The sequence below is a fragment of the Actinomyces naeslundii genome (assembly GCF_001956585.1).
Lineage (GTDB): Bacteria > Actinomycetota > Actinomycetes > Actinomycetales > Actinomycetaceae > Actinomyces > Actinomyces naeslundii.
The window spans coordinates 1-50,786 of the sequence record NZ_MSRR01000017.1; the positions used below are offsets into that span (position 1 = coordinate 1).

At 68.4% G+C, this 50,786-nt stretch carries 38 protein-coding genes; 28 read left to right on the forward strand and 10 right to left on the reverse strand.

Annotated features, from left to right (window positions below; translation table 11 throughout):
- The coding region (locus BKH33_RS08310) for a hypothetical protein (protein WP_076142694.1) at positions 1 to 710 on the forward strand (710 nt) is incomplete at its 5' end.
- Between the two features lie 70 nt (positions 711 to 780).
- On the opposite strand, the gene valS is transcribed toward BKH33_RS08310, so the two are convergent.
- Entirely contained in the window at positions 781 to 3,603 is a 2,823-nt protein-coding gene (gene valS / locus BKH33_RS08315; protein ID WP_043539013.1) for a valine--tRNA ligase, read from the reverse strand.
- Positions 3,604 to 3,806: 203 nt separating this feature from the next.
- On the opposite strand from valS, the gene arc reads away from it, so the two are divergent.
- The 14 genes from arc to BKH33_RS08385 all read left to right on the forward strand — a co-directional run bounded on the left by arc (position 3,807) and on the right by BKH33_RS08385 (position 21,999).
- Complete coding sequence (gene arc, locus BKH33_RS08320) at positions 3,807 to 5,417, forward strand: proteasome ATPase (protein ID WP_003781674.1); 1,611 nt, start codon at positions 3,807 to 3,809, stop codon at positions 5,415 to 5,417.
- Positions 5,418 to 5,422: 5 nt separating this feature from the next.
- Complete coding sequence (locus BKH33_RS08325) at positions 5,423 to 7,198, forward strand: proteasome accessory factor PafA2 family protein (RefSeq protein ID WP_232621496.1); 1,776 nt, start codon at positions 5,423 to 5,425, stop codon at positions 7,196 to 7,198.
- Positions 7,195 to 7,383 carry a ubiquitin-like protein Pup gene (locus BKH33_RS08330; protein ID WP_003786115.1) on the forward strand — a complete coding sequence of 63 codons (189 nt, stop codon included), beginning with the start codon at positions 7,195 to 7,197 and terminating at the stop codon, positions 7,381 to 7,383. The genes BKH33_RS08325 and BKH33_RS08330 overlap by 4 nt, the downstream gene beginning before the upstream one ends.
- Positions 7,380 to 8,936 (forward strand): proteasome accessory factor PafA2 family protein, encoded by a 1,557-nt coding sequence (locus tag BKH33_RS08335; protein ID WP_003786131.1) that lies wholly within the window; start codon positions 7,380 to 7,382, stop codon positions 8,934 to 8,936. The genes BKH33_RS08330 and BKH33_RS08335 overlap by 4 nt, the downstream gene beginning before the upstream one ends.
- Positions 8,937 to 9,126: 190 nt before the next feature.
- Positions 9,127 to 9,780, forward strand: a complete 654-nt coding sequence (locus tag BKH33_RS08340; RefSeq protein WP_003786117.1) for an MptD family putative ECF transporter S component — start codon at positions 9,127 to 9,129, stop codon at positions 9,778 to 9,780.
- Between the two features lie 2 nt (positions 9,781 to 9,782).
- Complete coding sequence (locus tag BKH33_RS08345) at positions 9,783 to 10,595, forward strand: energy-coupling factor transporter transmembrane component T (RefSeq protein WP_003786113.1); 813 nt, start codon at positions 9,783 to 9,785, stop codon at positions 10,593 to 10,595.
- Entirely contained in the window at positions 10,592 to 12,067 is a 1,476-nt protein-coding gene (locus BKH33_RS08350; RefSeq protein WP_003786125.1) for an ABC transporter ATP-binding protein, read from the forward strand. Before BKH33_RS08345 ends, BKH33_RS08350 begins: the two co-directional genes overlap by 4 nt.
- Positions 12,068 to 12,222: 155 nt before the next feature.
- Positions 12,223 to 12,858 (forward strand): ECF transporter S component, encoded by a 636-nt coding sequence (locus BKH33_RS08355; RefSeq protein WP_050998558.1) that lies wholly within the window; start codon positions 12,223 to 12,225, stop codon positions 12,856 to 12,858.
- 70 nt (positions 12,859 to 12,928) lie between these two features.
- The gene (locus BKH33_RS08360) at positions 12,929 to 15,340 is read left to right on the forward strand and encodes an ATP-binding cassette domain-containing protein (RefSeq protein ID WP_003786123.1); all 2,412 of its coding nucleotides are present in this window, start codon (positions 12,929 to 12,931) and stop codon (positions 15,338 to 15,340) included.
- A 163-nt stretch (positions 15,341 to 15,503) separates the two neighbouring features.
- On the forward strand, positions 15,504 to 17,264 hold the full coding sequence (locus BKH33_RS08365) for an ABC transporter ATP-binding protein (protein WP_076142695.1): 1,761 nt from the start codon (positions 15,504 to 15,506) through the stop codon (positions 17,262 to 17,264).
- A 2-nt stretch (positions 17,265 to 17,266) separates the two neighbouring features.
- Positions 17,267 to 19,006: an ABC transporter ATP-binding protein gene (locus BKH33_RS08370; protein WP_076142692.1), complete on the forward strand. Its 1,740-nt coding sequence runs from the start codon at positions 17,267 to 17,269 to the stop codon at positions 19,004 to 19,006.
- Between the two features lie 213 nt (positions 19,007 to 19,219).
- The gene (locus tag BKH33_RS08375) at positions 19,220 to 20,173 is read left to right on the forward strand and encodes an ABC transporter ATP-binding protein (RefSeq protein WP_003782892.1); all 954 of its coding nucleotides are present in this window, start codon (positions 19,220 to 19,222) and stop codon (positions 20,171 to 20,173) included.
- Positions 20,174 to 20,290: 117 nt separating this feature from the next.
- Positions 20,291 to 21,088: an ABC transporter permease gene (locus BKH33_RS08380; protein WP_043539284.1), complete on the forward strand. Its 798-nt coding sequence runs from the start codon at positions 20,291 to 20,293 to the stop codon at positions 21,086 to 21,088.
- A 107-nt stretch (positions 21,089 to 21,195) separates the two neighbouring features.
- On the forward strand, positions 21,196 to 21,999 hold the full coding sequence (locus BKH33_RS08385) for a TetR/AcrR family transcriptional regulator (RefSeq protein WP_043539282.1): 804 nt from the start codon (positions 21,196 to 21,198) through the stop codon (positions 21,997 to 21,999).
- A 99-nt stretch (positions 22,000 to 22,098) separates the two neighbouring features.
- Here the strand turns inward: BKH33_RS08385 and BKH33_RS08390 are convergent, their stop codons facing one another.
- The 9 genes from BKH33_RS08390 to BKH33_RS08430 all read right to left on the reverse strand — a co-directional run bounded on the left by BKH33_RS08390 (position 22,099) and on the right by BKH33_RS08430 (position 32,312).
- Positions 22,099 to 22,785: a sirohydrochlorin chelatase gene (locus BKH33_RS08390; protein WP_003782886.1), complete on the reverse strand. Its 687-nt coding sequence runs from the start codon at positions 22,783 to 22,785 to the stop codon at positions 22,099 to 22,101.
- Positions 22,782 to 23,825 (reverse strand): sulfite exporter TauE/SafE family protein, encoded by a 1,044-nt coding sequence (locus BKH33_RS08395; RefSeq protein WP_003782891.1) that lies wholly within the window; start codon positions 23,823 to 23,825, stop codon positions 22,782 to 22,784. Before BKH33_RS08395 ends, BKH33_RS08390 begins: the two co-directional genes overlap by 4 nt.
- 41 nt (positions 23,826 to 23,866) lie before the next feature.
- Positions 23,867 to 24,658, reverse strand: a complete 792-nt coding sequence (cobA, locus tag BKH33_RS08400) for a uroporphyrinogen-III C-methyltransferase (RefSeq protein ID WP_003782909.1) — start codon at positions 24,656 to 24,658, stop codon at positions 23,867 to 23,869.
- 3 nt (positions 24,659 to 24,661) lie between these two features.
- Complete coding sequence (locus BKH33_RS08405) at positions 24,662 to 26,020, reverse strand: sulfate adenylyltransferase subunit 1 (RefSeq protein ID WP_003782907.1); 1,359 nt, start codon at positions 26,018 to 26,020, stop codon at positions 24,662 to 24,664.
- A complete protein-coding gene (gene cysD, locus BKH33_RS08410; protein WP_003782890.1) occupies positions 26,020 to 27,030 on the reverse strand; it encodes a sulfate adenylyltransferase subunit CysD in 1,011 nt (336 codons plus the stop codon). Before cysD ends, BKH33_RS08405 begins: the two co-directional genes overlap by 1 nt.
- Positions 27,027 to 27,821, reverse strand: a complete 795-nt coding sequence (locus BKH33_RS08415; protein WP_003782894.1) for a phosphoadenylyl-sulfate reductase — start codon at positions 27,819 to 27,821, stop codon at positions 27,027 to 27,029. Before BKH33_RS08415 ends, cysD begins: the two co-directional genes overlap by 4 nt.
- Positions 27,818 to 29,521: a nitrite/sulfite reductase gene (locus BKH33_RS08420; protein WP_003782905.1), complete on the reverse strand. Its 1,704-nt coding sequence runs from the start codon at positions 29,519 to 29,521 to the stop codon at positions 27,818 to 27,820. The genes BKH33_RS08415 and BKH33_RS08420 overlap by 4 nt, the downstream gene beginning before the upstream one ends.
- Before the next feature lie 477 nt (positions 29,522 to 29,998).
- The gene (gene proC / locus BKH33_RS08425) at positions 29,999 to 30,823 is read right to left on the reverse strand and encodes a pyrroline-5-carboxylate reductase (RefSeq protein WP_003782896.1); all 825 of its coding nucleotides are present in this window, start codon (positions 30,821 to 30,823) and stop codon (positions 29,999 to 30,001) included.
- A 121-nt stretch (positions 30,824 to 30,944) separates the two neighbouring features.
- Positions 30,945 to 32,312, reverse strand: coding sequence for a Na+/H+ antiporter family protein (locus BKH33_RS08430; protein ID WP_043539277.1), 1,368 nt, complete (start codon positions 32,310 to 32,312; stop codon positions 30,945 to 30,947).
- A 108-nt stretch (positions 32,313 to 32,420) separates the two neighbouring features.
- Between BKH33_RS08430 and BKH33_RS08435 the strand changes: the two genes are divergently transcribed.
- The 13 genes from BKH33_RS08435 to BKH33_RS08500 all read left to right on the forward strand — a co-directional run.
- The gene (locus BKH33_RS08435; RefSeq protein ID WP_043539275.1) at positions 32,421 to 33,203 is read left to right on the forward strand and encodes an SDR family NAD(P)-dependent oxidoreductase; all 783 of its coding nucleotides are present in this window, start codon (positions 32,421 to 32,423) and stop codon (positions 33,201 to 33,203) included.
- A gap of 171 nt (positions 33,204 to 33,374) precedes the next feature.
- On the forward strand, positions 33,375 to 34,175 hold the full coding sequence (locus BKH33_RS13810; RefSeq protein ID WP_076139456.1) for a hypothetical protein: 801 nt from the start codon (positions 33,375 to 33,377) through the stop codon (positions 34,173 to 34,175).
- Between the two features lie 145 nt (positions 34,176 to 34,320).
- Positions 34,321 to 35,268, forward strand: coding sequence for an aldo/keto reductase (locus BKH33_RS08445; protein WP_003782586.1), 948 nt, complete (start codon positions 34,321 to 34,323; stop codon positions 35,266 to 35,268).
- Between the two features lie 542 nt (positions 35,269 to 35,810).
- Complete coding sequence (ileS, locus tag BKH33_RS08455; protein ID WP_043539222.1) at positions 35,811 to 39,182, forward strand: isoleucine--tRNA ligase; 3,372 nt, start codon at positions 35,811 to 35,813, stop codon at positions 39,180 to 39,182.
- A 231-nt stretch (positions 39,183 to 39,413) separates the two neighbouring features.
- Complete coding sequence (locus BKH33_RS08460; RefSeq protein WP_043539219.1) at positions 39,414 to 40,355, forward strand: ATP-grasp fold amidoligase family protein; 942 nt, start codon at positions 39,414 to 39,416, stop codon at positions 40,353 to 40,355.
- 456 nt (positions 40,356 to 40,811) lie between these two features.
- Positions 40,812 to 41,945, forward strand: a complete 1,134-nt coding sequence (locus tag BKH33_RS08465) for a tyrosine-protein kinase domain-containing protein (RefSeq protein WP_232621495.1) — start codon at positions 40,812 to 40,814, stop codon at positions 41,943 to 41,945.
- 525 nt (positions 41,946 to 42,470) lie between these two features.
- Positions 42,471 to 44,555, forward strand: coding sequence for a polysaccharide biosynthesis protein (locus BKH33_RS08470; RefSeq protein WP_003782561.1), 2,085 nt, complete (start codon positions 42,471 to 42,473; stop codon positions 44,553 to 44,555).
- Positions 44,555 to 45,766 (forward strand): DegT/DnrJ/EryC1/StrS family aminotransferase, encoded by a 1,212-nt coding sequence (locus BKH33_RS08475; protein ID WP_003782565.1) that lies wholly within the window; start codon positions 44,555 to 44,557, stop codon positions 45,764 to 45,766. Before BKH33_RS08470 ends, BKH33_RS08475 begins: the two co-directional genes overlap by 1 nt.
- Positions 45,767 to 45,768: 2 nt before the next feature.
- A complete protein-coding gene (locus BKH33_RS08480) occupies positions 45,769 to 46,449 on the forward strand; it encodes a sugar transferase (protein ID WP_003782577.1) in 681 nt (226 codons plus the stop codon).
- A gap of 31 nt (positions 46,450 to 46,480) precedes the next feature.
- Complete coding sequence (locus tag BKH33_RS08485) at positions 46,481 to 47,263, forward strand: glycosyltransferase family 2 protein (RefSeq protein ID WP_003782591.1); 783 nt, start codon at positions 46,481 to 46,483, stop codon at positions 47,261 to 47,263.
- A gap of 64 nt (positions 47,264 to 47,327) precedes the next feature.
- Positions 47,328 to 48,479, forward strand: a complete 1,152-nt coding sequence (locus BKH33_RS08490; protein ID WP_043539217.1) for a glycosyltransferase — start codon at positions 47,328 to 47,330, stop codon at positions 48,477 to 48,479.
- A 9-nt stretch (positions 48,480 to 48,488) separates the two neighbouring features.
- Positions 48,489 to 49,595 carry an EpsG family protein gene (locus tag BKH33_RS08495; protein ID WP_003782588.1) on the forward strand — a complete coding sequence of 369 codons (1,107 nt, stop codon included), beginning with the start codon at positions 48,489 to 48,491 and terminating at the stop codon, positions 49,593 to 49,595.
- 107 nt (positions 49,596 to 49,702) lie between these two features.
- Positions 49,703 to 50,786: lipopolysaccharide biosynthesis protein (locus BKH33_RS08500; protein WP_076142693.1), on the forward strand; the 1,084-nt coding region annotated here is incomplete at its 3' end.

The following is a 50,786-nucleotide window of genomic DNA, read 5'->3' on the forward strand; positions in this document are numbered from 1 at the left end:
CCCCGCCTATGCGAGCCGAAGAGACCATCCGTGGCGAGCGTGATCAGCTCGCCCAGATGGGGATTCGGTGGAGGGATGTCAAGAGCGAAGTGAGACTCGTCAAGGCGGTATTCCAGCACGATGGGACTGTGCGTGTTACTGCGAAGGTCACGACGAGCATGATCTACGGAGACTCCTCCGATGTCGTGACTACAGAGGTGATCCCGCATGTTCTGACTCTTGCTGGTAGTGACGGAGCCGGCTACAAGGTGGTGCAGGATGTCATCATCGAGCCCGAGCTGACGGGGGGTCCTCCGGACAGGGTGCATATCGCGCAGGCGGTCTCCGCTGCGTTCGGTGCGATTGCCCTGGCGGCGATGGCTCTGTCCTGGTGGAAGCGCGACCGTATACTCCGTATGCCCCTTGCTCCCCGTACGTTCTCATGGTTCAGGTTCGGTGGCGAGTTCGCCTTGGCGATCGGGCTCGCCTGGCTGTTCACAGTCGACAACGCCGAGGTCGAGGACGAGTTCGGCGCCGGATCGGCGTTGTGCATGCGAGAGCGTTTCTCCACGCTCGAGTTCAGGTACTTCTCCCACGACTGCGTCGTGCAGAGTCGGATCGACGTCGTTGCGGCATTGCTGACCGCCATCGCCATTGTCCTCATCGAGTACCGGATCCTGCTGAGCCTCGAGGCGAGAACCGATCGCGTGAGCCTGCCCGGTGCGTCCTAGAACGACGACGGTGGCGCCGCCCCGCCCTGGGATGGCGCCACCGTTCGTCAGAAGACCGGCTGCTAGCGGCTCACTTCTTCTTGGCCGGGGCCTCACCGAGCTCGGTGGCGGTCACCGTCACCGGGGAGGCGCCGTCGGCCGACTCGGAGTCTGCTGCCTGGGCGGCCTGCTCCACGGTGAAGGGGCCGGTGACCTTGGCGGCCTCCGTCAGGTCCGCACGCACCGCCTCGATGGCCTCGGCGTACTCGGGCCGGTCGGCCGCGACAGCCAGCGTCACCGAGAGGATCGGCGTCTTCTGGCTCGTCTTGGCTTCCGACTTCACCTTGCGCAGCGCCGCCAGGGCGGCCCCGGCGCGGGCGACCAGCTCGGCGTCGGCCCCGGCGGAGGCCTCACGCAGGCCTACTGACTGCGGCCAGGCCGCCCGGTGCACCGAGCCGCTGCGGTACCAGCTCCACACCTCCTCGGTGGCAAACGGCAGGAAGGGGGCCAGCAGGCGCACGAAGGTGTCCACGGCGATCGCCAGCGTCGCCCGCGCCGAGCGCACGGCCGCGGGCTCGTGAGAACCGTCGAAGTCATTGGCCCGGTCCTTGACCAGCTCGATGTAGTCATCGCAGAAGGTCCAGAAGAAGGACTCGGTGACCTCCAGGGCACGGGCGTGCCCGAACTCCTCGAAGGCGGCCGTGGCGGTGTCGACGACGTCGGCCAGCGCGGCCAGGACCGCCCGGTCGATCGGCTCGCTGACCACCGAGGCGTCCAGGCAGGGGGCGGGCGCCGCGGCCACGGTGGCCTCGTCCGCGTCCCACGGGATTCCCATGGACAGAGCGAACTTGGAGGCGTTGAGGACCTTGATGGCCAGGCGCCGGCCGATCTTGATCTGGGTCTCCTCGAAGGCCGCGTCCAGGCCCAGGCGGGCCGAGCTGGCCCAGTAGCGCACGGCGTCGGAGCCGTACTGCTCCAGCAGGCCCATGGGGGTGACGACGTTGCCCTTCGACTTGGACATCTTCTTGTGGTCGGAGTCCAGGATCCACCCGGACAGGCCGGCGTTCCGCCACGGCAGGGCCGCGAACTCCAGGTCCGCGCGCACCACCGTCGTGAACAGCCAGGTGCGGATGATGTCCTGGCCCTGCGGACGCAGGTCCATCGGGTAGACCCGGCCGAAGAGGTCCTCATCGGTCAGCCAGCCCGAGGCCAGCTGGGGCGACAGGGAGGAGGTGGCCCAGGTGTCCATGATGTCGAGCTCGCCGACGAAGCCGCCGGGCCTGCCGCGCTGGTCCTCGGTGTAGCCGGCCGGGACGTCGGAGGAGGGGTCCACCGGCAGCTCGGACTCGTCCGGGGTCAGGACCGCGTCGTAGTCGACCTCGCCGTCGGAGCCCACCTTGTACCACAGCGGGAAGGGGACGCCGAAGAAGCGCTGGCGCGAGACCAGCCAGTCGTTGTTGAGGCCCCGCACCCAGTTCTCATAGCGCACGCGCATGAAGTCGGGGTGGAACTCCAGCTCGCGGCCGCGCTCGAGCAGCTCGTCTCGCAGGTCGGTGCCGGAGGCCGGGTTCGTCCACTCCTTGCCGCCGTTGCGGATGTACCACTGGCGGGAGGTGACGATCTCCAGGGGCTTGTCGCCCTTCTCGAAGAAGTTCGTCTGACGCACCGTCTTGATGGGCTCGCCGCGCATCTCACCGGTCTGCGCGAGACGGGCCACGAGGGCCTCGCGGGCGGAGAAGGTGGTCTTGCCGGCCATGGCCCCGTACATCTCGCGGCCCGCCTCGGAGGTGATCCACTCGGGCGTCTCGGTCTCGATGCGGCCGTCCTTGCGCAGGATGGCGCGCAGCGGCAGCTGCAGGTCGCGCCACCAGTCGATGTCCGTGGTGTCACCGAAGGTGCAGCACATGGCGATCCCGGCGCCCTTGTCCTTCTCCGCGGCAGGATGCGGCAGGACCGGCACCTCGACGCCGAAGACGGGGGAGGAGACCTTGGTACCGAACAGGGGCTGGTAGCGCTCGTCGTCGGGGTGGGCCACGAGGGCCACGCAGGCGGGCAGCAGCTCGGGGCGGGTGGTCTCGATGCACACGTCGACGCTGTTCTCCACCGGGGCGCCGGCGGCCTCGGCCTTGGCGGCGGCCTCCTCGTCCACGATGTGGAAGGCCAGACGGTGGTAGAAGCCGGGGTACTCGCGAGACTCCAGCTCGGCCTGGGCCACCGCCGTCTGGAAGGTGACGTCCCACAGGCCGGGTGCCGCCGCCTGGTAGGCCTCACCGCGCTCAAGGTTGTGCAGGAAGGCGGTCTGGGCGACCTTGCGGGCCCGCTCGCCAATGGTCTGGTAGGTGTGCGACCAGTCCACGCTCAGTCCGAGCCGGCGCCACAGGGCCTCGAACTGCTTCTCGTCCTCAACCGTGAGTCGCTCGCACAGCTCGACGAAGTTGCGACGCGAGACCGGCACCTGGTCGCGGGCCTTGATCGACTTGCCCTCGCCGCCGGTGTGCGGCGGGGTGAAGTCCGGGTCGTAGGGCAGGGAGGGGTCGCAGCGCACCCCGAAGTAGTTCTGCACACGGCGCTCGGTGGGCAGGCCGTTGTCGTCCCAGCCCATGGGGTAGAACACCGCCTTGCCACGCATGCGCTGGAAGCGGGCCACCGTGTCGGTGTGGGTGTAGGAGAAGACGTGTCCCACGTGCAGGGAGCCGGAGACCGTCGGCGGCGGGGTGTCGATGGAGAAGACCTCCGCGCGCTCGGCGCTGCGGTCGAAGGCGTAGGTTCCCTCGGACTCCCAGCGCTCGCCCCAGGTGGTCTCCAGGCCGTCGGTCGACACCTTGGCCGGCACTCGCGGGCTGTGGGGCTCGGAGGGCAGCAGACGGCTGGACGATGACGGGGGAGCGGCGGGGCTCGTGGGTGTCTCAGACATGGGGCCGATTCTGTCACGGCGCTGCCCGGAGCCTCGACACGGCCCGGTGTGAGGTCGGCAGACGTCGGCGGGGCTCGACCACGGTGCAGGTCTGAATCCGGGTTACGAAACGAGCTTGGATTGGTACGCTTGTACCACTACGGGTTGAGGAGGACCCGGACCGATGCCGGGCCGGAGGCAGACCGGAGTCAAGGAGGACGCGCATGGACGAGGGGCCGGAGGAAGCGGTGGAGCAGAGGGGCTCGGGCGCGGCGACGTCGTCGGACGCCACCGACCGCCTGCGCGAACTGGTCGAGCAGACCGGCGTGCTCAGCCGTAAGAACACCCACCTGGCCAACGCCCTGCGGGCGGCACGCCAGGAGCTGGCGGCCCTGCACGAGGACGTCAAGGCCCTTCAGCTCCCACCCCTGGCGCACGCCACGGTCCTGGCCGTGGACGCCACCGCACGCACCGCTGACGTCTCCATCGCCGGGCGGCGCCACCGGGTGGGCGTCGGGCCCGCCGTCGTGTCCTCCTCCCTGCACCCGGGCGACGACGTCGTCCTCAACGAGCACCTCGTCATCACCGCCACCTGCCCCTCGCCGCGCTTCGGGGAGGTCGTCACCGTCAAGGAGACCTACGACGACGGCACCGTCCTGGTCCTGGCCCGCCACGACGAGGAGCAGGTCCTTAGCCTCTCGGCGACCCTGACCGACCACCGACCCCGGGTCGGCGACGCCCTCGTGGCCGACCTGGCCGTGCGCATGGCGCTGCGCCCCGTGGTGCGCTCCGAGGTCGAGGAGCTCGTCCTGGAGGAGGTGCCCGACGTCGGATACGGCGACATCGGGGGACTGGGCGAGCAGATCGAGCTCATCCGCGACGCCGTCGAGCTGCCCTTCCTGCATCCCGACCTCTACCGCGAGCACCGGCTCACCCCGCCGCGCGGGGTGCTGCTCTACGGTCCGCCCGGCTGCGGCAAGACCCTCATCGCCAAGGCGGTCGCCGCCTCCCTGAGCGCGGGTGGGCGCGGCGAGGCCTACTTCCTCAACATCAAGGGACCCCAGCTGCTGGACAAGTACGTGGGGGAGACCGAGCGGCGCATCCGCGTCATCTTCGCCCGTGCCCGGGAGAAGGCCGCCACCGGGGTGCCCGTCGTCGTCTTCTTCGATGAGATGGACTCCCTGTTCCGCACCCGCGGGTCCGGGCGGTCCTCGGACGTGGAGACCACCGTGGTCCCGCAGATGCTCGCCGAGATCGACGGCGTCGACGAGCTCGACAACGTCGTGGTCATCGGCGCCACCAACCGCGAGGACATGATCGACCCTGCGATCCTGCGACCGGGCCGCCTGGACGTCAAGATCCGTATCGGCAGACCGGACCGGGACGGCGCCGCCGAGATCCTGGCGACCTACCTGACGCCCGACCTCCCGATCAGCGAGGAGCTCCTGGCCGCCCACGGCGGCGCGAAGGGGGCGGTGGATGTTCTTATCGAGCAGGTGGTCGAGGCCCTCTACACCCGCCGCCGCGCCACCGAGATGGTTGAGCTCACCCGCTCCGACGGGCAGGTCGAGATCCTCCACGTCGCCGACCTCGTCAGCGGCGCCATGCTCGCCAACATCGTCGACCGGGCCAAGAAGGCGGCGGTCAAGGACCTGGTCACCAGCGGGAGGCGTGGTCTGACGCAGGAGCACCTGTACCGCGCCGTCATCGAGGAGATCATGGAGAACGAGGGCCTGCCCGCCACCGTCCACCCCGACGACTGGGCCCGCGTCAGCGGGCGGCGCGGCGCCCCGGTGACCTCCATGACCGTGCTCCAGCGCCTCCGGGAGGAGTGAGGACAGTGGCATCGACGAGCTCCCGGAGGACTCCCGGCCGCGAGGTGACGGTCATGGGGATGGAGACCGAGTACGGCATCCTCGGTGCTGAGCCCGAGGACGTCGTGGCGGCCTGTCTGGAGGCCGAGAGCGAGCAGGGGCGCTGCCCGGGTGTGCGCTGGGACTACTCGGGGGAGTACCCCCTGCGTGACGCCCGCGGTTTCGAGGTGGACCGCTCAGCGGTCGATCCCTCCATGCTCACCGACGTCCCGGGAGCCGTCTCCGTCGAGGGACCCGTCCCCGGGCGCCTGCGCACCACCGTCGTGGCGCGCCTGACCGCCCAGGAGGAGGCCTGGCAGCGCGGCACCGCCACCTGCCTGTCCAGTGGCGGGCGTCTCTATGTGGACCACGGACACCCCGAGCACGCCACCCCCGAGTGCACCGGGGCCGCGCAGGCCACCCTGGCCGACAGGGCCGGGGACCTCCTGGTGGCCCGGGGAGCTGAGCTGCTGCGCCGTCGCGGCGTGGCGGCCCGCCTGTTCAAGAACAACGTCGACGGCAAGGGCGCCACCTACGGCACCCACGAGAACTACCTCGTGCCCCGCTCGATCGACTTCGACGACCTCACCCAGGTTCTCGTGCCCCTGCTCGTGGTCCGCCCGCTCCTGGTGGGTGCAGGCCGGGTCGGCACTGGCGCCGTCTCCCAGGACGCCGCCTTCCAGATCAGTCAGAGGGCCGACTACCTCGAGAAGGTCGTGGGCCTGGGAACCACGGTGGACCGTCCCCTGGTCAACACCCGCGACGAGCCCCACGCCGACCCCGAGCGCTGGCGGCGCCTCCACCTGTTGCCCGGTGACGCCAACTGCTTCGACACGATGACCTGGCTCAAGCTCGGTATGACCTCCCTGGTGCTCCAGGTCCTGGCCGATGGCGTCCCCGCGGCCTGGCGCCGCCTGCGCCTGGCCGACCCCGTGGCCCAGGCCCGGGAGGTCTCCCGCGACACCCGCCTTCGCGGCGCGCTCGAGCTCGCCGACGGGCGGCGCCTGAGCGCCCTGGAGATCCTGGAGCAGTACCTCGAGACGGTGCGCGGCCACCTGGAGGACCAGGGGCGCCTCGCGCCGGCGCCGGCGGGCGACCCCCTGAGCCCGGACCTGGCAGCGCTGGCCGACGGCGCCGACACCGGCGGGGCCGAGACCGGCGCGATCCTCGCCTTCTGGCAGGCCTCGCTGCGCGAGCTCGAGACCCTGCGCGCCTGGGGCGACGAGTCTGGACACCTGGGGGACTCGGAAGGCCCCGCAGGGCACCTGGAGTGGGTCGCCAAGAAGCAGCTTCTGGACGCCACCGCTCGCCGCCACCCCGATGCGCGCGGGCGCGACGTCCTCCACGCCGTTGACCTGGCCTGGTCCGAGCTGTCCCCGGCCGGGCGAGGCCTGGCCGAGCGGGTGCCCGCCGGCGTCGACGCACGTGGTGGGCTTGGCGAGCAGATGGGGGAGGCCGTCTTGAACGAGCCGCCCACCACGACCCGGGCCTGGCTGCGCGGTAGGCTCGTGAGCGCCTTCCCCGGCCAGGTGGTCGCCGCCGGCTGGCACTCCATGGTTCTGGAGACCGGTGAGAAGGATCAGCGTCGCCTGCCCCTGACCGACCCCCTGTCCTTCACCCGTGCTACCGCGTCACCTGCCGTCGAGGGCGCCGCCGACGTCGTCGAGGTCCTGACGCGCCTCACGGGCGAGCGCCTGGACCGCCTGGCGCCGACTACCGAAGCCGTGACCGCACCCGCCACCCCGTCAGGAGAGCAGACATGAGTGAGTTCGCCCAGCCGTCCCGCAGCCGCCAGGACGACCCCGCCCCCGATGACGACCCGACCCCCGCGCCGGCCGGACCTGCCCGGGGCCAGGGTCTGGACTCGGTCCTGGACATGATCGACGACGTCCTGGCCGTTGACGCTCAGGAGTTCGTGCGAGGCTTCGTCCAGAAGGGCGGCCAGTGAGCGCCAGCGCCCCGGGGCCGCGCGTCACCGGCCTGGAGACCGAGTTCGGTGTCCTGTGCGCTCCCGCCGGGCCGTCGGGAGCGACGAAGGACGACCTGCCGGACGTCGAGCGGGCGGCGGCGCTCATCTTCCGCCACCGGCCCGCCGGCTACCGCAGCACCAACCTGTTCCTGCCCAACGGCGGGCGCCTCTACCTCGACATCGGAGCCCACCCCGAGTACGCCACCGCCGAGTGCGTGAGCGTGCGCAGCCTCGTCGCCCAGGACCAGGCCGGGCGCGAGATCCTGGCCGCCATGGCGGAGCGCGCCGCCGCGGGGCTCGCGCAGATGGGGACTTCCGCCCGCTTCCACCTCCTGGCCAACAACACCGACTCCGCCGGCCATACCTACGGCTGCCACGAGAGCTACTCCGTGCCCCGTCACCTGCTCGATGACGCGCCCGGGACTGAGGGCGTCGACGTCGGGCGTGGTGAAGCCGTCATGGCGGTCCTCACCTCCTTCCTGGCCACCCGCCCCGTCCTGGTCGGCTCCGGGAGACCACTGGAGCCAGGTGCCGCCGGCAGCGGCACGGACGCTCGGGGATCGGGGGACGAGGATGCCTTCTGGGGCCTGTCGCCGCGCGCGCCGCACCTCAAGGCCCTGACCTCGGCCGACACCACCGGGCAGCGCGCCCTGGTCAACACCCGCGACGAGCCCCATGCCGACGCCACCCGCCTGCGCCGCCTGCACGTCACCTGCGCCGACACCACCATGGCCGAGCCGACGACGGGACTGCGCAGTGCGGTGACCCTCCTGCTCCTGGACGCCCTCGAGGCCGGCTGGGACTTCACCGACCTCATCCTGGCCGACCCGCTGGCCACCCTGTCCGCACTGGGGGAGAGCCCCTGGGGAGACGTTCCCGCCATCACCGTCGACGGCCGCCGCCTGAGCGCCGTCGATATCCAGGAGGCCTTCCTGGAGCGGATGACCTCCTACCTGGGCGACGCCGGAGTACCGGACTTCCTCCGCGGCGCCGAGCACCTGCTGGAGGACCTGGCGCCCCGCGTCATCTCTGCGCTGCGTCGCCATGACACCGGTCCTATCGACACCGAGATCGACTGGGCGATTAAGCGCCGCCTCATGAGCGCCCAGCGCGAGCGCCACCCCCAGCTGTCCGGTGATGCTCTGGAGGCCCTGCGCTCGCGGGTGGACCTGGCCTACCACGACCTCAACGCCGAGACCGGGCTGGGGCCACGCCTGGTCACCCAGGGGGCCATGGCGCGCCTGTGCGAACCGGAGGAGATCGAGCGCGCCCGCCACACGCCCCCGGCAACGCGCGCCGCCCTGCGGGGGGCCTTCGTGGCGGCCTGTCTGGAGGTGGGCGCCGACTTCTCGGTGACCTGGGAGAGCCTGCGCCTGGACTCACCACCCACTGCTCCCGTGGACCTGCCCGACCCTCTGGCGACTGTGAGCGACGCCGCCGAGTCCCTGACTCAGCGGGTGCGGTGCCTGCGTCCCGAGGAGATGCACCGCATCGACCTTGTGGGACGCGGTGGCCTGGGCGCTCCGGGCTAGGCTCCTGAGGACCTCGCCCGGCATCCTCAGCGCCGGTTCACTACCCGGTTCTCCCGTCTTTTCAACGGTTAGTCCTGATCGTCCTATAGCTGCTCCGTGCCTGTTCGGCCCTTGCGGGAACCCCCGAGAAGGAGTACACACTTAGGTATGCCTCACCAAAGCCAGTGAGGTGCTGACGAGAGGATCCGGTATGGCCGGCACAGCCAGTTCAGTCAGGTCAGCAGCGACCAACCCCGCCAGTGGCAACGGTGGTGCCCGGGCGGCGAACATCGCCTCGCCGCGCAACCTCATCAACGTGGGAGTCTTCACCGCCCTGTACTTCATCGCTCTGTTCGCCTCCGGGATGCTCGGGGCGATCCACCCGATCATGATCTTCATCGGCGGGATCATTGGCATCATCGTCGAGGCGATCATCTGCATGCTCTACGTGGCCCGGACCCGGGCCTTCGGCGCCTACGCCATCCTGGGGCTCATCATCGGCATCCTCATGGTCGCCACTGGACACGCCTGGGTCACACCCCTGGTCGCAACCGTCCTGGGACTCGCCGCCGACACCATCACCCGCGCCGGTGGATACGCCAGAACCGCCACCAACGCCCTGGGATTCGCCGTCTTCTCCATGTGGGCCATCAGCCCGATCCTCCCGGTGATATGGGCCTCGGACGCCTACTTCGCCGACATCCGCGAGTCCATGGGGGACACGTACGCCAGAGACCTCCAGTCACTGATCAGTATGAAGTTCCTTCTTGGGTGGGTACTCGTCATCGCACTCGTGGCCGGTGCCAGCGCTCTGCTGGGAATGAAGGTGCTGCGCAAGCACTTCGAGCGCGCAGGCGTCGCCTGAGCATGCGGCGCCCACAGATCTCGATGTCCCCGGCCGGCCCGGCGGCGCCGGGCCCGCAGAGCCGCTCGCTCCTCGACGCCCCGTTCGGGGCGCGCCCCCGCTCCGGCGTCGGCGCTATTGCCCGTGTTCGCGCCGATCCGCGCAGCAAGTTCCTGCTGCTCCTGGTGTGCAACGTGCTGGTGATGGGGGTTGCCGCCACCGGCGCCGTCGGACTCATCGCGGTCCTGGTGGGGATGCTCATCGCCCTGGACGAGCCGGTGCGCGTCCTCATGAGCTACTGCGCCATCACCGCGATGTTCTGGGGACTGACTCAGCTGCCTCAGTGGTGGCCGAGCGGGCTCGCGGTGTTCCTCGGGGTTGTTGCCTACTGGTTGCTGCGCTTCGCCATCTCACTGTCTTTGGGGGCATGGTTCGTCACCACCACCCGCGTGAGCACCCTGTTGGCGGCCCTCAACCAGCTGCGCGCGCCGCGGTTCCTCACCATTCCGCTGGCGGTGCTCTTCCGGTTCGTGCCGGTGGCCCTCGATGAGGCCAGGGGCGTCATCGAGGCCATGCGGCTGCGCGGCTACAGCGGCTCCTACCTGTGGCGCCACCCGCTTCAGTGCATTGAGAAGCTCGTGGTGCCCGTCCTGGCCGCCTCGGCCCGCAGCGCCGACGACCTCTCGGCCGCGGCTCTCATCAGGGGGCTAGGAGGCGGCGGCCGCCCCACCGTCGTCGATCGTCTGCGCTTCGGGAGTGCCGACGCCGTGCTCCTCGCACTGAGCGCCGCCATGGTGGCTCTCGCGCTGCTTCCCGTCCCGGGGGTGTGGCGGTGACCCCGCTTGATGAGACGAGGCTGGGCATCAGGGGCGTCTCCTACGCCTATCCCACCGGCCAGCAGGTGCTCGACGGTGTCGATCTGGATATCGCCCCTGGAAGCCTCACCCTCGTGTGCGGGGCCTCGGGGTCGGGCAAGTCCACGATCCTGCGGCTGCTCAACGGCCTCATCCCGTACTTCCACGACGGCGAGCTCACCGGTCGGGTCCTCGTCGGGGACGAGGAGGTCTGCGACACCCCGATCGAGCGCTCCGGCCTGCGCACCGCCACGGTCTTCCAGAATCCCGCCTCCCAATTCTTCACGACCACCGTGGCTGACGAACTCGCCTTCTCACCCCAGAACTACCAGGTCCCCGCGCCGGAGATCCGGCGACGTCGCAACGAGGCCCTGGAGACGCTGGGCATCACCGACCTGGCCGACAGGGAGCTGCGCGGCCTATCCGGCGGCCAGACCCAGAAGGTCGCCTGCGCTCAGGCCCTGGCCCAGCAGACCCCCGTCATCCTCCTGGACGAGCCCACCTCCAACCTGGACCCGCGGGCGATCGACGACGTGCGCGCCGCCATCGAACGGCTCAAACAGGCCGGCCGGACCCTCGTGGTGGCCGAGCACCGCATCTACTTCCTGCGCGGCCTCGTCGACGAGGCCGTCATCATGGGGCGGGGACGCGTCCTGCACCGGATGGGCGGCGAGGAGCTGTGGCGGATCGAGGACGAGCGGCGCAGGCGGCTGGGCCTGCGCACCCTGGAGCGGCCCCGCCTGGCTACGAGCCCCGAGCCCGTCGCAGCCCGGACCGGCCGCGCGGGCAGCACGGCCGACGACGTCGTGAGCAGCGGCGTCGAGCATCCCTCTCGCGCGGCCGGTGGCGCACTGCGGGCCGAGCCCGATGAGACTCCCGGAGGTCCGCAGGAGGGAGGTCTGCGCATCGAGAACCTGAAGGTCGAGCGCGGCGGCCGCCTCATTCTCGACATCCCCGAGCTCTTCTTCCCCGCAGGTGCGATCACCGGCGTCATGGGTGCCAACGGGATCGGCAAAACAACCCTGGCACGGGCTGTCTGCGGTCTGCAGCGCGCCCGCAGGGGCGTGCGCATCTCCCTGGACGGCAAGGAGCTCGCCACCGGGCAGGCCTTCCTCGTCATGCAGGACGTCCACCGCCAGCTCTTCGCCGAGTCGGTCTCCCAGGAGGCCGGCCTTCCGCAGCTCAAGCGCCTCGACCTGGCCGACCTGGCCGACCGTCACCCGCTTTCGCTCAGCGGCGGGCAGAAGCAGCGCCTCGTCATCGCCACCGCGATCGACCAGGACGCCCGCGTCCTCATCCTGGATGAGCCCACCTCCGGTGTCGACCACCGACATCTCGTGGCCATCGCCGCTGAGCTGCGGGACCTGGCGCGCGAGGGGCGCGTCGTCATCGTCATCAGCCACGACATCGAGTTCCTCAACGAGTGCACCGACCACGTCATCGAGATCGAATGACATCTAGGTAGATAATGATAATGATTTGCAAATATGACGATATCCGAGTAGACGTGAGGCCGTCGCGCCGACGCGCCTGAGGCGGTGCGTCCCCGGTGCTCCGGCACGGCGTCGGACTGTTCACCGTGACCTGCGAGAACACACGAGGAGAAGACATGAGTCCCACCAACCGCACAGCGACATCGACTGGGCAGGAGCGGCCCACCGTGCGCACGTCGTCACGCTCGGGCCTGGCCGACTCAGCGCTCGGAACCCGTCACCTCATGACGATCGCCGCTCTGGCCGTGGTCTCGATGATCCTCCTGGTGCCCCTGAACTACCTGGCCCCGGCGGCGGGAGCCTCCCGAGACGCAGTTCTCCTGGGCTGCGCGATCATGGGACTGTGGCTCGTTCCCTTCCTGCTGCCCGCCACCGTCGTGCGCCGCCCCGGCGCCGTGATGATCGCGGCCCTTCTCATGGGGATCATGAGTGTCTTCACCACTCCGACGGGTCCCGCCGCCATCGTCGGCACCCTCATCGGCGGAGCCTTCGTCGAGGCGCCCCTCGCCCTCATGCTCTACCGGAAGTGGACCTGGTGGTCCTTCCTGATCTCGGCGACGACCTTCGGCCTGCTCAACGGCATCATGTACGTCTCCGTCATGAGCGCCTCGGCGGGCATCGCCTCGGCAAGTGCCGGCGTCATCATCGCCGTGGTCTCGGCACTTGTCGGTGGTGCCATCACCATCGTCCTGACCCGGCTGCTCAACCGCGCCGGCGTCGGCATCGACCACCGTGCGACCGGCCGTGCCTGAGTCAGCGCTCGCCGTGTCCGACGCGCCGGCGGTGGAACAGCCGCATGGCGGGCCGGAAGGATCGGCCCTGGTGAGGATCGAGGGGCTCAGTGTCCACTACCTCGGACGCGAGAGCTGGGTTCTGGACTCGGTGAGCCTCACCCACCTGCGCGGTCGGGTCACAGCCGTCATCGGTCCGTCGGGCTGCGGCAAGACCACGCTGGTGCGTGCCCTGTGCGGTCTCATCCCGCACTGCCTGCCCTCGGAGTACTCCGGCAGCCTGAGCCTGGACGGCACCGAGGTCGCAGACGCCACTGTCCAGACCCTGGCCGAGACCGTCGCCTACGTCGGTCAGAGCCCCGACGCCGCTGTCGTCACCCGCACCGTCCACGACGACGTCGCCTTCCCCCTGCAGAATCTCTGCCTGCCCCGCAGTGAGATCACCTCGCGGGTCCACGAGGCCCTGCGCGGGGCGGGCCTGATCGAACGCATCTGGGACGACCCCTGGACGCTCTCAGGCGGACAGCGTCAGCGGCTCGCCGTCGCCGTCGCCCTGGCCATGCACCCCCGGCTCCTCGTCCTCGACGAGCCCACCAGCACCATCGATACCACCGGCCGCGAGGAGTTCTACGACCTCATCTCCTCTCTGACAGCCTCCGGCACGGCGGTCGTCGTCATCGACCACGACCTCGACCCGGTGCTACCCATCGTCGACCAGGTCCTGGCTCTCGATACCGTCGGAGGCATCATCGCCGTCGGCACCCCGCGTGAGCTCTTCATGGGGCACCGCGGTGAGCTGACCGACGCCGGCGTATGGATGCCCCGGGCGCTGCGCGACGCCGAGGACGGCCTGCCCGCGAGCTCTTCCGCACCTGAGGCACCACTGACCTGCGCCGAAGCCGGAGTCCGAGTGCCGCGGCTCGCTGATCTGTGTGCGGACGTCGAGGTGCGCTACCTGGAGAAACAGATGCAGGACTCCGCTGAGAGCTGGCAGCAGGTTGAGTCCATCGACACCCGCGACGCGCTCGCCGGCCGCACCCGGCCGGAGCCCAGAACCAGTGTCGAGCTGGTCGACCTCGAGGTACCGGGGCGCTCGCCCAGCGTGTCCATGCGACTGGGTGGCGGAGAGCTCGTGGGGCTGGTCGGCCCCAACGGCGCGGGCAAGTCCTCGATCCTGTCCGCCCTGGCCGGTCTCGTGCGCTCCACCACACGCAAGGCGGTGGTCGGTGGCCGGGACGTCGGCAAGGGCAGGCACCTGGTCGGATACGTCTTTCAGAACCCCGAGCACCAGTTCGTGGCCACCACCGTCGGAGCCGAGCTCGCCGTCGGAGGGACCTCGCAGGCGAGGGTCGACCAGCTCCTTGAGCAGTTCCACCTGACCGCCCACCGGGACCACCATCCCCTGACCCTCTCGGGCGGCCAGGCTCGGAGGCTGTCGGTGGCCACCATGGTCAGCGAGGAGCGCGACGTCGTCGTCCTGGACGAGCCCACCTACGGGCAGGACTGGGACAACACCCGCGAGCTCATGGACTTCATCGACCAGCTGCGCCATCAGGGGCGCACGGTCATCATGGCCACACACGACCTCGAGCTCGCCCTGGAGCACTGCACCCACATCATCGCCCTGCCGGGACCGACGTCGCGAACCCGAACGGTTCCAGCCTCGGTGCAGGAGGTCGCCGCCGCCGACGACGTGGATGAGCCGGCGGAGGCGTCCGGCACCGGAGCAGCGGACTCGTGCACCGGTCTGCCCGAGCCCGCCCCGGTGCCGCCCCGGCCCCAGCCACGGCGAGGCCTGTTCACCTCGCTCAACCCCCTCACCCTCTTCGCGTCGGTCCTCCCGGTCATGGTGATGGTCTTCGCTCTGCGCAACCATCACCTCAACCTGGGCGTCCTGCTGGCCTCCTCGGTCCTGGTCATCGCCGCGCGCGCCTCCCTGCGACGCACCATGGCCTCGGTGATCGCCCCCTGGGCGGTCACTGCGCTCATGATCTGGATCCTCAGCAGCGGAAGCCACCACCAGGAGACCGCTGCGCGCCTCTACGACCTGGGTGACGCGGTGACAGGAGGGACCGGCATCGGTGCGCTCGTCGCACTCGTCCTCGTCTCCGGTGTCTCCACCGACCCCGAGGCCCTCATCCGGACCCTGACCACCACCTTCCACATGCCCTATCGACTGGGGGCGGCGGGAATCGCGTCCATCGCCTTCATCACCCGCTTCCAAGACGACTTCGTGCTCCTGCGCACCGCCAGGGCGCTGCGCGGAGTCGGCGACCGCTGGGGGCCGCTCGCCCCCGTGGTCCGCTGGATCGGATCAATCCTGCCGCTGATGATCCTGGCCATCCAGCACGCCGAGCGCGTCGCCCTGTCCATGGACTCACGTGCCTTCGGCGCCCACCAACGGCGCACCGAGATGACCGACGAGCCCTGGAGAGCACGAGACTGGGGAGTCGTCGTGCTCACCTGGGCGCTGGTCGCCTTCACCTGGAACACCCTCCGCTGAGGAGAGCACTATGCCCGACCAACCGACTCACCAGACAACTCACTAGGCAATGAAACGCTTCACCGAGGAGCCGGCCGACCACCCCGGACAGGCCGGACGGGTCGGCGGCGCCGGGCGTTCCGGCGTTACCGTCGGCGAGCTCATCCGGCCGGCGCGCCCGGCCATGATCGTCACCGGGCTGCTGACCGCCGTCGGAGCGCTGATGTCCATCGTCCCCTTCGAGGCCCTGCGCAACATGGCGGCCATATGGCTGGGCGAGACCTCCCCCGAGGGCTGGCGCGGCAGTCTGTGGATCTGGGCGGCCATCGCCGTCGGGGCGCTCTTCGCCTCCCAGGCCCTCTACCTGGCCGGCCTCGGGATCACGCACCTGGCCGAGGCCCGGCTGCGGCACCACCTGCGTGAGCGGGTCGTCGACGCCATCAGCAGCCTGCCCCTGGGGCGGGTGGCGCAGATCCCGCACGGCACCATCCGCAAGATGGTCTGCGACGACACCACCTCCATCCACACCCTTGTCGCCCACGTCCCCGGGGATGCCACCAACGCCGTCGTCATGGCGGCGGCGGGGACGGCCTATCTGCTGTGGACCGACTGGCGCCTGGCCTGCGCGCTGGTGGGGCTGTGGGTGCTCGCGCTGGGAGCGATGCTCCTGACCCTGTCCGGCCTGTCGGGCATCACCGAGCGCTTCGGGGCCGCTCAGACCGCGCTGGCCGCCGCGACCGTCGAGATGCTCGAGGGCATCAAGGAGATCAAGGGCTTCCAGGCCACCGACGCCTCCCGCACCCGCTTCAGCCAGGCGCGCACCGAGTTCTCCAGCCTGTCATACGAGTGGGTGAGCAGGTCCGGCCGGGCCATCAGTGCCATGACCGCGGTCCTGCGGCCCTCCACGGTCTTCGCCACGGTCGCGCTCCTGGCCGTCCTGTTCACCTCCCAGGGGTGGACACCGCTGTCAGCGACCCTGCCGTTCTTCCTGGTGGCCCTCGGGCTCCCGGAAGGGCTCATGACCCTCATCGGTCTCATGCAGCACATGTACGAGTCCAGGATGGCCGCCCAGGCCACCGCCGACCTGCTCTCCCTGCCGCCGATGCCCGAGGGAACCCGTGACGACGGTGAGGGGCCCGCCCCCGGGCGCGTCGACGTCGAGGACGTCACCTTCTCCTACGAGGCCGGTTCCCCGGTCCTGCACGGTGTGTCCTTCACCGCCGAGCCGGGAACCGTGACAGCGCTCGTCGGCCCCTCCGGTGGTGGCAAGTCGACCCTGGCCCGCCTCATCGCCCGCTTCCACGACGTCGACGACGGCGCCGTGCGCATCAGCGGCGTCGACGTGCGCGACGCGACTTTCCCCTGGCTGCTCTCGCGCGTGGCGATCGTGCTGCAGGACGTGGCCCTGGCCCACGGCTCCGTCCACGACAACATCGCCCTGGGACGTCCCGACGCCACCCGGGAGCAGGTCGAGGCGGCCGCCCGGGCAGCCTGCATCCACGAGCGCATCACACGTCTGCCCCACGGCTACGACACGATCCTGGGTGATACGGGCGGGTTCCTCTCCGGAGGGGAGCGTCAGCGCGTCACCCTGGCGCGCGCCTACCTCCAGGACGCCCCCGTCCTCGTCCTGGATGAGGCCACCGCCCAGGCCGACCCGGCCTCCGAGCGCGACATCCATCAGGCCCTGTCCCGGCTGGCGGCCGGGCGGACCGTCATCATCATCGCCCACCGCCTGTCCACGATCCGTGACGCCGACCAGATCCTCGTCGTCGACGCCGGACACATCACCGAGCGCGGCACGCACGAGGAGCTGCTGGCTGCAGACGGCCGCTACGCCGCCATGTGGAGCAGCCAGGACCTGAGCGAGGAGACCGACGCCGCGGCGTTGACCGCCCAGGTCGAACAGCTCGGAGCCGAGGCGGCCGGGCAGGAGGAGAAGTAGCCATGTGGAAGCTGCTGACGCGAGTCGTCAACGCCGCCGAGATGCGGACCATCACCGCCTGGTTCGTGGCCGCCGCCGTTCTTCAGGGCCTCACCCTGGCCCTCATGATCCCCTTCCTGCGCGCCCTCTACTCGCGCTCGGAGTCGCTGACCAGTTGGCTGATCGCAGTCGTGCTCACGGGGGTGATCACCGCCGCAGTGGACACCACCGCCATGCACCGCTCCTACCGGGTCAGTGTCTTCGAGGTCTGCGACACGATGATCGACCGCATCGCCGATCATGTCCTGACCCTGCCCCTGGGCTGGTTCAGCGCCGAGCGGGAGGCCGCGGTCGTCAACGCCACATCCAAGGAGGTCAACACCCTCTCCCACCTGGCCTCCATGGTGATCCCCAACCTGTGCAACGCCTTCATCGTCCCGCTGGTCATGCTCGGGGCCACCGCCGTCGTCGAGTGGCCCCTGGCGCTCATCATGGCCGCCACTATCGTCCCGCTGGTTCTCGTGTGGCGACTCATGGGAGCCGCGACCACCCGTGCCAACGAGACGGAGGACCGCACCTCGAGCGCCGCGGCCGGACGCCTCGTGGAGTTCGCCCGGCTCCAGCCCGTGCTGCGCGCCACCGGTGTCACCAAGACGGGCTGGGCGCCGGTGCGAGCCGCCCTGGAGGCCGACTCCGCCTCCACCTTGGACGGCTTACGGGTCAAGGGCAGGCCCGGGCAGTACTTCAACCTCATCGTCAACATCGCCTTCGCCCTGGTCATGGCGGCTGGACTGTCACGTGTGAGCGGGTACCGGCTCGACGTCGTCGGATACCTGGCGATCATGGCCGTCACCGCGCGCACGCTCCTGCCACTGACCAAGGCCGCCATGTACGGATCCGAGGCCGACAACGCGAAGGTCGCCCTACGGGCTGTGGGGGACATTCTCGACGCGCGTCCCCTGCCCGATCCCGAACCCGGCCAGGAGACCGAGCCCCGGGGAACCACGATCGCCCTGAACGACGTCTCCTTCTCCTACGATGCTGGCCGCCCCGTCCTGGCAGGCGTCTCCCTGAGCGCGCCGCAGGGGAGAGTGACCGCTCTGGTGGGACCTTCCGGGGCGGGCAAGTCCACGATCCTGCGCCTGGCCGCCCGGTTCTGGGACGTCGACGACGGGACCGTCACCATCGGCGGCGCACCGGTTCGCTCCATGCGGGCCTCCACGATCATGGGCATGACCTCCATGGTCTTCCAGGACGTCTACCTGTTCGACACCACCATCCGGGAGAACCTGCGCATCGCCCGGCCCGAGGCCACCGACGCCGAGCTGGCCGAGGCCGCCCGGCGTGCCCGCCTGGACCGCGTCATCGAGGCGCTGCCGCACGGGTGGGACACGCAGGTCGGTCCCGGCGGGCTGAGCCTGTCCGGTGGGGAGCGTCAGCGCGTCGCCATCGCCCGGGCCTTCGTCAAGGACGCCCCCATCCTGCTGCTCGACGAGATCACCTCGGCCCTGGACGGGGAGAACGAGTCCGCCATTACCGAGGTGGTGCGCGAGCTCTCCGAGGGCCGCACCGTCATCGTGGTGGCCCACCGTCTGTCCACCGTCCGCCAGGCCGATGAGGTCGTCTTCCTCGAACCGGCCGAGGCCGGTGCCCGCGTGGCCCAGTGCGGTACGCCCCAGGAGCTGGCTGCCGTTCCCGGCCCCTTCCGCGAGTTCATCGAGGCATCCACGGCCTCCTCGCGCTGGCACATCCGTCAGGGGTGAAGCGGGGCCGTTTCAGGTCAGACGACATGGCGGGCAGACGCTGTCCCGTACCGGTTGGTATGGGACAGCGTTTCTGTTGCTATGAAAGCTCTCAGGACTCAATGAAACCTCCTGGAAATACTGGATGGTATCGTCAATACCAACCGGTACGGATCGGCCTGGTGGTCGATCAGGTGCTCGGATCCAGGTAGTTGAACGAAAGGAGGGGGCTTCATGGCCGACGTACTAGCCATCGAGGACCTTCACAAGCACTTCGGAAGCGGGCCGCACACGGTGAGAGCCAACGCCGGCGTCACTATGCGGGTGGGTGCCGGCGAGGTGGTCGGGCTCCTCGGGCACAACGGCGCGGGCAAGACCACGCTGGTCAACCAGGTGGTGGGGCTGCTGTGCCCGACCTCCGGGAGCATCAGGCTCGACGGGGTTGACGCCGTCGCCAACCCCGCTCTCGCCCGTCGCCTCACCAATGTCCAGGCCCAGGCCAATGTGCCCATCACGGGACTCACGCCCCTGACGGCGATCGACCTCGTGGGGCGTATGCGAGGAGGGCGTCCGCGTCAGACGCGCAGGCGCGCCGAGGAGCTCATCGAGGCCCTCGACCTGGGGGAGTGGGCGAGGACTCCCGCGCAGAAGATCTCCGGCGGTGTTGCCCGTCTGACTGCCTTCGCCATGTGCGCCGTCGTCCCCGGGCGCCTGGTCATCCTCGATGAGCCCACCAATGATGTCGACCCGGTACGCCGGCGCCTGCTGTGGGACCAGATCCGCCTTCTGGCCGAGGCCGGGGCGGCGGTCCTCCTGGTGACCCACAACGTGCGGGAGGCCGAGCGGGCGGTCGACCGGCTCACCGTCCTGGACCACGGTCACGTCATCGCCGAGGGGACCCCTGCGGCACTCGTGGCCGGCCACGGATCGTCCTTCGTCCTGGAGGTCAGCCGGACTCCCGGCCGGCGGATCGAGCCTCCCGCGGGAATGAGCCTGACGCAGCACGACGCCGTACGCGCATCCGTGGCGGTGGACTCTCACCGTACGACCCAGGCCGTGGAGTGGGCCGCTCATGCCCTCAAGGACGGAGTGATCGAGCGATACGAGCTGGCACCGATCTCACTGGAGGACGTCTACGTGCACCTCACCGGGAGCACGGGTGAGGAGGTGAGCCGTCATGCCGCCTGAACCGTGTGAATCCGCGGAAGGCCCGATCCGTCCCGATGATTCGCGTCGTCCCCGTGCTGCCGCGTAAGCGCGGCGCGACTCCCGTCCCCAGAGAATCAGGAAATGAAGGAGAACATGATGTCTACTCCAACCAGTACAACTGCTGATCCGGACCAGGCCGGTGGCACCGGCCCTCGGGTGACTCCGCTCCGGTACCAGCTTGGCCTGCTTGTTCAGTGGCAGTTCCGACGCAGCCTGCCCGTGCTCCCTCTCTTCATCATCGTCCAGACGCTGCTGTCCGTCTCCATGGTCCTGGGATACGGGCTCATTGCGGGCCACCCAGGCCGCGAGGCGAGTCTCTACCTGGCCGGCGGCGGCCCGGCGATCGCGCTCATCTCGCTGGGACTCATCATGACGCCCCAGTGGGTCTCCCAGTCCCGCACTGAGGGCAGCCTGGACTGGATGCGCACCCTGCCCGTCCCCAGGATCGCCTTCCTCCTGGCAGACCTCGCGATCTGGACCGCTCTTGCACTGCCCGGCCTGGTTGTGGGCGTCATCGTCGCCAACGCCCGCTTCGACGTCGACCTCGCCCCGCAGTGGTGGCTGGTGCCCGGCGCCGTGCTGGTCGCCCTGACAGCGGCCTGCATCGGATACGCCATCGCCACGCTCCTGGCTCCGGCCCTGGCTCAGATCCTCTCCCAGGTGCTCGCCTTCAGCATCATGCTGTTCTCGCCCGTCAGCTTCCCTGCCGACAGGCTCCCCGACTGGGCCCAGGAGATCCACCGCTGGCTGCCCTTCGAGCCCATGGCTCAGGTGGTGCGTGCGGGACTGTTCTCGCACGACGCCAGCATGCCCGCCCGTTCCTGGGGCCTCCTGGGCGGATGGTGCCTGGTGGCCGTCGCCGGAGCGTCATGGGCCCTGGGAAGGCGGCCCTGAGTCGGCCGGGATGTCCGCATGGTCGGAGACCGGTGGAGGGAGTGACGAACGTGGAGGGGGGAAGTGCCGTGAACCCCTTTCTGAGGGGCCTCCTCTACAGTGGGGGCATGACCGCCAGGAGCTCCGCCCGTGGGACGAACAGTGACAGTGATGACTCCGGGGCCTCCGCCTCTGATGACATCAGGGAGGCGACGCGCGCCCTCAATGAGGCGATCACCGCCTTCTCCCGTGCAGTGGGGGCGGTCGGTCAGGGAGCGCGCCGGAGCAGTGAGAGTGCGGTAGCGGCCTCCCTGGACCTCGCCTCCCGGAAGCTGGCCTCCGCCTCCACTGCAGTCAGCGGCGCCGCCCCGGGTCGGGGCGGTGGACGCCGTCGGAGCGAGGAGACCAGGGCGCGGATCCTTGCTGCTGCCAGGGAGGTGTTCGCTGCCAAGGGCTACGAGGGGGCGTCGGTCAGTGACATCGCCTCGGCGGCTGGATTCACCAAGGGCGCCTTCTACTCCTCCTTCCCCTCCAAGGAGGCCCTGTTCCTGGAGGTCGTCACCTGTGGTGAGGAGAGCTCGGATGAGGCCACTCGGGAGATGGCGAGCCCCGACCAGTGGGGCGAGCAGCTCCAGGAGCTTCCCATGGAGGATGTTGTCCTGCACCTGGAGACCTGGCTCTACGCGATTCGTCATGAGGACTCCCGGGACCGACTGGCCGGCACCTGGCGCCGCTGGTTGAGAGAGACCTCCCTCCTGGTGGCCCGTTCCCACGGACGCCGCGAGCCGAGCCAGCAGGATGAGGAGACGGCCTTCGGGCTCCTGGCGGTGGGCATCTTCGGCCGCGTGAGCGCCGCCGCCACCACCTCGCAGGAGGTCGAACCCATCGTTCAGCGCCTGTCCGAGCGACTCCTTGAGGATGGCAGTGACTGACATTCCTCCTCCGCCGAGAGCGACATGTTTCGCGTAGAGGTACGGAAAATGTTGCCTTCCGCTGAAAGTGTCCTTCTCGGTGGAGGGAGGGCCTCGAGGTCAGGCGAGCTCCTCCCGGTAGCGGTGGACCACCAGTTCGGCGACCGCCGGGTGGTCGCCGATGGGAGCGGCCACGACGTCGGCGCCCGTGGAGTGCAGGGCCCGATGGAAACGCCCTTCCGCCAGCAGGTAGGTGGCCACACCCACCCGCCTGGCACCCCGGGCCCGGGCCGAGCTCACCGCGTCACGGACGCTGGGGCGCGCAGCCGAGAGGTAGGCGGGCGTTACCCTGCGTCCCAGACGCGCTTCGAGCAAGCGGGTGATGGCCTCGACCTCCTCCAGCGCCACCCCCTGACGTGACCCGGCCGCGCCCAGGACGATGTGGTCGAGTCCTGCGAGTCCGCCCAGGGGCGCGGATGCCTCGTGGAGACGCTGCGCGACCGCCTCCACCAGGTGCTCCTCGACCCCCAGGTGCCCGGTGACCGTCCCCGACCCGTGTCGCTCCACCGCGGCCGGTACGTCATTGAGGACGTGATAGCCGCGGGCCAGGAAGAAGGGCAGCACCACCGGATCCACCAGTCCCTCCAGCGCCGTGGCCGGGTCCGGGGCCTGGAGCTCGATGTAGCCTGTGCGCACCTCCACCGCCGGTAGGATCGTGCGGACGCGCTCGGCGGTGCGGGACATGACTGAGGACGGCCCGGGCCGGCGCGAGCCGTGGGCGAGCAGCACCAGAGGACGAGTGCTCATACCGGTTCCACCACCAGATCTGCGTGCGTGCGAGAACGAGCCGGCTCGACCGACACCGGCCTGACGGGCCCACCGGCGGTGATCGGATCGTCCGGTACAGCAACCTCAGGTGCGTGGCCGCGCTGATGAGTGGATCGGACCTCCTCAAGTGCCTGATCGGTCTCCTCGCGGATGTCTTTGGCACTAGCCCGCGCCTTGCGGATCGCCAGGGTCAGGAAGGCCGCCCAGATCACCCCGAGCGCGCCGTACACCATGACCCCGGTTCGGGCCGAGGCCTCGGCCCAGGACAGCAGGACTCGCAGGTTTGTGGTCAGGATCAGCCCGCCGACGGCGGTGCCCAGCACCGCTCCGGGCAGACGGGAGACCAGCCAGGCGGCGATCGGAGCCGCCACCAGCCCGCCGGCCAGCAGGGCCAGGACGATCCCGAGGCTGATGCCCGCCGTTCCCAGCCCGGTGAGAAACCCGGCCGAGGCCGCCACCGTCACCAGGAACTCCGAGGCCCCCACCGAGCCGACCACGGTGCGCGGCGCCGTGCGACCGCCAGTGAGCAGCGTCGTCGTCACCACCGGTCCCCAGCCGCCACCGCCGGTGGCGTCAACGAAACCGCCCACCAGTCCCAGGGGAACCAGGAGCCGCCTGCCGTGCGGGGAGTGCCGGCTACCAGAGCCTCGGGGCGGGCGCAGGGCGAAGCGCACCAGAACATAGGTCCCCAGCAGGATCAGCAGGCTCGCCGTCACCGGGGTCGCCGCGCGGGTCGACAGGTGAGACAGGACCGTGGCGCCGCTGAAGGCCCCCACCGCACCGGGAAGCCCCAGCCGGACCACCAGGCGGGGGTCGGTGTTGCCCAGCCGCCAGTGGGAGGCACCCGAGGCCAGGGTCGTGCCGATCTCAGCCAGGTGCACCGAGGCCGAGGCCAGTGCCGGGCTCAGTCCGGCCAGAAGCAGCAGGGAGGACGAGGTCATGCCGTACCCCATCCCGAGGGAGCCGTCGACCAGCTGGGCGGCCAGGCCGACGAGGGCGAGAAGAACAAGCTTGCGCATCAGAGACTCCAGGACGTTCGGTCTGCATGCGCCGAGTGGACTCACGCGGCGGGGCTCGCCGGCCGGGTCTCCTCGACGACTCGGTCAGCCCAGTACGGGCTCAGGGTGACGACGTCGCCGATGACGATGACCGCGGGGGCGGTCACGCCGTACCGGGCGGCGACGTCGGCCAGACATCGCAGCTCGGTGGTGGTCACGCGTTGGTCGGGGTGGTAGCCGCGCTCGATGATCGCCGCCGGAGTGGCCGGATCGCTGCCGGCCTCCAGCAGGGAGGCGACCGAGTCCCGCAGTCGGGAGACCCCCATGAGCAGGATGAGGGTGTGATCGCGGCGCTGGGGGAGCACCCCGAGATCCGCATGAGCCGTGATGACCGAGAAGCCGCGCGACAGCCCCCGGTGGGTGACGGGGATCCCCGCCGCGGCGGGCACGGCGATGGCGCTGGTGATCCCCGGGACGACCTCGACGGCCACGTCGGCCGCACGGCAGGCGGCGGCCTCCTCCCCGCCGCGCCCGAGCACGTAGGGGTCGCCGCCCTTGAGACGGACCACCCCCTTGCCGTGGCGGGCCAGGTCGACCAGGAGCGCATCGATCTCCTCCTGGCTCATAACGTGCCGGCCGCGCCGCTTGGAGGCGTCGATGACCTCGGTGCCGGGTCCAAGGCCCTCCAGGAGGTCCCGGGGCGCCAGCGCGTCGACGACGACCACGTCCGCCTGGCCCAACAGCTCCAGGCCGCGGGCGGTGATGAGGCCGCTACTACCCGGGCCACCACCCACCAGTGCCACCCAGCCGCCTGTGGAGCCGATGGGCGCATGTGGAGAGATCTCGTGGGTCATGCCTCAGCCCCTGCCTGAGGAGGCGGCCGCAGCCGGCTCGCCGCTGCCTGCGCCCGCCAGCTGCACCATGCCCGCCCCGAGTGTGCCGCCCTCGTGGGCGTCGATGAGGAGGAAGGCGCCGTCGGACCGGGAGACCGAGTAGTCGGCCAACGGCACCGGCGAGGCCAGACGCAGCCGCACCAGGCCGATGTCGTTGAGCTCCAGGGCGTCCGCCGGCACCGTGGTCAGGTCGTCCAGGTCGAGGCGGCCCTCAATGGCGCGCACGATCGCCTGGACCGTCTGGGCGCCGTGCTTGAGCAGCACCCGCGCCCGGGGGCGCAGGGGATCCTCGCTCAGCCAGGACACGCGGGCGGCGACCTCGGTGAGCACCTGGGGCGCGTCGCCCGCCGCGGCCAAGGTGTCGCCGCGGGCCACGTCGACGTCGTCGGCCAGACGAACCGTCACCGACTGACCCTCGACGGCCTCCTCCAGGCTGCGTTCACCCAGATCGATGCCGGCCACGTGCGAGCGCCTGCCCGACGGCAGGACCACCACGGGGTCGCCGACGCGCACCGTGCCCGAGGTGATCTGTCCGGCATAGCCCCGGTAGTCGCGCAGCTCGGACGTCGGCGCCGCACCCTGGGGACGGATGACCAGCTGGACCGGGAGGCGGAAAGCACCCTCATCGCGGGCGGTGGGCAGGGACTCCAGAAGCCCCAGCAGGGTCGGCCCCTCGTAGAAGGGCGTGCTGGCCGAGGCCTCGACGATGTTGTCGCCCAGGAGCGCGGAGGTCGGCAGGACATGGATCTTGGCCACGCCCAGCTCCGCGGCCACGGCGCGGATATCGGCCTCGATGGTCGCGTAGACCTCGGCGGAGAAGTCCACCAGGTCGATCTTGTTGACCGCGACGATGACGTGCGGGACCCGCAGGAGGGCGGCGACCGCCAGGTGGCGGCGCGTCTGCTCCAGGACCCCGTTGCGGGCGTCCACCAGCAGCACGACGACGTCGGCCGTGGAGCAGCCGGTGACCGTGTTGCGGGTGTACTGCACGTGCCCGGGGCAGTCGGCCAGGATGAAGGAGCGCTGCGGGGTGGCGAAGTAGCGGTAGGCGACGTCGATCGTGATGCCCTGCTCCCGCTCGGCCCGCAGACCGTCGGTCAGCAGTGCGAGATCGGCGCTGGTCAGCCCCCTGTCCAGGCTGACTCGCTCGACGGCGGCCAGCTGGTCCCGCAGGACGGACTTGGAGTCGAACAGCAGGCGGCCCACGAGCGTGGACTTGCCGTCGTCGACGCTGCCGGCGGTGGCCAGTCGCAGCAGCGAACCGCTGGCGGCGGCGCGCACCTCGGCCTCGGCGGGGATATCGGTGAGGGTGGGGGTGCTCATCAGAAGTAGCCCTCCTTCTTGCGGTCCTCCATGGCCGCCTCGCTCAGGCGGTCATCGGCGCGGGTGGCTCCCCGCTCGGTCAGGGTGGAGGCGGCGACCTCCAGAACGATGTCGTGGTTGGTGGCGGCGGCGGACTCGACGGCGCCGGTGCAGGACATGTCGCCCACGGTGCGGTATCGCACCGTGCGAGTGACCACCTGCTCGCCGGCACGCAGCGAGTTGACGCCGCCGGCTGCCAGCCACATCCCGTCACGCAGGAAGACCTCGCGCTCATGGGCGTAGTAGAGGTCGGGCAGTGCGATGTCCTCACGCTCGATGTAGCGCCACACATCCAGCTCGGTCCAGTTGCTCAAGGGGAAGACCCGCACGTGCTCCCCGGGACGGTGACGGGGATTGAGCAGGTTCCACAGCTCGGGGCGCTGGTTGCGTGGGTCCCACTGGCCGAACTCGTCGCGCAGGGAGACGATGCGCTCCTTGGCCCGGGCCTTCTCCTCGTCGCGGCGTCCGCCGCCGAAGACGCCGTCGAAGCCGCCCTCCTCGATGGCGTCGAGAAGCGGGATCGTCTGAAGCGGGTTGCGGGTGCCGTCGGTGCGCTCGCGCAGACGGCCGTCGTCGATGTAGTCCTGGACGCGGGCCACCACGAGCCGCAGACCGAGGTCCTCGACCGTCTGGTCACGGTAGGCCAGCACCTCGGGGAAGTTGTGGCCGGTGTCCACGTGCAGAACGGGGAAGGGGATCGGAGCGGGCCAGAAGGCCTTGCGCGCAAGGTGCAGCATGACTACGGAGTCCTTGCCCCCGGAGAACAGCAGGACGGGGCGACGGCACTCGGCGGCGATCTCCCGGATGACGAGGATGGCCTCGGCCTCCAGGACGTCAAGGATTCCCAGGGCCTCGGCAGCCGTGGGGGCCTCGTAAAGGTCGGCGAGGTCGGATGGTCCGGGGCCCAGCGCCTGAACGGGGTCAGGGGAGGGGGCCGGGGCGGGCTGGGTGTGGGTCAGGGTGATGCTCATAGGTGGATTCCGCATTCTGTCTTGGTGAATCCGGCCCAGCGGCCGGAACGGGGATCGTCTCCGGGTTTGACTCGCGCTGTGCACGGGGCGCAGCCGATCGAGGGGTACCCGTCGTACAGGAGAGGATTGATGAGCACACCGTGCTGGTCGGCGTAGCCCGTCAGGTCATCCATGCTCCAGGCGGCCAGGGGGTTGATCTTGACGATCTCGTGGGTGAAGTCCCATCCGATCAGCGGCGTGCGGGTGCGGGTGGGGGCGTCCTCGCGGCGCACCCCGGTGGCCCAGGCCTCGTAGCCGCTCAGGGCCCGGGCAAGCGGCTCGACCTTGCGCAGACGGCAGCAGGCGGCCGGGTCGCGCGACCACAGGTCCGGTCCGTAGCGCTCATCCTGCTCAGCCACGCTCAGTTCGGGAACCACGTCGACGACGGTGACGTCCATGGTGGCGGCCACCGCGTCGCGGGTGCCCATGGTCTCCGCGAAGTGGTAGCCGGTGTCCAGGAAGAGGACGTCGACGCCGGGCAGGACCCGGGAGACCACGTGCGGCAGGACGGCGTCGGCCATGGAGCAGGCCACGGCCAGCGTGCCGGGGAAGTTCTGGGCCGCCCACTGGACGACGTCGAGTGCCGGGGCGTCGTCGCCGAGCTCGCGCGCGCCGGCCTCCGCCAGGGCGCGCAGCTCCTCCGTGGATCTCAGCGGAGCCCTGCCTGCGCCCTGCGACTTCGAGGCGGCAGCAGGATCGCGGTGTGGCGGGCCCAGGGGCACCCGGGCACTCTCAGCGGTTACGGCGCTCACTGCAGGGCCTCCTCATCGGCTCGGTGCGCCCACTGGGCGAAGGTCTCCTCGGGGACGCGCTGGTCCAGGTAGCGGCGCACCAGGCGCTCGACGTAGTCGGTCAGGCCGGAGGCGGGAACCTTGAGACCCCGCACCGTACGGCCCAGGCCGGCCTCGGCGCGTCCGTCGGTGGCCAGCCCACCGCCCAGGTGCACCTGGAAGCCGGGCACCTGCTCGCCGTCGACCGTGATGATCTGGCCCTTGAGGCCGATGTCCGCGATCTGGATGCGGGCGCAGGAGTTCGGGCAGCCGTTGACGGTCAGGGTGATGCGCCGCTCGAGGTCGGTGTCGGCCAGGCGCGCGTCGAGCTCGGCCGATACGCGCGCCGCCAGCCTTTTGGTCTCCACGATCGCGAACTTGCAGAACTCCAGCCCGGTGCAGGCCAGGGTCGAGCGGGTGAAAGCACCCGGATCGGGATCGAGCCCCAGCTCTCGCAGGCCCGCGACGGCGTCGTCGACCCTGTCAGCCGGCACGTCCAGGAGCAGCAGGTTCTGCAGCGGGGTGGTGCGCACCCGGTCCGAGCCGACCCGGCTGGCCAGGTCGGCCAGGCCCAGCAGGACGTCACCGCTCAACCGGCCGACGGGTGGCTTGGCCCCCACCCAGAAGCGGCCGTCCTTCTGCTCATGGACGCCGATGTGGTCGGAGTCCCCGCTCGGCTCCTCAGGTGCCGGGCCATCGGGCAGGGCGCGTCCCAGGTAGTCGTCCTGGAGGACCTGGCGGAACCTCTCCGGCCCCCACTCGGCCATGAGGAACTTCAGTCGGGCCTTGTTGCGCAGGCGACGGTAGCCGTAGTCGCGGAAGATACGGATGACGCCGTACCAGACGTCGAGGGCATCCTCCGGCGTGACGAAGGCCCCCAGCCGCTGGCCCAGACGTGGGGCGGTGGACAGGGCGCCGGCCACCCACAGGTCGTAGCCGGGACCGAGCTCGGGGTGGTTGACGCCGACGAAGGAGATGTCGTTGATCTCGTGAAGGATGTCGAGGCTGGGGGAGCCGGTGATGGCGGTCTTGAACTTGCGGGGCAGATTGGCCAGCTCCGGGTCTCCCAGGTAGGTGTCCTTGATGGCCCGTGCCAGCGGGGTCGGATCGATGACCTCGTCCTTGGCGATGCCGGCCACCGGGGAGACCAGGAACCCCCGGGGCGTGTCCCCGCAGCCCTCGATGGTGGTCAGCCCCACCGACTCCAGGCGCTGCCACAGCTCGGGCACGCTGCCGATCTCCACCCAGTGGAGCTGGATGTTCTGGCGATCGGTGATGTCGGCGGTGCCGCGGGCGAAGTCGTTGGAGACCGAGCCCAGTACGCGAAGCTGCTCGCGGCTCAGGCTCCCACCGTCCAGACGCACCCGCTGCAGGAAGTAGCGGTCGGAGAGCTCGGAGGCATCCAGCCGGGCCGTGCGGCCGCCGTCGATTCCCTGCTTGCGCTGGGTGTACAGACCCCACCAGCGGAAACGGCCGTTGAGGTCGTCGGGTGCGATGGTCTCGTAGCCGCCTGGGCCGTAGATGTTCATGATCCGGTCGCGTACCGCCAGCGGAGCCCCGTCCTGCTTGAAGGCCTCGTTGTCATTGAGCGGCTCGCGCCCGTCGAGGGCCCACTGGCCGTTCGACCGGGCCTTGCGCGGCGGGCGCACGGTGCGGACAGGTGGCGTGACGGTGGTGGTCATTGCTCCTCCATGACGGTGGTGTGTCATTGGCACATGAGGAGCGTCCGGGGCGGCCTGGTGCGCTGCTTCATACAGAGCCTGCAGAGCCGTTCGGTTGGCGTCAGCCGTCTCAACGGGGCCTTCCGGACGCTTCATTGCGCCGGATACCTCGTTGCGGGGTTTGAAGTCCCCGTGGTGTCAGGCGCTGGTCAGGCCCGACAACACATGACCGCGTGAGCACGCAGAATGTCAGCGGGATAAGCACCGCTGAGAAGAACTGCGTGAGAGAAGGTCATGGCCGAAACAATAGCGACGGGTTTATCTGACAGCAAGCAAGAACGATATGTGCTTCCAGTCACGACGTCGTTGCCAAGGGTGAACTTTTCCGCGTAGGGAAGCGGAAACAGGGTGTCCCTACACGAGACATGTACTCGTCCGGGGGCGGGAAGGGCGGGAATGGTCGGGAGCGGGGCGTGACCTGCCGGCTCGCGCTCGCGGCTACGCGCCCAGCTCGCGATCTCGTTCGACGATGGCCTCGAAGGCGCGTACGACGGCGTCGGAGAAACCTGCGCGCTCCAGGGCCACCATCCCAGCCACTGACGTACCGCCGGGGGAGCAGACAGCGTCGATGAGGTCGGCCGGAGTGCGGCCGTGTCCGCCCTCGGCGGTGCGCTGGGCCTCGGTCTGCACGGTACGGGCGGTCCCCAGTACCGCCTGGGCCACGATCTGGACGGCCAGGGCCTTGGGGATGCCCCCCATGACGCCGGCGCGCGCCAAGGCGTCGACGAAGGCGCACACCAGGGCGGGGGAGGATCCCGCCAGGCCGATGAAGGCGGAGAAGTCCTTCTCCTCCAGGATGACGGTGCGACCGATGGACTCCATGAGGGTGCGTACCGTCTCCAGGTCGTGAGCGCTGGCGTTGCGCCCCGGGGCCAGCGCCGTCATCGACTCGCCCACGGCCGCCGCCATGTTCGGCATGGTGCGCACCACCCGGGTGCCTGCCGGCAGCAGCGACTCCAGGCGCTCGAGCGTCAGACCGGCCGCGATGGAGACCACCAGGGGCTTGCTGCGGCCGATGGCCTCGGACAGGCGGGTCAGGACGCTGGGAATGACGTAGGGCTTGAGGCCCAGGATGAGGACGTCACTGCGCGAGACCAGGTCTGCTGCGTCGGGCACGTGGACCGCACCGACCTGGTCGGCCAGGCGCTCGGCGGAGCCGTGCTTGCTGGTGAGCAGGAGGTGCCCGGCCGGCGTTCCCGCGGCCACCGCCCCTCGCACGATCGCGCTGACCATGTTGCCGGCACCGATGAACCCGATACGCATGAAGGCCTCCTGCTCGTCTGTGATGTGAGGCCATCACGGTACCGCGCCGGTGCGCCGGGAGGAGTGACTTCCGGGGAGTCGGTCGGTTCGTGGTGAGGGCTCCCGCTGCCGCCGACCGGTCTCAGAGCACCATGGCGGCGATCCACCCGGCGATGAGCAGGGGGATGTTGAAGTGGAGGAAGGTCGGGATGACTGAGTCGCGCATGTGGTCGTGCTGTCCGTCGGCGTTGAGACCCGCCGTGGGGCCCAGCGTGGAGTCCGACGCCGGTGAGCCGGCGTCCCCCAGCGCTCCCGCGGTCCCGATGAGGGAGACCGTGGCAACCGGCGAGAAGCCCAGGGACAGGCACAGCGGCACGTAGATCGCCGAGATGATCGGCAGGGTGGAGAAGGACGAGCCGATTCCCATGGTCACGATGAGGCCCACGAGCAGCATGACGAAGGCGGCCGCGGGCTTGGAGCCGGCGAACATGGAGGTCGCCGACTTCACCAGCGGCTCGATCTGCTTGGTCTCCTTGAGGACATTGGCGAAGCCCTGGGCCGTGATCATGATGAGCCCGATGAGGGCCATCATCCGCATGCCGCCGGTGAAGACGTCGTCGGCCTCGGCAATGGTGACGACCCGTGTGGCCATGAACAGCAGCAGGCCCATGAGCGCCCCGACCAGGAGCGGATCGGCCTTGGACTCCGTCCAGGTCAGAACGGTCTGGACCGCGAAGCAGGCGAGGACGGCGATCAGTGCGATCGCCACCTTGCGGCGGTCGATCTCGGCGGGACCGGAGATCTCCTCGCCCGAGCTGGTGTCACTGCCGGTATCGATCCGGTAGGTACGGGGCTTGCGGTAGGTGACGAACACGGCGATGAGCAGGCCCACAACCATGCCCAGCGCCGGGATCCCCATGGCGTGGGTGGCTGAGATGTGGGAGACGTCCAGGCCGGCGTCCTTGATGTTGGCGTAGAGGATGTCGTGGAGGAAGACCCGTCCGAAGCCCAGCGGCAGAAACATGTAGGTGGTGACCAGCCCGAAGGTGATCGCGCAGGTCACCGCTCGGCGGTCCAGCTGCAGTCGGCTCATGACGATGAGCAGCGGCGGAACCACGAGCGGAATGAAGGCGATGTGAACCGGGATGAGGTTCTGACTCATGACTGCCATGGCCGTCAGGCCGCCCAGCAGCAGCATGGTCGTCATGCGCACGGCCCGCTTGGAGGTGGAACCGTCCTCGGTCTCGATCCTGGCGATGAGCCAGTTCGCCAGCAGCTGGGGCAGGCCAGAGTGCGCCACTGCCATGGCGAAGGCCCCCAGCAGCGCGTAGGACAGGGCGATCTTGGCCCCGGCGGCCAGCCCGTCCTGGAAGGCCACCATCGTCTCGCTGATTCCCAGGCCGGCGGTCAGACCTCCCACGAGTGCGCCGACGAACAGCGAGAGCACCACATGGACGCGCAGCATCGCCAGGACGAGCATGACCAGGACGGCAAGGATGACGGCGTTCACGGGGTGCCTTCCGATGGGGTACCGGGTTGTGCGGTTCGGACGGACCGGGGGCAGCCGAATCGGGGCCGATTGTGCCAGGTGAGCGTGACGAGGACGTATCGTGGAACGGTGAGCGAGAACCAGCATGACGTCACCAGCAGCTCTTCCCCGGTCCGCCGCGCCCTCGTGACCGGGGCCTCCACGGGTATCGGCGCCGCTACCGTCCGGCTCCTGCGCTCCCACGGCTGGGAGGTCGTGGCCACCGCCCGGCGGGTGGAGCGCCTTGGGACGCTGGCCGACGAGACCGGCTGCACCTGGGTGGCCGCCGACCTTCAGGTGCCGGGCGACGTTGAGCGTCTGGCCCGAGAGGTGCTCGACGGTGGCCCGGTCGACGCGGTCGTCAATAACGCCGGCGGTGCGCTGGGAGTGGATCCGGTTGCTGAGGGCAGCGCCCAGGAGTGGGCCACCATGTACGAGCGCAACGTCCTGGCGGCCCTGCGCGTGAGCCAGGCCTTCCTGCCCGGCATGCGCGAGCGGGGCGGCGACCTGGTCTTCCTCACCTCCACGGCCGCCCACGACACCTACCCCGGCGGTGGCGGTTACGTGGCCGCCAAGCACGCCGAGCGGATCATCGCGAACACGCTGCGCCTGGAGCTGGTGGGTGAGCCGGTGCGTGTCATCGAGATCGCGCCCGGCATGGTGGCCACCGAGGAGTTCTCCCTCAACCGTCTCCACGGTGACTCCGAGGCAGCTGCGAAGGTGTACGCCGGCGTGGCCGAGCCGCTCAGCGCCGACGACGTCGCCGCCTGCATCGCCTGGACGCTGGAGCTGCCCGCCCACGTCAACATCGACTCCATGGTGGTGCGGCCGCGGGCCCAGGCCTCCAACACGCTGGTGGCCCGGAAGCAGTAAGGGATCCGGGCTTGTCCCAGGACTGGTCGTCCACTGGTGCTCGGCTCATGGACTGTGAGCGGATTGCCTGACACAGGCGGTCCACAGGTCTGACCTGCTGCGGGCACAGTACGGGGCCCTAGCGTCTGCTCCAGCCCCGGCCGGGCCGGGAACCAGACTGAAAGGACCCCCATGACCAAGCACGTCTCCTCCGGTGACGACAAGGCCCAATCCTCCCAGCGTGACGCGGCCACGGAGAGCCTGCCCACCCAGACCGGCACCGACGATGACGCTCAGGCTCTCTCGCAAGGTGCGGCCGATGGCCATCCCGTCGAGGCCGTGGCGCCGGACGTAGCGGTGGACGCCGTTGTGGACGCCGCGTCAGGCGCGGACAGGCGCAGTGAGCGCAACGACGCCCGCGGCAACCAGACAGCCCCCGCCGCGACGGCCAGCGCGGTTCGGGCAGCCGCTGCCGCCAGCAGCACTGCCGACACGAGGCTGGCAGGTGCGTGGGCCTCCCCGGATGCTCAGAACGCCGCAACCATCGGCGTGGCTGGTTCCGCCTCTGACAGCGCCAAGAAGGCCCGAGCCAAGGCTCGTGGTCCCTGGTACCGCCGCCGCGCCGTCGTAGGGGCTGCCGGGGTGGCGCTGCTGGCGGGCTCGTTCGGGGCCGGATGGGGCACTCACTCACTGCTGGACCACGGCAGTGACGCCAGTGGTCATCACGCTCAGCGCGAGTCCGGAAACGGCCAGGGTGGTCCTGGTGGACAGGGCGGTCCCGGAGGCCAGATGCCCGGTGGTGGTCCCGGTGGGCAGGGCGGCCCCGGTGGGCAGGGCGGTCCGGGAGGAGGCTCCGGTGGAGCCGGCCGGACCACGCCCAACGGCGACGCTTCCGGTGGATCCGGATCGGGTGATGGCAACCAGAAGGGCGGCTCCGGCTCCTCCTCCGGGGTCCTCCAGCAGCAGGACGCCACCCCGAGCTCGGAGAGCTGAGAGCCACGGTCAAGATCAGCATCTTCTTCAGGGACGACACGTATTCGTGTCGTCCCTGAAGCTCTTGTTGGTGCCTGCGGAATCGGTTACGGTCGCTGGCACGTCTCGCACCGCTCACCCTGATGACCCGGAAGGGAGCACCCCGATGACTGACGCACACCCCCGCATGGCGCTGGGCACCATGCACTTCGGAACCCGCCTGTCCGCCACCCAGTCCCGAGAGATCCTTGACGCCTACCTGGATCTGGGCGGCCAGTGGATCGACACCGCGAACTGCTACGCCTTCTGGGGATCCGAGACCGGCCTCGGGGGCCAGAGTGAGATCGTCATCGGCCAGTGGCTCGCTGATCGCGGTGTGCGCGGCCAGGTGAGGATCAGTACCAAGGCCGGTGCGGAGCCGACCCGCCCCCACGGTTTCCCAGACGCCGTGGAGGGCCTTGGTAGGGACACTGTCAACCGAGCCATTCGGGACAGCCTGCAGCGCCTGCAGACGGAGCGCATCGATATGTACTGGGCCCATATGGAGGATCGGGAGCAGTCGGTCGCCGATGTCGCCGAGATCTTCGGCGACCTGGTTGAGCAAGGGCTGACTGTACGGATCGGGCTGTCCAACCACCCGGCCTGGTACGCCGCCGCAGCCAACGTGTACGCCCAGCAGCGAGGCTCGGCCGGATTCAGCGCTCTGCAGCTGCGGGAGTCGTATCTCCACCCGAGGCCGGACATCCCGGTTGAGGGGGAGGACCATCCTCACGGGATGATGACCATCGAGAGCAAGGACCTCGCCGAGCGCTGCGGGCTGGACCTGTGGGCCTACACGCCGCTGCTCACCGGTGCCTATGAGCACCCGGAGCGCCCGCTCCCCGAGGCCTACGTGCACCCGGGGACCCACAACCGGCTGACGGCGCTGCGCACCTGGTCGGACAGACTGGCCATGAAGCCGAGTCAGGTCGTCCTGGCCCTCCTCAACGCCCAGCAGCCGGTTATCACCCCGATCGTGGGCGTCAGCAGCGTCGCCCAGCTTACTGAGGCGGTCGAGGCCACCCGCTTCAGCCTGCCTGAGGAGGCCGTCGAGGAGCTCAACGCAGCCGGCTAGACCGAGCGGATCCGAGCCGGTGACCAGCAGTACCACCGCCACAGATCAACATTTTCTTCAGGGACGACGCGTATTCGTGTCGTCCCTGAAGTTCTTGTTGGTGTGTGCAGATTCGGTTGCGGTCGCTGGGGCCGGGGTCGGGGCCGGGCAGGAGGGCACCTGGCCGCTATTCCACCGCCGGGTGTGGGGAGGACGACGTCGCCGAGGCAGGGTGCGAACTGGCCCCGGATGCATGCGGCCCACTACACTCCCCGGAGCAAAGGCACAGACCCGGCCATCACCGGCGAGCCTCCGGAAGAACCGGACCCCGGCGCACCAGCGCCGTCGGCCCTCAGTAGAACCGGACGGGACAGCCCGTCACAGCTGAAAACGAAGCGGTCGTGCGAACCGTCCCGGTCGGGGCGCGCAGCACGGCAAGCGAGGTGGTACCGCGGTGCGGCACCAGCCGGGCACCAGGCCCGACCGGGAGCCGACGTCGTCCTCGTCAGGCCCCGGGCACCCGCCCGAGGCGGTAGGAACGAGTGAGACGAGAGCACACCGCGATGGCTGAGAAGATGGCTGACAGCACCACCGCCGGCGGCAGCGAGCCGACCGGCGCCGCCTTCTACCCCCTGCACCGGCCGGGGGAGCAGATCGACCCCTCGCCCTCCTTCCCCGCCATCGAGGAGGACGTCCTGGCCTATTGGAAGGCCGACGGCACCTTCCAGGCCTCCATCGACAACCGCGGCGAGCCCTGCGACGAGTTCGTCTTCTACGACGGCCCGCCCTTCGCCAACGGTCTGCCCCACTACGGCCACCTGCTGACCGGATACGTCAAGGACGCCGTCGGGCGCTACCAGACCCAGCGCGGCAAGCGCGTCGAGCGCCGCTTCGGCTGGGACACCCACGGCCTGCCCGCCGAGCTCGAGGCCCAGCGCCTGCTCGGCATCGACGACGTCACCGAGATCACTCGCCCCGGCGGCATCGGCATCGAGAAGTTCAACGAGGAGTGTCGCAGCTCCGTCCTGCGCTATACCAAGGAGTGGGAGGACTACGTCACCCGCCAGGCCCGCTGGGTCGACTTCGACAACGACTACAAGACCCTCGACCCCGACTACATGGAGTCGGTGCTGTGGGCCTTCAAGCAGCTGTGGGACAAGGGGCTGGCCTACCAGGGCTACCGCGTCCTGCCCTACTGCTGGCACGACCGCACCCCTTTGAGCAACCACGAGCTCAAGATGGATGACGACGTCTACCAGGACCGGCAGGACAACACGGTCACGGTGGGCCTGCGCCTGGAGGAGCCCCTGCGTGAGGGTGCCGAGCGCCCCGAGCTGGTCCTCATCTGGACCACCACGCCCTGGACGCTGCCCTCCAACGTTGCCATCGCCGTGGGGCCCGACGTCGAGTACGTGACCGTCCACGTCGATGAGGACCTCGACTCGCCGGTCGCCGGTCAGGACGTCGTCATGGCGCGTGACCTCCTGGGCGCCTATGCCCGCGAGCTCGGCGAGGAGCCGCAGGTGCTGGCCACCTGCACCGGGGCGGACCTGGTGGGGCGGCGCTACCACCCGATCTTCGACTACTTCGACGACGCCGCCCACCGGGCCGAGGGAGCCGCTCCCGGACCGAAGGCCTGGACGATCATCGCCGCCGACTTCGTCACCACCTCCGACGGAACCGGCCTGGTCCACATGGCCTCGGCCTTCGGTGAGGACGACATGATCGCCTGCACCGAGGCCGGTATCGAGACCGTCGTCCCCGTTGATGACGGCGGCTGCCTGACCGAGGAGGTGAGTGACTACACCGGGCTGCAGGTCTTCGAGGCCAACAAGCCCATCGTGGCAGACCTGCGCGACAGCACCGGCCCGCTGGCCCGCCGCGACGAGAGCCAGCGCGCCGTCCTGGTGCGCCAGGCCTCCTACGTGCACTCCTACCCGCACTGCTGGCGCTGCCGCAAGCCGCTCATCTACAAGGCGGTCTCCTCCTGGTTCGTGCGCGTCTCGGCGATCCGCGACCGGATGGTCGAACTCAACCAGGACATCGACTGGTACCCCGGTCACATCAAGGACGGCATCTTCGGCAAGTGGCTAGCGGGTGCTCGTGACTGGTCGATCTCCCGCAACCGGTTCTGGGGCGCCCCCATCCCGGTGTGGGTCAGCGACAACCCCGACTACCCGCGCACCGACGTCTACGGCTCCTACGCCGAGCTCGAGCGCGACTTCGGCGTCGAGGTCACCGACCTGCACCGGCCCTTCATCGACACCCTCGTGCGTCCCAACCCCGACGACCCCACGGGCAAGTCGATGATGCGCCGCATCCCCGACGTCCTGGACTGCTGGTTCGAGTCTGGGTCGATGCCCTTCGCCCAGGTGCACTACCCCTTCGAGAACGTCGAGTGGTTCGAGTCGCACTACCCGGGTGACTTCATCGTGGAGTACATCGGCCAGACCCGCGGCTGGTTCTATACCCTCCACGTCCTGGCCACGGCCCTGTTCGACCGGCCCGCCTTCACCTCTTGCGTCTCCCACGGCATCCTCCTGGGCAACGACGGGGCGAAGATGAGCAAGTCGCTGCGCAACTACCCGGACGTCTCCATGGTCTTCGACCGCGACGGGGCCGACGCCATGCGCTGGTTCCTGCTCTCGGCACCGGTCATGCGTGGGGGCAACCTCGTGGTCACCGACAAGGCCATCCGCGACACGGTGCGCCAGGTGGTGCTGCCGCTGTGGAACACCTGGTACTTCTTCGCCCTCTACGCGGGCCAGGTGGGCGAGACCGGCTACGTCACCGACGGCGTCGACCTCGACGACGCGAGCCTGTTCGCCAAGCGGGGCGGCCTGCACGTCATGGACCGCTACGTCCTGGCCCGCACCAAGGACCTGGCTGAGACGGTGGCCGCCCAGATGGACGGCTACGACATCACCGGGGCCTGCGCCACGATCCGCGACTTCCTCGACGTGCTCACCAACTGGTACCTGCGCACCTCGCGTCAGCGCTTCACCGACGGCGAGACGGCCGCCTTCGACACCCTGGCCACGGTGCTGCGCGTGCTCACCGAGGTCATGGCGCCGCTGGCGCCGCTGGTGAGCGAGGAGATCTGGCGGGGGCTGACCGGTGGACGCTCCGTGCACCTGACCGACTGGCCGGTGCTGCCCGCGCACGTCGCCAACGCCGAGCTCGTCTCGGCCATGGACGAGGCCCGCGCGGCGGTCTCAGCGGCCCTGAGCCTGCGCAAGGCCGAGAAGCTGCGCGTGCGCCAGCCGCTGCGCAGCCTGACCGTCGCCACGGCCGACCCTGCCGGGCTGGCCCCCTTCCGCGAGCTCGTGGCCGAGGAGGTCAACGTCAAGGAGGTCCGGGTCCTGGACGCCGAGTCCGCCGGCTACGAGGCCCGGGCGGACCTGTCCCTCAACCCGCGCGCCTTCAGCCCCGAGGTCCGCAAGCTCACCTCCAAGCTCTTCGCCGCCGTCAAGGCGGGCCAGTGGGAGCTCACCGAGGACGGGGACGTGCGCTTCGACGACGTCCTGCTCGATGGTGCCCCGGTGGTGCTGGAGGCGGAGGACTCCACCTTTACCCTGACCACCCGCATCGAGGTCGACGACGACTCCCTGGCCGCCACCATGCTGCCCTCGGGAGCCTTCGTGGTCCTGGACACCGCTCTCGACGATGCCCTGGAGGCCGAGGGCTGGGCCCGTGACCTGGTGCGCCTGGTTCAGGATGAGCGCAAGGCCGCCGGCCTGCACGTGGGGGACCGGATCCGTCTGGAGCTGAGGGTTCCGCAGGACAAGGGCGCCTGGACCGGTGCCCATCTGGACCTCATCAAGCGGGAGGTCGGTTGCGTGGACGCCTCCGTCGTGGCGGACCCGGCTGCCAAGGAACCCACCGCCACCGTCGAGAAGGTCACCGCGAAGGCTGCAGAGACGGGCGAGGCCTGATCCAACACGCCCAGTCGATTACTTTACAAATACATCCGGTGTGATGCAGGATAAAGTCGTTGCTCGGCCACCAGGGCCTGGTCGGGCAATGGCGCTCCTGCTCCCCGGGACCGCCTCTCTCATCTCCCTAGCCGGTGCTTGTCAGGCCGCCGAGACGGTGGCCTGAGAGGCGTTACGCGTGACCTCAACCCTGGGTGGGGCTGCCGGCACCCTAATTAAGAGGTTTTGGCAATGAGTGTCAGAGGCACTGCGGAGATCGTCTTCGCCCCACCGGTTCAAAACTGGTTGAAGCAGGTGATCTACCGCCATAACTGCCGGTTGTCGCCGGATCACTACCGTTCTGCGCTCAAGCACTGGTACTGGCTGTTCAAGTGCCGCCCCTGCCACGTGGAGGAGCCTCGTACCATGACGGAGAAGATCCACTGGCTCAAGCTCTACGACTCCACCCCGGTCAAGGGGCGCCTGGCGGACAAGTTCCTGGTGCGCCAGTGGGTTGCCGACACGGTGGGTGAGAGGTACCTCGTTCCTCTGCTGGGTGTGTGGGACTCACCCGATGAGATCGACTTCGAGTCCCTCCCGGACAGCTTCGTTCTCAAGGCCACGCACGGCTCTGGCTGGAACATCCTCGTGCCTGACAAGAAGGCTCTCGATGTGGCGGGGGCTCGTCAGTGCCTGAGGAACTGGCTTGGCCTGCGTCAGGCGATGAAGGGCGGCTTCGAGCTGCACTACGAGTACTGCGAGCCACGCATCGTGTGCGAGCCCTTCCTGCGTGACGACTCAGGAGGGCTGCGTGACTACAAGTTCATGGTGTTCGACGGCGTCGTCCAGTTCGTCTTCACCGTGGACCGGCCTCCGGGGCGCGCGCTGCGGGGTACCTACCTACCCGACTGGACTCGAGCGCCCTTCGAGTACACGTGTGAAGCTGACCGGGCTCCTGACGTCCCGGCACCGGCAGGCCTGGAGACCATGCTCTCCCTGGCCGGCGAGCTCGGAAAGGGCTTCGCCTGTGCGCGCATCGACTTCTACGAGGTGGATGGAAACGTCTACTTCGGCGAGATCACCTTCACGGACGCCGATGGACTGTCTGACTTCGCTCCTTCGCGTTACGATCGCGTTTTCGGAGACCGAATCGTCCTGCCGGAGAAGAAGTCCTTTAAGGGCGTCATGCTGTGACGGGATAAGAGGGTGGAGAAGGCTATTCGTAGACTTCCTACGAAATAAATTCGCTCCAATGGGAAGAAACATTCAAAAACTCGTTGATATCCTGAGTGCTTCCTCATTAAATCGACCGGATGCTTGCGTGTTGCGGCCTCAGGTGTGTTACTGTCTTTGGCGTAAATTAGGGCACGTCTTCATTAGTCAACCGCATTGATGAGTGTCCTGCTCTGTCAGTCCTGACTATTATCCGGTGGTACGTAGATGACGCTCGAGGACCTTCTTCACCTGACCCGTCGGCGTATTGGATCCCTGGTATTGGCGCTTATTGTGTGCGTTCTGGCATCAATGCTGTTCGCTTTCGCCTCGCCAAGCACCTATACGGCGACTTCCCAAGCCTATCTGCGCGTAAAAGTGGCGGGAGATCCGGCGCAGAGCACGCTGTCTCAGTACAATGCGGCACAGCTCGCCGCAATGAAGGCCGACGCCGTGGTCCCCGTCTTCACCTCGGCTGCGGTCGCTCAGCGCGTCGTGGACTCGCTCAAGCTGGATGAGACGGCGGAGGAGTTCGCCTCCTCCGTCTCTGCGACGAGAGTTCCTGAGACGGTGTCGGTGCAGGTCTCTGCCACTGCCTACTCATCGCACCGGGCTCAGGTTCTGGCTGACGAGGTTGTTCGTCAGGCCTCCGCCGAGATCAAGGACCTGGAGGGGGAGGACTCGCCCGTGGAGATCGTCCTGCTGTCCTCCGCTGAGCTGGTCAGTGCGACTCGGTCTCCGGCCCTGGTGACCTGTGTGGCGGTGGGGCTGCTGGCCGGGCTGGTCCTGGGCTATGTCTGGATCCTCGTTCAGGAGCTGCTCGACAAGAGCCTCAGGGGGCCGGAGGAGGTTCGTGAGGCGTTGTCGGTGCCGTTGCTCGGTGCCCTGCCTCGGGTTCCGTCGCTGCGGTGGCTGAGTCGAGGGGCGGAGCTCAAGATGGAGGAACAGCTGCGCGTAGCCCGTACCAATGTGCTCCATGCGTTGTCTCAGGGTGGCCGGCGAGTCGTTGTTGTCACCTCCGCAGGTCCGCAGGAGGGGACCTCGGTCACCGCTGCCAGCCTGGCGCGGGTCCTGGCTCTGTCCGGGCATAGGGTTGTCCTGGTCGGAGGGGATCTGCGCGCACCCGGTACGGCTGGACTTCAGGGCAGTCCTGGGCTCGCAGACGTTCTGACGGGTTCGGCGTACCTTGGTGAGGCTCTGGTCAAGGGGTCGGTGGAGGGCTTGGAGCTCCTGCCCGCAGGCCGAATGCCGGCGAATCCCTCCGAGCTGCTGGGTGCCCCCATGATGCGCGATCTGCTGCGTGAGCTGGCAGCAGACCGGCTGGTGATCATTGATGCTCCGCCAGTCCTCCGATTCACTGACGGAGTGGTCCTGGCAGCTCGTGCCGGAGGCGTCATTCTCGTGGCGCGTGCTGGTCGTACCAGCGCGGAGGACCTGCATGAGGCGGCCTTGGCGATCGAGCAGGGAGGTGGGCGCATGCTTGGAGTGGTGCTCAACAACGTGTCGGAGCTCGGAGGGAAGCGCAAGAGCCTGCGGAGCGGTGTCGTCTCCGCTGAGAGTGTGCCTGTCTAGGCTTTTTGGTGCGTGTCGAGAGCGTGGTGACGCTGACAAGATGTTTATGAAATTGTTATTTCATCGCTTTGCAGGCATCTGATCAGTGATGAGATCTCGGTGGCCTCTCATGGTATTTCTTGTCGGTTCAAGCAATCAATGGGGGTCGATTTGTGGTTCCACATCATTGTACGACGTTGGTTCTGTCAATAAACGATGATTACGGCAGAATCACGTCATAATCTTCCAATCGGTGGCATCTGGTGTTAGATTGATGCGGAGCCGTAAAAAACGGCAAGTACTCGTGTCGGCTGAATGGTATCGGCCGACATGTTGTTGATCTGTTGTTGCCTGCTTCGGTGATTGCAGTCGTATTCTCCGTCCGTCCAGCGAATCAGTTAGTGCTGTTCGCCCATCCGCAGATTGAAACCCTGATGACATTTGAATTCTGTCGCTCCTGCCGGTGCGCATCGCTTGATCAGAGTTCCTCACTCACAGGCGGTATGTCCCTTACCCGTCGGCTGGCACAGTGGAGTGTGACGACCCATGGCTGAAACGCGTCAGTACTCCTCCGGTGCGACAAGCCGTCCCGACGAGGGCGCCGGGAACCGGGAGCCGGACTCGGAGCTGCTGCCGCCACGCGCAGCCGAGGGACAGGAGGCGCTGGCCTTCTCCGGCGCACCTTCGTCGGTCGGATCCGGGCCCGTGCAGCAACCCGCTCGTGGACCGGCGTGGGTGAACCTGCCCGTGTGCCGGATCGAGCCCATCGCCCTGATGGTCGTCGACGTCCTGGCCACCTATCTGGCCCTGTACTGCGCTGCGTGGGGGACCACGAAGTGGGCGACGGCCACGGGGGCGACCGGTGGCCTGTTGGCCATCGGCGTTCTCGCAGTTGTCAACGTCGGGGTCTTCGCCGCCTTCAAGATGTACAACAGCCTGTGGCGCTACGCCTCGATGACCGAGGCACTGCGGATCCTCTACGCGACCATCGTCGGCTCGGCGTGCGGGGATCTGCTGTTCTCCCTGGCCTTCGACGGTGGGCTGTCGGTGCGCTCCTACGTCATGGCCTGGGCGCTGCTCGCCATCATGGCCGCCGGGGCTCGTCTGGCCGTGCGAGCCCTGTGGAGCAGTCAGGTGCAACGCAGCGCTCGAGCGGGAGCGCACGACATCCGGCCCCGCACACTCATCGTCGGAGCGGGACAGACCGGTTCGCTGACCATTAAGCGCATGCATCTGTGCGATGAGGACATGTGCGGTGAGCCGGTGGCCCTGGTCGACGACGACGTGACCAAGCACGGTCGCCACGTCCACGGTGTCAAGGTCCACGGCTCCTGCGAGGACATCCCCCGAATCGCCGAGCAGTGCAGGGCCGAGCAGATCGTGCTCGCCTGTCCCTCGGCTCTGGCCTCCGAGCGCCAGCGCATCCTGGCCATCTGCCTGAAGACGGGGCTGAGAATACTGACCCTCCCGAACGTGCGGGACCTGGCCCAGCAGGACGATGGAAGGATCGCCCTGCGGGAGGTGGAGATCTCCGAGCTGCTCAGCCGCGATGAGGTCGCCTTCGACACCATGAGCATGGGCTACGTGCGCGGAGAGGTCGTTCTGGTGACCGGCGGAGGTGGATCCATCGGCTCCGAGCTCGTCCGTCAGCTCATCGAGGCCCAACCACGCCAGATCGTCATCTTCGATGTCTATGAGAACACGGCCTACGAGCTGCTCCACGAGATGCAGTCCAGGGCAGCCGAGCAGGGAGTGTCCCTGTCGGTCGTCATCGGCTCAGTGACCAATGAGCGGGTCGTCCGAGACTGCTTCGAGGCCTACCGGCCCAAGGTCGTCTTCCACGCGGCGGCGCACAAGCACGTCCCCCTCATGGAGGACAACGCCCGCGAGGCGGTGGAGAACAACGTGCTGGGCACCTGGATGGTGTGCCGTCTGTCTGAGGAGTTCGGCTGCAGCCACTTCATCCTGGTCTCCACCGACAAGGCCGTGAACCCCACCAATGTGATGGGGGCGACCAAGAGGCTGTGCGAGCTGGAGGTTCAGGCCCTGGCCGGTACCAGTCGCACCACCGTCTTCGCCGCCGTGCGCTTCGGCAATGTGCTCGGCAGTCATGGCTCAGTCATTCCGCTGTTCAAGCGGCAGCTGCGGGCAGGCGGGCCACTGACCGTGACAGACAGGGAGATGACCCGCTACTTCATGACGATCCCGGAGGCTGCCCAGCTGGTCATCACCGCAGGCTCGATGTCTCGCGCCGGAGAGATCTTCATCCTGGAGATGGGACGGCCCGTACGGATCTACGACCTTGCCGTCAACCTCATCAAGCTCTCAGGCCTACGGGTCGGACGTGACGTCGAGGTGACGTTCACCGGGTTGCGACCGGGCGAGAAGCTGTACGAGGAGCTGCAGATGGACGGCGAGGACCTGCACCCCACCGAGAACAAGTCCATCCTCGTCTCCACGGCGCCGCCGCCCACGCTGCAGGAGGTGGAGGACAAGATCGCTCGGTTGAAGGACTGTCTTCCCGAAGGGAATGACGAGATCAAACGGGAGCTCGCTCGCGCGGTGCCCACCTACCAGCCGCGCTTTGACCACGGTTCAAATACGTCGTCGACGATGAGGAAGGCTGGCTGATGCGCGTCGATTTCTCACCCCCAGACATCACCGATACCGAGTGCCAGGAAGTCCTGGATGCGCTGCAATCGGGCTGGATCACCACGGGACCCCGGACGAAGAGCCTGGAGAAACGGGTCGCTGAACGCTGCGGCACCAGCCGAGCCGTCTGTCTGAACTCCGCAACGGCCTCGCTGGAGCTGACCCTGCGGGTGCTCGGCATCGGTCCCGGAGACGAGGTGATCGTTCCCGCATACACCTACACGGCCTCGGCCTCCCCGGTCGTGCACGTCGGCGCCACCCCGGTCCTGGTCGACGCCGGTGAGGCCGACGGCGGTTACGGGCTGGACCCCAGCGTCCTGGCAGGGGCCATCACACCGCGGACCAAGGCCGTCATCCCGGTCGACATCGGTGGACGCATGTGCGACTACGCGGGGCTGCGCGAGGTCGTCGACAGCCGGCGCCACCTCTTTGCCGCGAGCGGCCCGGTTCAGGAGGCACTGGGACGTATCGCCCTGGTCGCCGACGGCGCCCACAGCTTCGGTGCCCGGCGTGACGGCACGCCCTCGGGCAGCGCCGCCGACTTCACGACCTTCAGCTTCCATGCCGTGAAGAACCTGACCACCGCAGAGGGTGGCGCGGTCACCTGGAGGCCGGAGCTGGGGCTGGACGAGGATCTCTACCGCCAGTACATGCTGCTGTCCCTTCACGGGCAGAGCAAGGACGCCCTGTCCAAGACCCGTCTGGGGTCCTGGGAGTACGACGTCGTCAGCCCCGCCTACAAGTGCAACATGACCGACGTGTGCGCCGCGATCGGTCTGGCGCAGATGTCCCGCTACGACTCCATGCTGGAGCGCCGGCGCCAGATCATCACCCGTTACGACCAGGCCCTGGCCCCGGCGGGCATCACGTCGCTGCGGCACTACGAGGACGGGATCGTCTCCTCCGGGCACCTCTACCTGGCGAACCTGCCGGGCCTGGACGAGGACGGGCGCAACGCGTTCATCGAGCGCATGGCGAGTGCGGATGTGGCCTGCAACGTCCACTACAAGCCGCTGCCCCTGCTGACCGCCTACCGGGACCTCGGTTATGCCATTGAGGACTACCCGCGGGCCTTCAACCTGTACGCCAGCGAGGTGTCGCTGCCGCTGCACACCTCCTTGAGCGATGAGCAGGTCGACTACGTCATCAGCTGCGCTCTCGAGGCGCTCGCGGCAGTGGGCCGATCGTGAGGATGCCTCCCTGGGAGGACCTGCCCCCCACCCTGCAGACTGAGGAGGTGCGCCCCTACTACGAGGCGCTGTCCCGTCGCGGACTGCAGCTGCGGCTCAAGCGTCTGCTCGACGTCGTCGGAGCGACGGTTCTGTTCGTGCTCCTGGGGTGGCTGTTCGTCATCCTGGCGCTCCTCATCAAGCTGGACTCTCCCGGGCCCGTGTTCTTCCGACAGCGACGGGTCACCCAGTTCGGGCGCGAGTTCCGGATCGTCAAGTTCCGCACCATGACGTACCGGCCTGTTGCCCCGGGCGACCAGATCACCCGGGGGGACGACCCTCGGATCACCCGGGTCGGTGCCGTCCTTCGCCGGTACCGCCTCGATGAGATCAGCCAGCTCATCGACATCCTGCGCGGCACCATGAGCTTCGTGGGTACCAGGCCGGAGGTACCCGACTACGTCCGTCAGTACACCCCGCAGATGCGGGCCACCTTGCTGCTGCCGGCGGGAGTCACCTCCACGGCCTCCATCGAGTTCAAGGACGAGGCCCAGATCCTGGCGGCCGCTCCGCCGGGCCAGGACGCCTACGTCACGCAGGTCCTGCCGGCCAAGATGCGCCTCAACCTGCGCGATGTCCGGGACTTCAGCATCGGACGGGACCTGCGGATCGCTTTTCGGACGATCTTGGCGGTCGCCACATGAGACGTGAAACGACGACACGTAAGGAGCAGCCATGACAGCAGGCGCAGAGCGAGGCCGTGAACCGGATTCTGAGCTGGTGTCGATCATCATGCCGACATACAACTGCGGCGCCTTCATCGGTGAGACCATTGCCTCGGTTCAGGCGCAGACCCACTCCCACTGGGAGCTGCTCGTCGTGGACGACTGCTCGACCGACGACACCGCCGAGGTGGTGGCGGCCTTGGCCGAGAACGACCCACGCATCCACTACGTGCGCCTGGAGACCAATAGCGGTGCCGCCATGGCTCGCAACCGAGCCATGGAGCTGGCGCAGGGACGCTACATGGCCTTCCTCGACTCCGACGACCTGTGGCATCCCGACAAGCTCAGGCGCCAGATCGATTTCATGACCTCGCGCGGCGTGGCCATGTCCTGCACCGCCTACGCCCAGATCGACGAGCAGGGCGCGCCCACCGGCAAGATCGTGCGCAGTCCGGCTAGGACCAGTTACAACCGGCTGCTTCTGGACTGCCCGGTCGGCAACTCGACTGTCATGTACGACGTGGCGCGCCTGGGGAAGTTCGAGGTGCCCAACATCAGGAAGCGCAACGACGACGCCCTGTGGCTGCGCATGCTTCGCACCGAGCGCTACATCTGGGGTATGCCGGTGGTCCTCATGAGGTACCGGCTTCGCTCGGGGTCTGTGTCGGCGAATAAGCGGAGCCTGGTCAAGTACCACTGGACGCTCTACCGCGACATCGAGCACCTCAGCGTCCCCCGCTCCGTCTTCCACATCGGCGTGTGGGTCCTCATCAAGACCCTCAAGGTGAAATGAGGACATGCATTCACAAAACAGTCAGTTCCCCGGCCGGGCCGGGGCCAATGGAGGGAGACTGCCAGTGAGTCAGAAACAGTCAACGGCTCCGCGGGACACCGAGGGCGGACCCCTGAGAGTCCTGCAGATCAACTCATCGATCTCTCGGCGCTCCGGAGTCATGAGCGTGCTCATGAACTACTTCAGGCACATGGACCGCTCCCAGGTCGTCTTCGACTTCTTCTGCTTCGCCACGCCTGACGAGACCAACCGTGCGGAGATCGAGTCGCTGGGAGGGCGCTGCTACATCATCAACGCCGGAGGCAGCATCGGACACATCCGATCAGCCCTGGCGCAGCTGCTGGGCGAGCACGCGGGACAGTACCCCGTGGCACACCTCCACGACCCCATCCTGTCGCGCTTTCTCTACCCTGTGGCGCATCGCCACGGGGTTCAATCCTTCGCCGTGCACTCTCACGCGACCGCCTACTCCGACTCCCGTCTGCGAAGCGTGCGCAACTGGCTGGTCTGCCGCAACATCGGTGCCTACTCAGATGTTCGCCTGGCCTGCTCTCGGGCGGCCGGCGACTTCCTCTTCGGTCGTGGCAGATACGAGGAGGTGCCCAACGCGATCGATGTTGAGACCTACCGGTTCAAGGAGCCGGTGCGTGCGGACGTGCGAGCCCGGCTGGGGCTGGGCGATGCACCGGTTGTCGGCCACGTTGGTCGCTTCAGCGAGCAGAAGAACCACCGCTTCCTCATCGACGTCTACACCGAGCTGGCGCGTTTGAGTCCCGAGGCGCGTCTTATGCTCATTGGCGACGGCCCTCTACGACCGGGCATCGAGGAGATCGTGGCTGAGCGCGGTCTGACGGATCGCGTCCTGTTCCTGGGGGACAGGGGGGACGTCGCAGCCCTCTACCAGGCCATGGACATGTTCCTCCTGCCCTCCCTCTACGAAGGTCTGCCGATGGTAGGAGTCGAGGCGCAGTGCGCTGGGTTACCGCTTGTGTGCTCCAAGGAGGTGACCGACGAGGTCGCGATCGGGGAGGCCACGTTCCTTTCGCTTGAGAAGCCGGCGAGCCAGTGGGCTCACCACGTCAGCCAGGCCCTCGAGCGGGGCAGAGACCTGGGTCTCAGGGCGCAGGGTGAGGAGATGACACGCACCGCGGGCTTCGATATCACCCACGAGGCCGACCGGCTCGCACACCGGTACCAGGCGCTGGCGGAATGGTGATGCCCGAGCATGTGGATTCACTTCGCGCTATTCGCCACCCTTCTCCTGCCCGCAGCTCTGCTGGGGCTGCGAGGTCGCGCCGGCCGTCGCGGCTCACCGGTGCTCCTAGGGGTTGCCTTCGTCGCCTTCGTGGCCTTCTCCTCGTTGCGAGCCGTGAGTGTTGGCAACGACACGGTCGAGTACCATCGCGTCTTCGAGGCGATCAAGGCGACTACATCCCTCCAGGAGGCCTTCACCGTCAGCCGCTTCGAGTACGGCTATGTTCTCCTCAACTACTTGGTCAGTAGGGTCACGCAGAGCTTCAACGTTCTGCTGCTCATCATCTCGGTGTTCGTCTACGGCTCGGCCTTGCTTTTCATCAAGCGGTATGCCGCCAGCTACTCCTTGGCGGTGCTCTTCGCCTTCGGCATGTCCGTCTTCTACGACTTCATGCTTTTCGCTCGGCAGGGCGTCGCGGTGGCGATCTTCCTGCTGGCCGTCCCTGCGCTCATGGAGCGCAGGCTGCTGCGCTACCTCCTGCTCATTGCACTCGCAACCCAGTTCCATACGAGCGCGGTGCTGCTGCTCATCGTCTACCTCGTACCAGTCATGAGACTGAGCACCTTCGGGGACTGGCTCAAGTGGGGAACGCTCATCGGTGCCAGCATGTTCTCGCTGAGCTGGGTGATGAACTCCCTTGCGGCTTCCTCCGCCTATTACGGTCACTACCTCAACACCGACTATGCCGACGGCGGAGTGAGGTCGGCAACTGTTCTCCTTATCGCTGTGCGCGTCCTCATCATGCTTCTGGCTGCGACCTGCGGCTGGAACGCCGCAGTGGAGACCGACCCCTCCGGACGCACCCGCAACCTCCTGGCCCTGGCGGTAGCGGACATCGCCATGGTGACGGTGTCACTGGGCTTCAACCTCGTTGATCGTCTCGAGATGTACCTGACCCTGCCCTTCGTCGTCGGTCTGGCGAATATCGCCGTGCGGGGCCAGAGACCTGAACGCTCCTACGTCAGCGCCCTGCTCGTCGTCATCGCCTTCGCGGCTACCACGATCTTCTTCCTGTACCGCCCCGACTGGTACCACCTGTTTCCCTACCGAACCGTCTTTGAGAAAGGGGCCCCGTGATGGAGTCTGTCCATTCTGCGCGTTCGGGTAGAACCGGTCCCAGTGATCTGAGTGGCGGCTGCCGGCAGGAGGAGCACGACTCCACCAGACGTGGAAGGCGCAGCTCGGTGTTGGCGAACCACAAGAGCCGTATCGCATTCCTGTTGGGCAATACCTTGGTGTTCGCCTTGGGGGGTCTGGCGGTTAAGGCGGTCTCCCTGGTGCTCATGCCGTTGTACACGACTGCCTTGACGGCTGGTGAGTACGGGACGGCTGAGCTGCTCAACAGTGCCATTGAGATCGTGCTGCCGCTGCTCTCCCTGGGGGTGGTCGAGGCCCTCTATCGTTTCTCGATCGATGATGACGTTCCCAAGGATGAGCTCTTCGCTAACTCCCTGCTGGTTCTGGGTAGCGGCATCGTGTGCACTGGGGTGCTGTGCTCTCTGGCTAGTGCTGTGTGGGGCATGGGGCATGTGGTGTCCTTCTTCGTGTTGTTCTGCTCGGTGTGCGTCTTCAAGGCCACGACCCAGCTTGCCCGTGGGCTGGGCCACGTGCGCCGCTTCGTGGCCTACGGCCTCATCAACGCGCTGGCCATGGTCATTGCCACCTACCTACTCCTATTTCGCGCGCACTTGGGTGTCGACGGTTACCTGTGGTCCTTCACCATCGGCTACCTCGTGGGCGGCCTCGCCGCGTTCCTGGGGTCGGCCGAGTACCGGCTGCTGGTGCCCTTCCGGGCTGATCGGGTGCTGCTGCGCCGGATGCTTGTCTACAGCCTGCCGCTCGTGCCCAACCTGCTGTCATGGTGGTTCGTCAGCGTCTCAGGACGGTACGTGGTCCTATGGCACAGCGGTGTCGTGGCTGCGGGGCTGTTCACGGCGGCGAGCAAGATGCCCGCGCTGGTCAATATTGTCGCCTCCGTGTTCCAGCAGGCATGGCAGTACTCGACGGCCCGTGAGATCGGCTCTCCCGATCGGGGCGCGTTCTTCGGCGCCGTGATGAGGGGCTACTCCCTGGCGACCCTGTCGGCCGCCGGGCTGGTCATCGCCCTGAACCGACCGATCTCCCGACTGATGCTCCAGGCTGAGTTCTCGGAGGGCTGGCGGTATGTCCCCCTGCTCATGCTGGTCGCATCCTTCGGGGTCATCAGCATCTTCTTCGAGAGCTTCTACCAGGCCTTGAAGAACAGCGGCGTTCTCATGGTCTCCACCA

What these genes read in the sequence shown, in the direction of transcription:
- BKH33_RS08465 (WP_232621495.1), top strand. Translation starts at nt 40,812, where the DNA reads ATGAAGGCCGACGCCGTGGTCCCCGTCTTCACCTCGGCTGCGGTCGCT.
- BKH33_RS08370 (WP_076142692.1), top strand. Translation starts at nt 17,267, where the DNA reads ATGTGGAAGCTGCTGACGCGAGTCGTCAACGCCGCCGAGATGCGGACC.
- BKH33_RS08390 (WP_003782886.1), bottom strand. Translation starts at nt 22,785, where the DNA reads ATGAGCACTCGTCCTCTGGTGCTGCTCGCCCACGGCTCGCGCCGGCCC.
- BKH33_RS08475 (WP_003782565.1), top strand. Translation starts at nt 44,555, where the DNA reads ATGCGCGTCGATTTCTCACCCCCAGACATCACCGATACCGAGTGCCAG.
- BKH33_RS08385 (WP_043539282.1), top strand. Translation starts at nt 21,196, where the DNA reads ATGACCGCCAGGAGCTCCGCCCGTGGGACGAACAGTGACAGTGATGAC.
- BKH33_RS08340 (WP_003786117.1), top strand. Translation starts at nt 9,127, where the DNA reads ATGGCCGGCACAGCCAGTTCAGTCAGGTCAGCAGCGACCAACCCCGCC.
- BKH33_RS08330 (WP_003786115.1), top strand. Translation starts at nt 7,195, where the DNA reads ATGAGTGAGTTCGCCCAGCCGTCCCGCAGCCGCCAGGACGACCCCGCC.
- cysD (WP_003782890.1), bottom strand. Translation starts at nt 27,030, where the DNA reads ATGAGCATCACCCTGACCCACACCCAGCCCGCCCCGGCCCCCTCCCCT.
- BKH33_RS13810 (WP_076139456.1), top strand. Translation starts at nt 33,375, where the DNA reads ATGACCAAGCACGTCTCCTCCGGTGACGACAAGGCCCAATCCTCCCAG.
- valS (WP_043539013.1), bottom strand. Translation starts at nt 3,603, where the DNA reads ATGTCTGAGACACCCACGAGCCCCGCCGCTCCCCCGTCATCGTCCAGC.
- ileS (WP_043539222.1), top strand. Translation starts at nt 35,811, where the DNA reads ATGGCTGAGAAGATGGCTGACAGCACCACCGCCGGCGGCAGCGAGCCG.
- arc (WP_003781674.1), top strand. Translation starts at nt 3,807, where the DNA reads ATGGACGAGGGGCCGGAGGAAGCGGTGGAGCAGAGGGGCTCGGGCGCG.
- BKH33_RS08445 (WP_003782586.1), top strand. Translation starts at nt 34,321, where the DNA reads ATGACTGACGCACACCCCCGCATGGCGCTGGGCACCATGCACTTCGGA.
- BKH33_RS08470 (WP_003782561.1), top strand. Translation starts at nt 42,471, where the DNA reads ATGGCTGAAACGCGTCAGTACTCCTCCGGTGCGACAAGCCGTCCCGAC.
- proC (WP_003782896.1), bottom strand. Translation starts at nt 30,823, where the DNA reads ATGCGTATCGGGTTCATCGGTGCCGGCAACATGGTCAGCGCGATCGTG.
- BKH33_RS08495 (WP_003782588.1), top strand. Translation starts at nt 48,489, where the DNA reads ATGTGGATTCACTTCGCGCTATTCGCCACCCTTCTCCTGCCCGCAGCT.
- BKH33_RS08480 (WP_003782577.1), top strand. Translation starts at nt 45,769, where the DNA reads ATGCCTCCCTGGGAGGACCTGCCCCCCACCCTGCAGACTGAGGAGGTG.
- BKH33_RS08380 (WP_043539284.1), top strand. Translation starts at nt 20,291, where the DNA reads ATGTCTACTCCAACCAGTACAACTGCTGATCCGGACCAGGCCGGTGGC.
- BKH33_RS08395 (WP_003782891.1), bottom strand. Translation starts at nt 23,825, where the DNA reads ATGCGCAAGCTTGTTCTTCTCGCCCTCGTCGGCCTGGCCGCCCAGCTG.
- BKH33_RS08485 (WP_003782591.1), top strand. Translation starts at nt 46,481, where the DNA reads ATGACAGCAGGCGCAGAGCGAGGCCGTGAACCGGATTCTGAGCTGGTG.
- BKH33_RS08375 (WP_003782892.1), top strand. Translation starts at nt 19,220, where the DNA reads ATGGCCGACGTACTAGCCATCGAGGACCTTCACAAGCACTTCGGAAGC.
- BKH33_RS08420 (WP_003782905.1), bottom strand. Translation starts at nt 29,521, where the DNA reads ATGACCACCACCGTCACGCCACCTGTCCGCACCGTGCGCCCGCCGCGC.
- BKH33_RS08345 (WP_003786113.1), top strand. Translation starts at nt 9,783, where the DNA reads ATGCGGCGCCCACAGATCTCGATGTCCCCGGCCGGCCCGGCGGCGCCG.
- BKH33_RS08355 (WP_050998558.1), top strand. Translation starts at nt 12,223, where the DNA reads ATGAGTCCCACCAACCGCACAGCGACATCGACTGGGCAGGAGCGGCCC.
- BKH33_RS08365 (WP_076142695.1), top strand. Translation starts at nt 15,504, where the DNA reads ATGATCGTCACCGGGCTGCTGACCGCCGTCGGAGCGCTGATGTCCATC.
- BKH33_RS08460 (WP_043539219.1), top strand. Translation starts at nt 39,414, where the DNA reads ATGAGTGTCAGAGGCACTGCGGAGATCGTCTTCGCCCCACCGGTTCAA.
- cobA (WP_003782909.1), bottom strand. Translation starts at nt 24,658, where the DNA reads ATGACCCACGAGATCTCTCCACATGCGCCCATCGGCTCCACAGGCGGC.
- BKH33_RS08405 (WP_003782907.1), bottom strand. Translation starts at nt 26,020, where the DNA reads ATGAGCACCCCCACCCTCACCGATATCCCCGCCGAGGCCGAGGTGCGC.